Consider the following 56,579-nt stretch of genomic DNA (forward strand, 5'->3'; position numbering starts at 1 on the left):
GGATGCCGCGGTCACTGCGGTCGCCGGGGTGAGCCCCCCCCACCCCCCCCCACACACAAAGCACAGCCCGAGCCCGAAAGCGCGAAGCGCCACTCACGAGGACGATGCCGTGGGAGGGCCGAGCCAGACGCACACCCCCACGAGGACGAGGCCGTAAAAAAGTGAAACCCCGCCGGGCCAAGCCAGGCGGGGTTCACGAAAAGCTGTGCCGGATCAGCCGGCGACGACCTCGACGTCGAGCGAGGCGGAGACCTCCGGGTGCAGCTTGACGCTGATCCGGTGGGAGCCGACGCTCTTGATCGGGTTGACGATCTCGATCCGGCGACGGTCGAGGGCCGGGCCACCGGCCTGCTTGACCGCGTCGGCGATGTCGCTGGTGGTCACCGAGCCGAACAGGCGACCGGAGTCGCCGGCGCGGGTGGTCAGCTTGACCTTGAGGCCGCCGAGCTGGCCGGCGACTTCCTTGGCGGTGCCGAGGTCACGGATCTCACGGGCGTCACGGGCCTTCTTGATGGACCCGATCTGCTTCTCGCCGCCACGCGTCCAGAGGATCGCGTAGCCGCGGGGCAGGAGGTAGTTACGGCCGTAGCCGTCCTTGACCTCGACAACGTCACCGGGAGCGCCGAGACCGGAGACCTCAGTGGTGAGGATGAGCTTCATTTCGACAGACCTCCTTAGCGCGCGGTGCTCGTGTAAGGCAGCAGAGCCACCTCACGGGCGTTCTTGATCGCGGTGGCAACGTCGCGCTGGTGCTGGGTGCAGTTGCCCGTCACCCGGCGCGCACGGATCTTGCCGCGGTCGGAGATGAACTTCCGCAGCAGCGCCGTGTCCTTGTAGTCGACGTAGGAGATCTTCTCGTGGCAGAACAGGCAAACCTTCTTCTTGGGCTTGCGCAGTGCCGGCTTAGCCATCGTGGTGCTCCTTTCAGAGCCCCGCCGTCAGGCGGGAATGGACTCGGACTGGACTGGGTGAATTAGAAGGGAGGCTCATCGCTGAAGTCGTTGCCGCCGCCGAAGCCGCCGCCACCACCCTGCGATGCGCCGCCACCGCCGCCGAACCCGCCGCCACCGCCGCCGCCGTAACCGCCGCCACCCGAAGGTGCGGCGGGCGACGCGGACGCCCACGGGTCGTCGGAGGGGCCGCCGCCGAAGCCGCCGCCACCGCCGCCACCCTGACGGGAGCTGCGGTTGACCTTGGCGGTGGCGTTACGCAGGGAGGGGCCGACCTCGTCGACCTCAACCTCGTAGACGGTGCGCTTCTCGCCTTCCTTGGTCTCGTAAGACCGCTGCTTGAGCCGGCCCTGAACGATGACCCGCATGCCACGCTGCAGCGACTCGGCGCAGTTTTCAGCGGCCTGCCGCCACACGTTGCAGGTCAGGAAGAGGCTCTCGCCGTCCTTCCACTCGTTGGTCTGGCGATCCATGAACCGCGGAGTGGATGCGATGCGGAACCGGGCCACGGCTTGCCCCGTCGGGGTGAAGCGAAGCTCCGGGTCGTCGACGAGATTGCCGACGATGGTGATTACGGTGTCGCCTGCTGCCATGGCCTTGACCTTCCTGCACTCTCTGGGTTATGGCTCAGAGTACGGCTCTGCCCCGACAAATTCCGGGGACTAGTGCAGCTCGGGGCGGAGAACCTTCGTGCGCATGATGGCCTCGTTGAGGTTCATCTGCCGGTCGAGCTCCTTGACCGTGGCGGGCTCCGCGGTCAGGTCGATGACGGCGTAGATGCCCTCGGACTTCTTGTTGATGTCGTAGGACAGCCGACGACGGCCCCAGACGTCGACCTTCTCCACAGTGCCGCCGTCGGTGCGAACGACGGTGAGGAACTGGTCGAGGGACGGCGCCACAGTGCGCTCATCGAGCGAAGGGTCCAGAATGACCATTACTTCGTAACGACGCATGCGGGACTCCAACCTCCTCTGGACTCTTGCGGTCACGGCCCTGTGCCGTGACAGGAGGACGCTGACGTTCGCCAACGGAGACCCCTTTCGGTCTCCGGACATCACAACGCAGCTTTGCCAGGTTACCAGCCGTGCAAGCGTGGGAACGCCTGTAGGAAACGATGGCCTGTAGGAATACCCAGGGGGTGGTCCGCTGTGCCGCACGTCTTCCAGCCTTCCGAGCCTGAGCGGTTCAGGGTGGATCTCAGTGGTCGCGGGATCGAGAGCATTCTGGCGTTCGCGGCGCTGGGGCTCGGGTTGATCGCGTTCGTGGCGACCTTCTTCCCTGGCGGGTATGTGGTCGCGTCGTGGGCGGGGACGCTGGGGTTCGGGGTGGGGTTGTACTCGCAGTACATCTCCGAGTCCACGTTCCAGCGGTCGCTCAATGTGGTGGGGATGGTGGCGTCGTTCATCGGGGTGGCGCTGGGGATCGCTCGTGGGGGGTTTCTGCCCTAGCCGCCGGCGGCCGTCAGCCGGCTCCGTAGGTGGGTGCGCCGCCGTACAGGGGCATGGTCCGCCGATGGGGTGCTCGCCGCATAGGTGACCCCAGGCGAGGCCGGCCAGTGACCCGGGGCCGGCCGCCGTGCGGTGGGCACGGCGGCCGGGGGTGGGTCAGCCTAGGTGGAGGTCGCCGCCGAGCAGCGGGACGAACCACAGGAAGATCGCAAGCAGCGCCTCGGCGACGTCCTTGAGCAGGGCCGGGGTGATGTAGTCGTAGACCCAGGCAACGTAGATGCCGACGAGAATGTAGATCAGGAATATGAGGCTGATGCCTCGGCGGCGGTACGCCATCGTGTCGTCTCCTCGGAATGGGGGGTCGAGAAAACGACTGCCCTTCTGTCTGCCCGGCAAACAGATAGGCTCGGGCGCATGGTGCGCATCGGAGCTCATGTCCACGGCGACGACCCGCAGGCCCACGCGGAGGCGGTCGGCGCGGAGGTGGTGCAGTTCTTCCTGAGCGACCCGCAGAGCTACAAGGCGCCCGAACTGCCGGCCAAGGCGGTCGAGGGGGTGGAGGTGTTCATCCACGCCCCCTACCGGCTGAACGTCGCCACGACGAACAACCGCATCCGCATCCCCAGCCGCAAACTGCTCCAGCAGCATCTCGACGCGGCGGCCAGTATCGGCGCCACGGGGCTGATCGTGCACGGTGGGCACCTGGCCAAGGATGAGGATCCGCAGGTCGGCTACGACAACTGGCGCAAGGTGTTCGAGCGCCTGGAGCAGCCCATCCCGGTGCTGATCGAGAACACCGCGGGCGGCGACAACGCGATGGCCCGGCGGCTGGAGAGCATCGCCCGGCTGTGGGACACCCTCGACGGGTTCGACGTGGGCTTCTGCTTGGACACCTGCCACGCGCACGCCGGCGGCGAGGAACTGCTCGACCTGGTGGACCGGGTGCTGGCGATCACCGGGCGGATCGACCTGGTGCACTGCAACGACTCGCGGGACGCGTTCGACTCGGGCGCGGACCGGCACGCCAACCTGGGCAGCGGCACCATCGACCCGGAGTTGATCGTCGCGGTCTGCCGGGCGGCGAACGCCCCGATCGTGGTCGAGACGCCCGCCGAGGGCCAGGCCGAGGACATCGCCTTCCTCCGGAAGCACCTGAGCTAGCCCCGGTTTCCCCCGGAAGCGCCTGAGCTAGCCCCGGAGAATCCACAGCCTGTGGATAACATTTCTGGATAGCGGAAGGTTTACGTCAGCGGAAGGCGGGGAACCGGTCCTCCGCCCGATCGAAGACGCCGCCGCCCTGGTCGTCGATGCCCGCCTGCCGTACCAGATCCTTGTCCGGCCGGAAGATGTCCCGCACGACGAAGCCGACCATGATCAGGATCGTGATGATCCGGCCCCAGACCGCGGTGAAGTAGACGTCGTCGCCGATGCCCAGGTGCTTGCTGGCCTCGTCCTGGTAGAGCAGGTAGAGCCAGATCGCCAGGAAGTACCAGACCTCCGCGACCTGCCAGAGCGCCAGCGGCTTCCAGTTGGGCCGCGCCAGCACCGCGAAGGGCACCAGCCAGAGCACGAACTGCGGCGACCACACCTTGTTGGTCATCATGAACGCGGCCAGCGCCAGGAAGCAGAGCTGCGCCAGCCGGGGCCGCTGCGGGGCGAAGAGCGCGATGCCGGCGATCGCCACGCACAGCAGGAGCAGCGAGACCATGCCCAGCACACTGGGGTCGGTCGTCCCCAGTACCGGCCAGCCCTTGCGCTCGAAGTAGAGCCAGGGCGAGCCCCAGTCCACGCCGCGTTCCTGGGAGAAGACGTAGAAGCGGCGCCAGCCGTCCCACGCGAAGTACATGAAGGGCACGTTGACCACGAGCCACGCGCCCACGGCCGCGCCGACGGTGGTCAGGAAGGGCCGCCAGGCGAAGGTCCGCAGCGTCAGCAGGAAGAGCGCGCCGACGAACATCAGCGGGTAGAACTTGGTCGCGATGGCCAGGCCGAGCAGCACGCCGGCCAGCACCTGCTTCTTGCGCGCCCAGGCCAGCAGGAAGCCCATGGACAGGGCGCCGGCGATCAGGTCCCAGTTGATGTAGGCGCACAGGATGACCGCCGGGCCGAGCGCGTACCACAACGCGTCCCAGCGGCGGGTCGGCCCCGCGACCGCGGCCATCAGCAGCACCCCGATGACCAGGCAGATCGCCAGCAGGATCACGGTGGCGTCGTAGAAGCCCACCGCCTGCCGGTAGACGTCGCCGGGGGCCAGCCAGCGGGCGAGCCAGGCGAAGACCTGCATGACCTCGCCGAGCACCACCGGGTACTCGACGTGCTCGCCGAAGGGGACGTCGGCGAAGTAGGGGTCCTGGGTGGACAGCTGCCGCGCGAAGTACAGCGGGAAGATGTCGGTGTAGCAGAAGTTGGTGTAGGTCGACGTCCCCTGGTCCCAGCCGCCCAGCCGGCAGGGCAGTTTCTGCACGTAGGCGAGAACCGCCCCCAGGGCTGCGAACAGCCCCAGGGGCAGGTACGGCACGGCCCTCAGGTAGAGCGGGACGTGCGCCTCGGTAGTGGAGGCCATCAGTCGTCGCGGTTGGTGGCCAGCGGGTCGGGCACGTCGGCCGCGCCCGGCGGCGGTGGCGCCTGGCTGCCGCCCATGCCGTCGTCCGAGCCGTCTCCCCACGAGCCGGTGTCGTCGTTGGCGTTCCCGTTGTCGTTGCCGTTGCCGCCGTGCGCGTTGCCGTTGCCGTTGCTGCCGTCGTCGCAGATGTCGAAGAGGCAGCCGCCCTGGTCGCCGTCGCCGAGCGGTTCACCGAAGGGGTTGTCGTCCTCCTCGGTCTTCTCCGGCTTGGGCTCGGGCTTGGGCACGATGTCGTCCGGCACGCCGATGTTGGCGGGCGGCGGGAACTGCTCGACCTTCTTGCCCTCCATCGCGGCGAGCATGAAGGTGCGCCAGATGGTGGTGGGCGGGCCGGCGCCCTCGAAGCCGAGGGAGACTTCCTTGCCCTTCGACCACGGGTTGTGGTCACCGTACTTGGTGCCCTTGTAGTTCTTGGAGGGCTTGGTCGGGCAGTTGGCGCCCCAGGGCTCGACGACCTTGCCGGTCTTCACCACGATGCACTGCTCACGGTAGAGGCCGACGGCGGTGGAGATCTGCGGGGTGTAGCCGACGAACCAGGCTTCCTTCTCGTCGTTGTTGGTGCCGGTCTTGCCGGCCGCCGGGTACTGGCCCAGGCCCTTGCCGCCGGCGGTGCCGTACTTGAGCACCGACTGCAGCGCGTAGGTCGAGTCGGCGGCGGCGCCCTCGGAGATGATCTGCCGGGCGTGCTTGATCTCGCCCTTCACCAGCTTCTTGCCCTGGTAGACGCCCTGCACGACGTGCGCGGGCACGTGCTTGCCGCCGTTGGCGAACATCGTGTACCCGGAGGCCTGCTCGACCGGGGTGACCAGGGCGCTGCCGATGGTGAAGCCGTAGGAGTGGTCGTCGATCGACTGCCGCATGCGTTCCTTGTTGAAGCCGAGGTCGTCGACGATCTTCTCGATGTCCTCGAGCTGGCCGGGGAGCGCGTAGCCCATGGAGGCGTAGGCGGTGTTGATCGAGTGCGCGGTGGCGTTGACCACGTCGATCGCGGCCTTGCCGCCGTGGCCGTTGGTGATCGGGGTGGTGCCGGGGAGCTGCTTGGGCACGGTCACGTTGCCGGGCACCCAGCTCTTGAGGCTCTTGCCCGAGTCGAGCCAGGCGGCCAGGACGTAGGACTTGAAGGCGGAGGCGGCCTGCTTCTTCGAGTCCCAGGGCTCGTTCCAGTTGTCGGTGCAGTAGTCGGAGCCGCCGTAGCTGGCCAGCACGCGCCCGGTCTTGGTGTCCACCGCGGCGAGGCCGGCGTGGAAGGTCTTGGACCAGTTGGCCGTGGTCGCCAGAACCGCCTTCTTGGCCTCCTTCATCAGGCGCTCGTCGAAGGTGGAGACGATCCGGTAGCCGCCGCTTTCGATGTCCTCGTCGGTGAGGTTGTGCTTGTCCTTGAGCTCGCGCAGCACCTCGGAGACCATGTAGCCGTTCAGGCCGCACAGCTCCTGGCCGTCCTTGAGGGTCTCGCGGACCTTGGGGAACTTGGCGGTGGCGGGGAGCTGGCCGTACTTGTCCGGCCAGAGCTCGGCCATGTTGCGCAGGACCTGCTTCCAGCGCTCGACCAGCGCCGGTTCCTTCGGGCCCCAGTTGGGCTGCTGGATGCGGGCGGCGAGGTAGGCGGCCTGCTCCACGGTCAGGTTGTTCGCGTGGGTCTTCTTGGTGAAGTAGGCCTGCGCGGCGGCCTCTACCCCGTAAGCACGGCCGAAGTTGACCGTGTTGAGGTAGTTGGCCATGATCTGGTCCTTGGTGTACTCCTTGTTGATCTTGACCGCGACGAAGATCTCCTTGATCTTCCGCTCCAGCGACCGCTCGGTGCTCAGGCCCTCGTAGTAGTTACGCGCCATCTGCTGGGTGATCGTCGAGGCGCCCTGCACCTGCTCACCGGATACGGTGCTGAACAGCGAGCGGACCATGCCCTTGAGGTCGATGCCCGAGTCCTCGTAGAACGACTTGTTCTCGATCGCGACCGCGGCGTGCTGGACGGCCTCGGCCATGTCCTTGATGTCGACGATCTTGCGCGGCGTGCCGATGCTGGCGATCTTCTTGCCGCTGCTGTAGTAGACCGCGCTCTCCTGCGCGACCGCCTCGCCCTGGGTCTGCTTCGGCAGGGGGGTGTTGGCGTAGCCGACGGCGATCATGCCGAACAGGCCCGCGACGAGGATGACCATACCGGCCATGACGATCTTCCAGCTCGGCAGGAAGCGGCGCCAGCCGGCGCGCTTGGGCGACGGGCCGCCCTCGGGCCTGCCGCCGCCTCCGCCGGAGCCGCCGTTGCCACCCGGTCCGGTGGGGCCTGCCGGACCCGCCGGGCCGCCCGAACGGGACCGGCGCGTCGGGCGCGGGTTCACCTGCGTGGGCTGGTCGCCCCGGGAGCGCGGCTGCACGAACGTCGGGCGCGCGTCGAGGTCGCCTCCACGGGGATCGTCACCGGGGCGGCCGGGACGGCCGGGCCCTTCCGGACGGCCGTACGGAGACTGCGAGCCGAAACCGCCGGCCGGTGTGGGACCGTCGCCCGGATCGGCCGACAGCGCGCCCATGGCGCCCGTCTGCTCGTAGGCCGCTTCAGCCCGCCGGCCACCCGGAGCGTCGTCCGGCTGCGCCGCCGCCCCCCAGGTTTGGGCCTGCTGGCCCGGGGGGACTGATCGGGGTGAGCTCGAGCGGCGACGCCTCCCTTGGCGAGCCGGCCTTTCGGGGTGCTCGTCGGGGTAGTGGCTACTGTTACTCACTCGTCCTCGCATCGTCGTCGGGTTGCCCGGCAGGCTCTGCGCCGCCTCGGGTGGTTCCTGGGGTGTCGTCGGGCGGCCCGTTCCCGAGGACGAACGAGACCGTCAAGTGATTCCAAGAACAACTTTGGCAGACCTCGACGACGTACACCCGGAACTCGTCGTAATCATGAGCCATCTCGGCCAGCTCCGCCGCGACCTTTGCCCGACCGGCATGGCGGCCTAGCGAGTCCCCGTAGACATAGGTCACTTCGGTGACGTTCTCCCTCTCGCATACCGGGCAGGGGCGTTCGGTCGGTTCCCCGAAATGCCGCGCCGCGCGCAGGAGGTAGGGCTGTGCATCGCAGATCTCCCCGCGCGAAGCGCGCCCGGAGTGGAGCGAGCGGACCACCGCTCGCTTGGCCAGGGCGTAGTCCACCACCCTCCTCTGCGACCACATGGGCGCCACATTACGTCTTTTTACCGAATGTCCCCAACCTCTTGGCGAAGACCTTAAGTGGCGCGATATAGCAACTCGACGTATCCTGGGGATGTATCGACTCGATACATCGGCGCGAGAGGAGGCGGTTCCCATGGCCAGCGACCAGCGCAGAGTCCTGGAACTCGCCGTACTCGGGTCGCTGCACGAGACTCCCCTGCACGGCTACGAGCTGCGCAAGCGGCTCAACGCCCTTCTCGGTATGTTTCGGGCGTTCTCCTACGGCTCCCTCTATCCCTGCCTCAAGACCCTGCTCGAGCGGGGCCTGATCGTGGAGGAGCATCCCGCGACGGTCACCGGGCGATCGAAGATCGTCTACAAGCTGACCGCCGAGGGCAAGGAGCGCCTGCAGGAACTGCTGACCCAGGCCGGTCCCGCGGCCTGGGAGGACGAGAGCTTCGGCGTGCACTTCGCCTTCTTCCGGCACACCGAGCAAGAGGTACGGCTGCGCATCCTCGAAGGCAGGCGCAGCCGGCTGGAGGAACGGCTGGAAAACGTGCGGGCCGCGCTGGCACGCACCAGGGAACGCCTCGACAGCTACACGTTGGAGCTGCAGCGTCACGGTCTGGAATCGGTCGAACGCGAAGTGCGTTGGCTGAATGAGTTGATCGCAACAGAGAGACGGGCCTCCGCTGAAGAGGCATCAGAGCAATAAGGAGCGAGTGCGATGGGTTCGGTTCGCGTAGCCATTGTCGGTGTCGGCAACTGCGCGTCATCACTGGTCCAGGGCGTCCACTACTACAAGGACGCCGACCCGGCGACCCGCGTGCCGGGCCTGATGCACGTGAAGTTCGGCGAGTACCACGTCGGTGACGTCGAGTTCGTGGCCGCTTTCGACGTGGACGCCAAGAAGGTCGGTCGTGACCTGTCGGAGGCGATCGTCGCCAGCGAGAACAACACGATCAAGATCACGGATGTGCCGCCGTCGGGCGTCATCGTCCAGCGAGGCCACACCTTCGACGGTCTGGGCGAGTTCTACCGCGAGATCATCGACGAGTCGGACGAGGCCCCGGTCGACGTCGTCCAGATCCTCAAGGACACCCAGGCCGACGTCCTGGTCTCCTACCTCCCCGTGGGTTCGGAGGAGGCCGACCGCTTCTACGCGCAGTGCGCGATCGACGCCAAGGTCGCCTTCGTCAACGCCCTGCCGGTGTTCATCGCCTCCGACCCCGAGTGGGCCGAGAAGTTCACCGAGGCCGGGGTGCCGATCGTCGGTGACGACATCAAGTCCCAGGTCGGCGCGACCATCACGCACCGCGTCCTGGCCAAGCTCTTCGAGGACCGCGGGGTCGAGCTGCTGCGCACGTACCAGCTCAACTTCGGCGGCAACATGGACTTCATGAACATGCTGGAGCGCAAGCGGCTCCAGTCCAAGAAGATCTCCAAGACGCAGTCGGTCACCTCGCAGATCCCGCACGAGATGAGCAAGGCCGACGTGCACATCGGCCCGTCGGACCACGTGCCGTGGCTCGACGACCGCAAGTGGGCCTACATCCGCCTGGAGGGCCGTTCCTTCGGCGACACCCCGCTCAACCTGGAGTACAAGCTCGAGGTGTGGGACTCCCCCAACTCGGCCGGCATCATCATCGACGCCGTCCGCGCGGCCAAGATCGCCAAGGACCGCGGCATCGGCGGCCCGATCCTGAGCGCCTCCTCCTACTTCATGAAGTCGCCGCCGGAGCAGTACTCCGACGAAGAGGCCCGTGAGTACGTGGAGAAGTTCATCCGCGGCGAAGTCGAGCGCTGATCCCTCTGCCCGGCCCCCGTCCGTCCCACCCCGGGGCGCGCGGGGGCCGCGCCGTTTTATCAGCGGGCCGCGGGTTCTCAGCGGGCCGCGGGCGGCAGTTCGTCGGGCGAGGCCACGTGCCAGCCGAACGGGTCGGCGCCGAGCGCGTCGAGCTGCGGGACCTGCTCGTAACACCACGGCGAGATGGCCAGCAGCCCGCTGCGCACGCCCTCGGTGAACTCCTTCCACGGCATCCACCGCACCTCCCCCACCTCGTCCGGATTGGGCGTGATGGGGGCGTCGGTGACGACGCGGAACACCGGGCACAGCTCGTGCTCGACGACGCCGTTCGGCATCACCGCCCGGTAGGAGAAGGTGGGCAGGACCAGGTCGGCGTGGGCGGCGTAGAGGCCCAGCTCGTCGGAGAGCCGGCGCAGCACCGCCTGCTCGGGGCGCTCGCCGGGCAGGGGATGGCCGCAGCAGCTGTTGGTCCAGATGCCGGGCCAGGTGATCTTGTGTCCGGCGCGGCGGGTGAGCAGCACGCGGCCGGCCGAGTCGAAGACGTAGCTGGAGAAGGCGAGGTGCAGGGGGGTGTCGGGGCCGTGCACCGAGGATTTGGGCGCAGTGCCGACGGCATTGCCGTCGGCGTCGACGAGTACGACGTGTTCCTCTATCGTCACGCTACGAAAGCGTACGTGATCATGAGGGGTAAGGATGACCGTTCGCTGAGATCCTCTGGATAGGCTGACGGTGTGTCTTTTGTTGCCGATCTCCGCGTGGTCCTTCGCGGCCGGGGCTTCAGGCGGTTGTTCGGCACCCGGCTGGTCTCCCAGTTCTCCGACGGCATCTTCCAGTTCAGCGTGCTGGGGTTCGCCTTCTTCAATCCGGAGAAGCACACCAGCGCCATGGACGTGGCGCTCGGGTTCGCCGTGCTGCTCCTGCCGTACAGCGTGCTGGGGCCGTTCGTCGGCGTCTTCATCGACCGGTGGTCGCGCCGGCAGATCCTGGTCGTCGCGCCACTCGTGCGCGGCGGGCTGCTGCTGCTGACCGCGGTCCTGCTGCTGGCCGGGATCCCCGACGGGATCTTCTACGGCCTCGCGCTGTGCGTCCTCGGGGTCAACCGCTTCTTCCTGGCCGCCCTGAGCGCGGCGCTGCCGCACGTGGTGCCGCACGACCGGCTCATGGCCGCCAACGCGGTCACCCCGACCTCCGGCACGGTCGTCACCTTCTTCGGCGTGGGCGTCGGCTTCGTCATGCGCGAGGCCCACGCGCACATCGGGCTCATGATGGCGGTCTCCGGCCTGGTCTTCGGGCTGAGCGCGCTGGTGGCCGTGTCGATGCCGCGCGACCTGCTCGGCCCCGACCACGACCCCGAGCGGCCGCAGGCGCGAGAGGCCGTGCGCAACGTGGCCAAGGGACTCGCCGCGGGGGCCAAGCACCTGGTGCACCGGCCGCTGGCCGCGGCGACGATGGGCGCGATGGCGCTGCACCGCTTCATGTTCGGCATGGCCAGCGCGCTCGGCATCATCCTCTACCGCTACTACTTCACCGGCGGCGACGCCGACACCGCGCTGCGCGGGATGAGCCTGGTGCTGGTCACCTCCGGCATCGGCTTCGCGCTCGCGGTCGTGGTCACGCCGCTGGCCACCGCGCGGTTCACCCTGGAGCGCTGGGTGCCGTGGATGCTGGGCGGCATGGCGGTCGCGGTGGCCGTGCTGGTGACGCCGTTCCAGGAGTGGGGGCTGCCGGTCGCCGGGTTCTTTCTCGGGATCGCCGGCCAGAGCGTGAAGATCTGCGCCGACACCGCGGTGCAGCGCGACGTCGAGGACGCCTACCTGGGCCGCGCCTTCTCGATCTACGACATGCTCTTCAACGGCATGTACGTGCTGGCCGCGGCCCTGTCGGCGGTGATCCTGCCGGCGAACGGCAAGTCCTACCTGGCCGTGGCCATCATCGTGGTGGGGTACCTGCTCGGGGCGGTGGGCTACCGGGCCGTCGCGCGCCGGCAGCCCGCCCCGTCAGTCCGCTGAGCCGACGCCGTTCTCCTTGGCCCAGGTGCGCAGCGCCTCGGTGGCCGCCTCGGTGCCGATGACACCCTGGTCGAGCCGCAGGTCGAGCAGGAACTTGTAGGCCTGGCCCACCACCGGCCCGGGGCCGACGCCGAGCACGCGCTGGATCTCGTTGCCGTCGAGCTCCGGCCGCATCTTGGCCAGCTCCTCCTCCTCGGCCAGCCGCGCGATGCGCTCCTCGAGCTGGTCGTAAGTACGGCTCAGCGCCTGGGCCTTGCGCTTGTTGCGGGTGGTGCAGTCGGCCCTGGTCAGCTTGTGCAGGCGGGTGAGCAGGTGGTCGGCGTCGCGCACGTAGCGGCGCACGGCGCTGTCGGTCCACTCGCCCGTGCCGTACCCGTGGAAGCGCAGGTGCAGCTCGACCAGGCGGGCGACGTCGGCGACGACCTCCTTGGGGAAGCGCAGCTCCTGCATCCGGCGCCGGGTGAGCTGGGCGCCGACCACCTCGTGGTGGTGGAAGGAGACCCGGCCGCCCGGCTCGTTGCGCCGGGTCTTGGGCTTGCCCACGTCGTGCATGAGCGCCGCCCAGCGCAGGATCCGGTCGGGGCCGTCCTCCTCCTGGGCGATGGCCTGCTCCAGCACGATCAGGGTGTGCTCGTAGACGTCCTTGTGCCGGTGGTGCTCGTCGATCTCCAGGCGCAGCTTGGGCAGCTCGGGCAGCACGTGCGCGGCCAGGCCGGTCTCGACCAGCAGGAGCAGGCCCTCGCGCGGGTGCGCGCCGGTGATCAGCTTGTCGAGCTCGTCGCGGATGCGCTCGGCGGAGACGATCTCGATGCGCTCGGCCATCTCGGTCATCGCGGCCACGGCCTCGGGGGCGACGGTGAAGCCGAGCTGGGAGGCGAAGCGGGCGGCGCGCAGCATGCGCAGCGGGTCGTCGTCGAAGGACTGCTCGGGGGTGCCGGGCGTGCGCAGCACCTGGGCGGCCAGGTCGGAGATGCCGCCGTAGGGGTCGACGAACTCGTGGCCGGGCACGCGCACGGCCATCGCGTTGACCGCGAAGTCGCGCCGCCGCAGGTCGGCTTCGAGGGTGTCGCCGTACATCACCTCGGGCTTGCGGGACTTGGGATCGTAGGACTCGCTGCGGTAGGTGGTGATCTCCAGCAGCCAGCCGCCCTTGCGCACGCCGACGGTGCCGAAGTCGATGCCGATCGTCCAGACGGAGTCGGCCCAGTCACGCACGATCTCCAGCACGCGCTCGGGGCGGGCGTCGGTGGTGAAGTCGAGGTCGTTGCCGATCCGGCCGAGCAGGATGTCGCGGACGGAGCCGCCGACCAGCGCGAGCTCGTGCCCGCGGGCGGCGAACAGCTCGCCTAGCTCGTCGGCGACCGGCGCGATCTTGTGGAACCGGTCGTTGATCTGGGTCAGGTTCGAGTCGGACAAGCTGGGTAGGTCCTTCGATTCCGGAACATATCCCCCGAGCCACATCGGGTCCGGGTTACCGTCGGTGGGGAAAGGAGCGCATATGAAGGACGCCCTCGCGATCCACCGCTGGCTCCTCGCACACCTCGTCCCCCATGAGATCGTACGCCTTCCCCGGCCCATGACGTGCGTGGACGAACTGCCTGAGTCAGTGCTCGCACCGCCCTCCCGGTGCGTGTCGGTCACGGTCTTCGAACTGGCCACGCGCCAGGGCAGGGAGGCCGTGGCGGTGGTCTCGACGGTGGCCGATCCGCCCAGGCCAGGCGTGCTGGCCGGACTGCTGGGCGCCCGGCGGGTACGCGTCGCCCCGGCGTTCGTGGTCAACCGCCTCACCGACTACGCCGACGGCCTGGTCGCCCCGCTCCTGCTGCCGCCCGATCTGCCCGTTCTGCTCGACGACCGGCTGCCCACCTGCGACGACCCGGTCTACACCGCGACCGGCGAGCGCTGCACCGCGCTGGCGATCGGCGGGCTGGACCTGCGGTCCGCCCTGTCCGGCCGGTCGGTCGACCTGAGGCCGAGAGGATCACGTGAGGCGGTCGCACTTCGGCATTGAGCCCGTACCATTGCGGGCGTGCGCCGTACATCTGCCCGGGCAGCCGCGTGACCCGTAAGCTCACGCTGCTCGCCGTCCTGTCCGCCGCGTTGCTCGCCCCCTTCGTCGCGACGCCGGCTGGTACGGCTGCCGCCGAAACGGCCCAGCAGGCCCAGCAGGCACAGCAGGCCCGGCAGGAGACCCGGCTGGCGATCAGGTCGATCACCCCGGACGTGCCGCGGACGCCGACCACCGAGATCAAGATCAGCGGCTCGATCACCAACCGCGGCGAGGCCGCCCTGCAGCGGGTCCGCATCGGCCTGCGCACCTCCAGCCAGCGCTTCACCAGCCGCGCCGAGCTGGAGGTCTACCAGACCGGCCAGGCCATCGGCCGCGACGTGAGCTGGGGCGTCGGCTCGACCGAGCTGCAGGCCCCGCTGGAGCCCGGCGCCAGCGCCACCTTCGAACTGATCGTCACGCCCGCGCAGCTCCAGTTCGGCCAGTTCGGCGTCTACCCGCTCTCCGTCGAGGCGAGCGACCTCTACACCGGGCAGCCGGTCGACACCTGGCGCAGCTTCCTCACCTACGCGCCCACCGGCCCGGCGGCGCCCAAGCTCAACAAGACCAAGCTCGCCTTCGCGCTGCCGATCATCGACGAGCCGCACCGCACCGACACCACGACCTTCCTCGACAACGACCTGGCCGCCGGGCTGGAGGAGAAGGGCCAGCTCACCCGGCTGCTGCAGCTCGCGCAGAGCGCGCCCAAGAACGTCACCTGGTTCGTCGAGCCGTCGCTGCTCGACGACCTGGCCACGATGTCGGCGGCGCACCAGGTCCGGATCAAGGGCAAGGTCGAGGACCGCCCGGCCGACGCGCGCGCCGACGCCTGGCTCAAGGGCCTGCGCACCGCGCTCGCCGGGGTGCCTGTGGTGGCCGTGCCGTACGCCGACCCGGACGTCGTCGCCCTCGCGCACCAGGGGCTCGACCGGCAGACCGGCGGCGCGATCGAGAAGGCCGCCGCGGTCGTCAAGAGCCGGCTGGAGCGCGGCGACGTCTCCACCGCCGCCAACTGGCCGGCGGGCGGGCTGATCGACGCCGACGCCCTCGACGTGCTGGCCATCTCCAAGGTCGACACCGTGCTGCTGAGCCCGGAGAACCTCCCGGCCCGCCAGCAGCTCGCCGCCACGCCCGCCGCCGCCGCGCCGCTCGACACCGTGGCCGGCGTGGTAACCGCGCTCGTGCCCGACCAGATGCTCAGCCGTACGCTGGAGCAGTCGGGGGTGCAGAGCCGCCAGCGGTTCGTGGCCGAGACGGCGCTGATCGCCAGCGAGCCGGCCGCCACCTCCGTCGTGGTCGCGCCCCAGCGCCGCTGGGACCCCAACCCCCAGCACGTCACCGCGCTGCTCAAGACCGCCGCGACGCTGCCCTGGGTGAGCGTCTCGCCGCTCGGCTCGATCAAGCCCGCCAAGGGCACCCCGCCGCGGGCCGACCTCAACTACACCGACGACAACCGCGCCGCCGAGCTCGACCAGGAGTACCTCGCCAGGGTCAAGAAGGTCGCCGACGAGGCGCGGCTGACCGCCGAGATCTCCCCCGGCCTGCCGCAGTCCGGCTTCGAGGAGGCCATCCTGCGGCTGACCTCGGCCGGATGGCGCAAGCGCCTCAAGGCCGCCGAGTCGGCCCGCAAGAGCGTGCACAGCCGGGTCAAGACTCGCCACGATCTCGTCACCGTGCCGGGCACCGGCACCGATCAGTCCAAGACGCTCGCGGGCACCGACGGCCTGGTGCCGATCAGCGTGACCAACGGCCGCAAGGAGAACATCACCGTCCTGGTCTCGGTCACCTCGGGCAGCAAGGACCTCGTGATCGAGGACTACGAGCCCAAGCTGACCATCGACGCCAACCAGAGCGGCACCATCCCGGTGCCGATGCGGGTCAAGACCAGCGGTGACGCCACGGTGAGCGTCCAGCTCCTGACCAAGGACGGCGTGCCGTACGGCGAGCCGTCCAAGCTGGTCATCAGGACCACGGGCTACACGGGTGTGGCGCTGGTCATCGTCGGCGGCGCGCTGGCCGTGATGCTGGCGGCGGTCGTCATGCGGGTGCTGCGGCGCCGGTCGGAGAAGCGGGTGGCGCGCAGCGCGCAGGCCAGGGAGGCCGAGGTCGTATGAGCCGGATGTTGCGAGCCAGCGCGATCATGGCCGCGGGCACGATGGTGTCGCGGGCCACGGGCTTCGTGCGCACGATGGTGCTGGCCGCGGCGATCGGCACGGCCGCGCTGGGCGACGCCTACAACGCCGCCTACGCCATCCCGTACGCCATCCTCGACCTGCTGCTGCTCGGCGTGCTGAGCAGCGTGGTCGTCCCGATGATCGTCAAGGCGCACCGCGAGGACGCCGACGGCGGGCGGGCCTACGAGCAGCGCCTGCTCACGCTCACCACGCTCGCGCTGATCGTCGTCGCCGTGCTGGCGGTCTGGGCGGCGCCGCTGCTGATCGACCTCTACACCGACTGGCGGCCGGGCGAGCCGAAGTTCGAGTGGGCGGTGACGCTGGCCCGCTTCATCCTGCCGCAGCTCGCCTTCTTCGGCGTGGGCGCGGTGGCCGGGGCGATCCTCAACACCCGCGACCGCTTCGCCGCCCCGATGTGGGCGCCGGTGCTCAACAACGTCGTGGTCATCGGCGTCTTCGTGGCCTACTGGGTGCTCGGCTACGGCGACACCCGGCCCTCCGGCACCGCGCTCGCGCTGCTCGGCATCGGCACCACCGCGGGCATCGTCGCGCAGGCGGTCGTGCTGATCGTGGCGCTGAAGCGGGTCGGCTTCTCCTTCCGGCCGCGGCTCGGGCTGCGCGGCGCGCGGCTGGGCGAGATGGCCGGGGCGGGCGTCTGGACGATCGGGTACGTGATCGTCACGCAGCTCGGCTTCGTCCTGATCACCAACCTGTCCAGCGCCGCCGGTGACGTGGTGGCCGGGCACGGCATCACCCCCTACACCCTGGCCTTCCAGCTCTTCCAGCTCCCCTACGGGGTGATCGGCGTCTCGGTGATCACCGCGATGCTGCCGCGGATGAGCCGCTCGGTCGGCGAGGGCCGCCTCGACGAGGTGCGCGCGGAGTTCGGTTCCGGGGTGCGGCTGATCGCCTCGGTGATGGTGCCGGTGTCGCTGCTGCTGATGGTGCTGGGCCCGGCGATCACCGTGCCGCTCTACGCCCGCGGCGCCACCTCGGTGGCCGACGCCACCTACATCGGCCAGGTGCTCCAGGTGTACGGCATGGCTCTCGTGCCGTTCGCGATCTTCCAGATGCTGCTGCGCGTCTTCTACGCCTTCGGCGACACCCGCACGCCGGTCTACGTCGGCACCGGCACGACCGCGGTGATGGCGGCGCTGATGGTGCTGTTCAACAGCCTCGTCCCGCCCGCCTACCTGGTCATGGCCCTGGCCTTCGCCTACGCCGTCGCCTACGCGGTCGGCGCGGTGATCGCCTGGATGCTCGCCTCGCGGCGGGTGGGCGGCCTGGGCGGCTGGACGATCGGCTCGGCGCTGACCAAGATGTACGTGGCGGCGTTGCCGACCGCGTTGCTCGCCCTGGGCGCGGTCTGGGCGTCCCAGCGCTTCTTCGGCTCGCTGACCGTGCTGACCTCGCTGATCATCCTGGCGGTCGGCGGCGGGCTGGGCGGCGCGCTCTATCTGATGATCGCGCACAGAATGCGCATCCCGGAGGTCAACTCGATCGTTGGAATGGTGGCTGGCCGGGTAGGCCGGTAAAGAACGCGGCGCGGCACTACCATGGTGCCGGACACGCGGCGAACGGAAGCAGGAGGGGCGTGGGCGGATTCATCCGGCCAATCACACCTGCGGAGCAGGTGGTGGAGTCATGAGCATCTCGGTTCAGCCGGGCACGAGACTATCCGAACGATTCCGGCTGGAAGATCGCGTCACCGAGTCCGACGGCGCGACGCTGTGGAAAGCCATCGACGAGATCCTCGCACGCCCGGTCGCCGTCCTCACTTTCGCCCCCGACTTCGAACGGGCCCATGACGTCGTCATCGCCGCCCGCGCCGCCTCCCGCCTCACCGATCCCCGACTGACCCAGGTCTTCGACGCCGCCGAGGACGAGGACCACTCCTACGTGGTCAGCGAGTGGGTCTCCGGCGAGTCGCTCGCCGACCTGCTCGCCGCCGGTCCGCTCGACCCCGAGCGCGCGGCCGGGCTGGTCGCCGAGGCGGCCGAGGCCCTGGCCCACGCGCACGAGAAGGGCCTCCACCACCTTTGCCTGCGTCCCAGCCACCTGGTCTGGACGACCGGCAACACCGTCAAGGTGCTCGGCGTCGGCGTCGACGCCACGCTGGCCGGGCTGACCACCGACGATCCGGCCCTCGACGACGCCGAAGGGCTCGGCCGCCTGCTCTACGCCGGGCTGACCGGACACTGGCCGGGCGACGAGGACGAGGGCGGCCTGCCAGCCGCCCCGATGATCGACGGCCACTTCTGCTCGCCCCGCCAGGTGACCGCGGGCGTGCCCGGCTACCTCGACTCGGTCACCTGCCGGGCCGCGCTGCCCGAGTCTCGCCGCGGCCAGAGCGCGCTGAGCAGCCCGGCCGAGGTCGCCGAGGCGCTGTCCGACGTCGCGCGGCCACTGCCCGCGCCCATGGCCTTCGACACCCCGCCGCCCTCCGTCTCCCGTTCCGAGGGCCTCAAGGAGGAGCCCACCCTCGCCCCGGTACGGCACGCCGCGCCGCCCCCGCGCCCGAGCACGCTCAACCGCGTGCTGATGACGCTCGTCGTCCTCCTGGTGATCGCCGCGGTCGGCTTCGGCGCCTGGACGGTCGGCCGCAGCCTGGGCACCCCCACCAACCCGTCGGCCGAGTCGGCCCGGCCCGAGGAACGCAGCGTCAAGCCGGCGGTCCAGGCGCAGGTGATCAAGCCGGCCGGCGCCGACGGCTTCGACCCGCTCGGCGACGACCGGTCCGAGCACCCGGAGATGGCGGCCAACGCGATCGACGGCAAGCCCTCGACCTTCTGGCAGACCACCTACTACAACAGCGCCGAGCTGGGCCGGTTGAAGGAGGGCGTCGGGCTCCTGGTCGACCTGGGCAAGAAGACCGGCGTCGGCCAGGTCGAGGTGACCCTGGGCCAGACGCCGGGGGCCACGGTCGAGCTCCGGGTCGGCGATTCGGCCTCGCTGGAGTCGCTGAAGCCGGTGGCGACCCAGAAGAACGTCTCTGGCAAGATCACCCTGACGCCTGCGCAGTCCGCAAGCGGCCAGTACGTTTTGATCTGGTTTACCCGGCTCCCGGCGGAAGAGGGCAGGTTTCGTGGCACCATCTATGACGTAGTGGTGCATTCTCCCGGAACGGCATAAGCGACTTGTGAACTCCCCACCCGAGACACCCTCCAGCGCGGCGAGCGACGCCGCGCTGCTGACGGCGCACATCAACGGGGATCCACACGCCTTCAGCGAGATCGTCAGGAGGCACCGCGACCGCATGTGGGCGGTGGCCCTGCGCACGCTGGGCGACCCCGACGAGGCCGCCGACGCCGTCCAGGACGCGTTCGTGTCCGCCTACCGCAAGGCCGGCAGCTTCCGCGGCGAGGCCGCCGTCACCACCTGGCTGCACCGCATCGTGGTCAACGCCTGCCTCGACCGGATGCGCCGCAAGTCGGTGCGTCCCGTGGCCGACGACGAGCTCATCGAAGCCGCCGAACGCGACAGCCCGCTGCCCGACCAGACGGTCGAGCGGGAGGTCTCGATGGAGGTTTCGGCCGCACTCAAACTCCTGCCTCCGGACCAGCGGGCGGCGCTCGTTCTCGTCGACATGATGGGCTACTCCGTCGAAGACGCAGCTCAGGTGCTCGATGTGCCCAGCGGTACGGTGAAAAGCAGGTGTGCGCGGGGACGCGCGAAACTTGCCCCAATTCTTTCGCATCTGCGGAACCGATCCGACCTGAGTAGCGTCTCATCCGCGAAGGGAGCAGAACTTCGTGACGGGTGATACGCACTACGATCTGGAAATCCTGGCCGAGTTGGCCGAGGGTCTCCTGGACGCTGGTACGGCTACGCGGGTGCGTGAGCATCTCGCGGTCTGCGACCCCTGCGGGGAGCGCTTGGCCGATCTGGCGGCCGTTCGTGAGGTGCTCGCCGCGACCCCGGTGCCGGCCATGCCGGTGGGGGTCGCGAAACGCATCGAGCAGGCCCTGGCCGCCGAACGCTCCGGCGTCGGCGTGCTGGTGGAAGACGCTCCCCCGGTGGTGGAGGAGCCGGTTCGCCTCGGCGTCGTGGCCGACGACGGGACCATCGTCCCGGCCGCGCCCAGCAGGCGGCGTCGCCGTACGGCACGCAGGTGGGCCATGCCCGCCGCTGCGGTCGCGGCCGCCGCCGCGGTGATCGGGACGGTGACGGTGACCAATCTGGCCGCCACCGGCACCGGGAGCTCGCTGCTGGCCGGGCCGAGTTCGGAGGGTCCACAGGCCTCGCCGAGCATGAACGCGGCGCTGGCGTACTCGCTCACCCAGAGCGACTACAACTACAGCGCGGCCACGCTCCGGCAGCCGCTCAGCGACTTCCTCGCACCGGCGACGATCATCAACGACCCCGGCGACGTGAGCAAGTGCGCGACCGAGGTGCGCACGCGCACCAAGCGCGCGCCGTTCGCCGTCGACCGGGCCATGTACAACGGCAACGAGGCGCTGATCATGGTCTCCTGGCGGAACCAGGCGGCCAAGCAGGTCTACATCGACGTGGTCGACCCCTTCTTCTGCAAGCCGATCCGCAAGGCGACGACCGGCTCCTGGTAGCCGTCCGCCCACATCAGAGCCCGGGTTTCCCGGGCTCTTTTGTTTTGCGCTCGCTTTTGGGCAGGGGTGGGAATCTCCGACGCCTAGGATCTGTTGATGCCATCGGCTAGAGGGGATGAGACATGACCGACGTCCGTAACGTGATCATCATCGGGTCCGGACCCGCGGGTTACACCGCCGCGGTGTATTCGGCGCGCGCCGAGCTCAAGCCGCTGGTCTTCGAGGGATCGGTGACCGCGGGCGGCGCTCTGATGAACACCACCGACGTGGAGAACTTCCCCGGCTTCCCGGACGGCATCATGGGGCCCGACCTCATGGACAACCTGCGCAAGCAGGCCGAGCGGTTCGGCGCGGAGCTGGTGGCGGACGACGTGGTGGAGGTGGACCTCAACGCCTCGCCCAAGGTGGTGAAGACCCACACCGACACCTACTACGCCAAGTCGGTCATCCTGTCGATGGGCTCCGGCTACCGCGAGCTGGGTGTGCCGAACGAGAAGCGCCTGTCCGGTCACGGCGTCTCGTGGTGTGCCACCTGTGACGGCTTCTTCTTCCGTGGCAAGGACATCGTGGTCGTCGGCGGCGGCGACACCGCCATGGAGGAGGCCACCTTCCTCACCCGCTTCGCGCGCATGGTGACGGTCGTGCACCGCCGCGACTCCCTGCGGGCCTCCAAGATCATGCAGGAACGCGCCTTCGCCAACGAGAAGATCAGCTTCGTCTGGGACAGCGAGGTCGTCGACGTCCTGGGCGAGGACAAGCTCAACGCCGTGCGGCTGCGCAACGTCAAGACCGGCGAGGAGCAGGAGCTGGCCGCGGACGGCCTGTTCATCGCCATCGGTCACGACCCCCGCACCGAGCTGGTCAAGGGCCAGATCGAGCTCGACGACGAGGGTTACATCAAGGTCGACTCGCCCTCGACCCGGACGAACATCCCCGGGGTGTTCGCCGCCGGAGACGTGGTGGACCACACCTACCGCCAGGCCATCACCGCAGCGGGCACCGGCTGCTCGGCGTCACTCGACTCCGAGCGCTGGCTGGCCGAGAACGACTAGAAGGAGCACATCGTGAAGGCTGTGACCGACCAGAGCTTCGAGGCTGACGTCCTCAAGAACGACAAGCCCGTCCTCGTGGACTTCTGGGCCGAGTGGTGCGGCCCGTGCCGCCAGGTCGCGCCGATCCTGCAGGAGATCGCGAACGAGCACGGGGACAAGCTGGAGATCGTCAAGCTCAACATCGACGAGAACCCCGAGACCCCGCGTGCCTACGGTGTGCTCCAGATCCCGACCCTGAACGTCTACAAGAACGGCGAAGTCGTGAAGCAGATCATCGGCGCGAAGCCGAAGGCCATGCTGCTGCGCGAGCTCGAGGGCATCATCTAGATCGCCCGGCCGTCCCGGCCCCCTGTCCGCCGCCGCGGGCAGGGGGTTTTCCGTTTCTGGCGGTTACGGCAGGGCTTTTCTGCGGGTACGGCAGGCGAACCGATCTTGGGAGCGTTCCGGCGGCCCTGGAAGGGGTGTCAGACGGGCCGCAGCGCCCGGTCCGGGGACATCGACCCCATGGAGCCCAGCAGCCGCTCCAGCGCTACCTCAACGTCCTCCCGCCACGAGGCGGCGGTCTTGAGCTCCAGCCGCAGCCGCGGGAAGCGCATGTGCGGCCGGACCGTCTTGAACCCCACCGACAGCAGGTAGTCGGCCGGGACCAGGCAGGCGCCCGGCGCCTCCCACTTCAGGTCGCCGAACGCCTCGATCGCCTTGACCCCGCGGCGGGTCAGATCCTTGGCCACGCCCTGGATGAGCATCCGGCCCAGGCCGCCGCCGGAGAACTCCGGGATGATGTGCGCGGTCATCAGCAGGACCGCGTCGGCGCTCACCGGCGAGGTCGGGAACGCCACCGAGCGCGGGCTGTACAGCGGCGGCGCGTAGAGCACGAACCCCGCGGGCACCCCGTCGACGTAGGCGATCTTGCCGCAGCTCCCCCACTCCAGCAGGGTCGCCGACAGCCACGCCTCCTTCTCCAGGCCCGGGTCGCCGGCGTTGACCGCGCGGTCGCTGCTGACCGGGTCGAGCTCCCAGAAGACGCAGGCCCGGCACCGTCGCGGCAGGTCGCCGAGATTGTCCAGGGTGATGTTGGCCAGCCGACGCGACAACTAGCGCCCCTATCGTTGACGTGACGTCATCAGCTCGCATCGTAGCCCAGCAACAGTGGACTCAGCGGCTTCGCGTACCCTGGACTCTCGGCTCTTTCTACGCCTAGGAGGTGGACCGTGACAGAAGAGACGGATCACGGTCGGACGCCCGCGACCCACGGGTCGCGTATCGACGCCTACGTGGATCGTTACGCGGCACGAGCTACCGGGATGGTCGCCTCCGAGATCCGAGCTCTTTTCGCCGTCGCATCGAGGCCCGAGGTGGTCTCGCTGGCCGGCGGCATGCCGTACGTCACGGCCCTCCCCCTCGACATGGTCGGCGAGCTGGTGGCCGACCTGGTCACCAAGCGTGGCCCAGTGGCCCTGCAGTACGGTTCCGGCCAGGGCGATCCGCACCTTCGTGAGCAGATCTGCCAGTTCATGACGCTTGAGGGCATCGAGGCCGGGGCGGACGACGTCGTCGTCACGGTCGGCTCGCAGCAGGCGCTCGACCTGATCACCCGGATCTTCATCGATCCCGGTGACGTGGTGCTGGCCGAGGGGCCGTCCTACGTGGGCGCCCTCGGTACATTCGCCGCTTACCAGGCCAAGGTGGTGCATATCGCCATGGACGAGCAGGGCCTCGTGCCCGAGTCCCTGGCGCAGACCATCTACGCGCTCCAGACGGCCGGAGCTCGGATCAAGTTCCTGTACACCATCCCGACCTACCAGAACCCGGCGGGCGTGACGCTCAACATCGCGCGCCGGCAGCAGGTGCTCGACATCTGCCAGAAGGCCGGCGTGCTCATCGTCGAGGACAACCCCTACGGGCTGCTCGGCTTCGACGGCGAGCCCATGCGCGCCCTGCGAGCCGACAATCCCGACGGGGTGGTCTATCTCGGCTCCTTCTCCAAGACGCTCGCACCCGGCTTCCGCGTCGGCTGGGCCCTCGCGCCGCACGCCATCCGCGACAAGCTGGTGCTGGCGATGGAGTCGGCGGTGTTGTCGCACTCGTCCTTCACGCAGCTCGCGGTGGGGCAGTACCTCGCCACGCAGCCGTGGCAGGAGCAGATCAAGTCCTTCCGCGAGCTCTACCGGGAGCGCCGGGACGCACTGCTCGGCTCCCTGGAGGCGCTCATGCCCGCCGGAGTCACCTGGACGCGGCCCGGCGGCGGGTTCTTCGTCTGGGCCACGCTGCCGGACGGGCTCGACTCCAAGGCGCTCCTGCCCCGGGCGGTCGCCGAACGGGTGGCTTTCGTGCCCGGCACCGGGTTCTACGCCGACGGGGGCGGGTCGCGGCACATGCGGCTGTCGTACTGCTTCCCCGAGCCCGACCGTATCCGCGAAGGGGTGCGGCGGCTGGCCGGGGTGATCGAGCAGGAGCTGCAGTTGCGCGACACCTTCGGCACCAGCTCGCCCCTGGACCACGCCGGGGTGGACACCCCCGGGCCGGACCTGGCCTGAGTTTTCCGGTACGGCAGGCGTCCCGCGTTTCGGGGCGCCTGCCGTACCGCTTTCCGGGGAGCTCGTCAGACCGGCGGCCCGCGTTCCGAGGCTTTTGTCAGTTCTCGGCTCTACGGTCACGTCGATGCGACTCCCACCCCCGCCCGCCGGTACGGTTAGACGGCGTGCCGGACAGCGAGGGAGGACACTGAGATGAGCGACCTGGGCCATGTGCTCGTGCTGGCCGGCGGCCTGTCCTACGAGCGGGAGGTCTCCCTCCGTTCCGGCCGGCGGCTCAGCGAGGTGCTCCGCTCGGTCGGCATCGACGTCGAGACGCGCGACACCGACGCCGCCCTCGTGCCCTCGGTCCTGGCCGAGCGGCCGGACGCGGTGTTCGTCACCCTGCACGGCGGCGCCGGAGAGGACGGCGCGATCCGGTCGATCCTCGAACTGCTCAACGTCCCCTACGTCGGCGCCGGCCCGGACGCGTGCCGGGTGGCCTTCGACAAGCCCACCGCGAAGGCGGTCGTGCGCTCGGTGGGGCTGCGGACGCCGGACTCGGTGACGCTGCCCAAGGAGACCTTCCACGACCTCGGCGCCTCCGCCGTGCTCACCCGCATCATCGAGCACCTCGGGCTCCCGCTGTTCGTCAAGCCCGCCCGGGGCGGGTCCGCTCTCGGCGCGTCCGCGGTACGCACCGCCGAGGAGCTTCCCGCGGCGATGGTCGGCTGCTTCGCCTACGGTGACACCGCTCTCATCGAGCGGCTCGTCGAGGGCGTCGAGGTCTCCGTCTCCGTCATCGACCAGGGCGACGGCCCGGTCGCCCTGCCCCCGGTCGAGATCGTCCCCGACGCGGGGGTGTACGACTACGCGGCTCGCTACACCGCCGGGCACACCGAGTTCTTCGCCCCGGCCCGCCTCTCCCCCGAGGCGGCTGCCGCCTGTGCTGAGATGGCTGTCACCGCGCACACCGCTCTCGGCCTTCGCGACCTCTCCCGCACCGACCTCATCGTCGACTCCGCCGGGCTTCCGCACTTCCTCGAGGTGAACGTCGCTCCGGGGATGACCGAGACCTCCCTGTTCCCGATGGCCGTCGAGGCCGCCGGCCAGGACCTCGGCACGCTCTGCCGCACCCTCCTGGAGATCGCCGCCTCCCGGGCTTCCACTCCCCACCACCCCGCCTAGCTCGTTCCCGGACGCTCCCCGCTTGCCCGGCCCCCCTACCTGGCCCCCCCTACCTGGCCCCCCTTACCCGGTCCCCCTTACCCGGTCCTTCAAGGGGTGGGCACGTAGCCTGGCGGGGTGCTGATCGACACGCCCTTCCCGAAGAGTTTCGCCAGCGACAACCACGCCGGCGTCCACCCCGCCGTCCTAGCCGCCATAACCGCCGCCAACACCGGCGACGCCCCCGCCTACGGCGGCGACCGCTGGACCGCCGACTTCGACACCCGGGTCCGCGAAACCTTCGGCCCGGCCGCCGCCGGCTTCCCGGTGCTCAACGGAGCCGGCGCCAACATGGTCGGCCTGGCCCTGATGCTCGGCCGCTACGACGCGATCATCTGCGCCGCCACCGCGCACATCGCCACCCACGAAGCCGGCGCCGCCGAACGCCTGCTGGGCGTGAAGCTCCTCACCGTCCCCACCGAGGACGGCAAGCTGACCCCTGCCGACATCACCCGCCGCCTGGACGGCCTGGGCAACCCCCACGAGTCCCAGCCGAAGGTGGTCTCCATCTCCCAGGTGACCGAACTAGGCACCGTCTACTCCCCCGCCGAACTGACCGCCCTGGCCGACACCGCCCACGCCGCCGGCCTCCACCTCCACGTCGACGGAGCCCGCCTGGCGAACGCCGCAGCCTTCCTGGACGCCGACCTCCGCACGATCACCACCGACGTCGGGGTGGACGTGTTCAGCTTCGGCGGCACCAAGAACGGCGCGCTCGCCGCCGAGGCGGTCATCGTCCTCAACTCCGCCTTCCAGGAGGGGGTGCCGTTCCTCCGGCGGCAGTCACTTCAGCTCGCGTCGAAGATGCGGTTCATCTCCGCTCAGCTCACCGCGCTCCTCACCGAGGACCTCTGGCACGCGAACGCCGCCCACGCCAACTCGATGGCCCGGCGTCTGGCCGACGGCCTCACCGCCATCCCCGGCGTGAGTCTCGCCTTCCCGGTCCAGTCGAACGCGGTCTTCGCCCGCATCCCCGCTCCCGCCGTGGAGGAGCTGATGCGGCGCCACCAGTTCCACTATTGGGACCGCGAGAACGACCTCGTCCGTCTCATGACCGCCTTCGACACTGCCCCGGAGCACGTGGCCGAGTTCCTGGACGACGCCCGCCGAGCCATCAAGAGCTGACGCCGTTTCACGTGAAACACCGCCCCTGTTTCACGTGAAACGCCGCCCGGTCCGGAGGACGGGGCGGCGCTGGTGGACGATGTTTCACGTGAAACGAGCGGGCGGCTAGCTCTCCGACTCCCGCATGGCCCGGACCGCGTCGGGCGCCATCGTCCCGATGATCCGCTCCAGGTCGTCGATCGTGGCGAACTCCACCACGATCCGCCCCTTTCGCCGCCCGAGATCCACCTTCACCTTGGTCTCGAAGTGGTCGGACAGCCGGGTGGCCAGGTGGTTGAGCCCGGGGGCGGTCGGCTGGTTGGCGCGGCGCTCCCTAGTGGCCTTGGGCGCCGCCGCGGAGCTGCCCATCGCCACGATCTCCTCGACCGCCCGCACGGACAGCAGTTCCGCGACGATCCGCTTGGCCAGCGCGATCTGCTGCTCGGCACTGTCCAGCCCGAGCAGCGCCCGCGCGTGCCCGGCGCTGATGGTCCCGGCGGCGACGCGGAGCTGGACCTCGGGCGGCAGGTTCAGCAGGCGCAACGTGTTGGTGATGTGCGAGCGAGAGCGGCCGACTTTCTGGGCGAGCTGCTCGTGCGTCGCGCTGAAGTCGTCCAGGAGCTGCTGGTAGGCCGCCGCCTCTTCCAGCGGGTTGAGCTGCTCCCGCTGCAGGTTCTCGATCAGCGCATCCCGCAACAGGTCGTCGTCCTGCGTGTTCCGCACGATCGCCGGGATCTGCTCGAGCTCGGCGAGCTGGCTGGCCCGCCAGCGCCGCTCCCCCATGATCAGCTCGTACCTGCCCCCGCCCACGGAACGCACCACGACGGGCTGCAACAGGCCGACCTCGCGGATCGACGCGGCCAGCTCCTGGAGCCGCACCTCGTCGAAGACGTCACGCGGCTGCCGAGGGTTCGGCACGATCGCGTCCAGCGCGATCTCCTTGAAGTACGCCCCGGCGATCGGCTTCGGCCCGCCGTTCTCCTGGACCTCCGCCGTGGTGGGGATCGTGCCGGTGCCGTCGACGATCGGTCCGGTGGGGATGAGCGCCCCGAGTCCCTTGCCCAACCCACGCCGCTGCTGGCTCACTGCGTCTCCTCGTTCAGCCGGCCGATTCCGGTCACATCAGGAGAGGTTACCGCCGTGCGTGCGGCTGGGTGTTCGCTCGCCACACGCGGTCGCCTCCTGGAGCCCTCTTCCTGGGTCGCTCCGGTGACCTAGACGTGCGCCGCCCGGTAGGCGATCTCGCGGGCCGCGTCCAGATAGGCGGTCGCGCCGCTGGAACCGGGGTCGTAGGTCATGACCGACTGGCCGTAGCTGGGCGCCTCGGACACGCGGACGCTCCGCGGGATGACGGTGTCGAGCACTGTGTCACCGAAGTGCGAGCGGACCTCGTCGGCCACCTGAGAGGCCAGCCGGGTGCGGCCGTCGTACATGGTGAGCAGGATCGTGGAGACCTTGAGGGTCGCGTTGAGGTGCGCCTTGATGAGGTCGATGTTGTGCAGCAGCATGCTCAGCCCCTCCAGCGCGTAGTACTCGCACTGGATCGGGATCATGACCTCGTCGGCGGCCACGAGCGAGTTGACCGTGAGCAGTCCCAGCGACGGCGGGCAGTCGATGATGATGTAGTCGAGTTCGAGGGTGTCGAAGGACGCCAGCGCGCGACGCAGCCGGGCCTCCCGCGCCACCAGCGAGACGAGCTCGATCTCGGCACCGGCCAGGTTGATGGTCGCCGGAGCGCAGTAGAGGCCGGGCATGTCGGGAACCGGGTTGACGATCTCGGACATCGGCAGATCATCCACGAGGACCTGATAAATGTCCGGGATGTCGCCCCGGTGCTCGGTCGCCAAAGCCGTCGAGGCGTTCCCCTGGGGGTCAAGGTCGATCACCAGGACCCGCTGGCCGTGCATCGACAGCGCGGCGGCGATGTTGACCGACGTGGTGGTCTTCCCCACTCCACCCTTCTGGTTCGCCACGGCGATCACCCGGCACTTGGACGGGCGCGGCCAGGTCTCTCCCCCGGGCGCGTCGCTCTGCCCCGCCAGGGGCGCCGTCTGGGTCATGGATGTTTCACGTGAAACCACTGAGTTGAGCGCCTCTCGTACCAGCGGCGAATCACCGGGGTTAAGGGGGGTCTGGGTCACGACGGCCATCCTTTCAACAGGAGGCGGGGTCGTGCCGGGAAATCCTTGCCGCGACACGCCCAATTCCGGCCAACCTACACCGGATCGGCGTTCTACGACGGGTTCCCCGGGCCAGCCAAGACCACTCGACACGCCGGGCACAGCCGCTACCTCCTTCGCCGGCGCCGGCCGCTCTGTTGCTCGGGGGTGCGACCGGCTACCACCCGCACCAATGTTGCGGGCGGCTCGACCTTACCGTGCCCGACGGAGATGAGTTCGGCCGACGCCGCTCCTGTGGACCGCAACTCGGCCGCCGCCTCCGCCAGCTCGCCCGCGGCGCGCTCCCCCTTCATGGCAATGAGCTCGCCGCCCTCCCGCAAAAGCGGCATCGACCACGTCAAGAGCCGGCCAAGCGGCGCGACCGCCCGCGCGGTGGCGACGTCGAACTCGCGCTCCCCCACGAGCTCCTCCGCGCGCCCGCGCAGCACCTCGACGTTGTCGAGCTTGAGGGTCTCGACGCACTCCTCCAGGAAGACCGTACGGCGGAGCAACGGCTCCAGCAGCGTGACGGTGATGTCCGGGCGGACGATGGCGAGGACCAGGCCGGGCAGCCCGGCGCCGGAGCCGATGTCGACCACGCGCACGTCCTGCGGGACGGCCTCCCCCACCACCGCGCAGTTCAGCAGGTGCCGGTCCCAGATGCGCGGGATCTCCCGGGGGCCGAGCAGCCCGCGGACCACCCCGGGACCGGCGAGGAACTGAGCGTAGGTCTCCGCTCGCTCCCACGACTCTCCCGTGAAGACCTCTCGCGCGATCGGCGGGGGTGCAGGCAGTTCGTCGGTCACTGGTGGCTGGCCCTTCTCATCTGCATTGTCGTCCCAAGACTAGGGGGTATCGGAGGATGCCGATTCCGGCCTCGGACCCCCTGCTTCCCGAGGCAGGCGGAAGATCACCCACGGGCCTGGCGCGCCGGCAGTGGTGCGGGCGCCTGCCGTACCACACGAAAGCGACGCGGCCGGAAAACACAACCGCCGGCGGCCCGGGGAGGGCGCCGGCGGTGGGTGGGGTGGTGGATCAGGCGGGCAGGACGACGACGTAGCGGTTGGGCTCCTCGCCCTCCGACTCGCTGCGCAGTCCGGCGGCCGCGACCGCGTCGTGCACGATCTTGCGCTCGAACGGCGTCATCGGCTCCAGCGAGCGGGGCTCGTCGTGCTTCCTGACCTCGCCGGCGACCTCGGTGCCGAGCTTGGTGAGCTCGGCCCGGCGACGCTCGCGGTACCCTGCGATGTCGAGCATGAGCCGCGACCGCTCCCCCGTCTGCCGGTGGACGGCGAGGCGGGTGAGCTCCTGGAGCGCTTCGAGGATCTCGCCGGAGCGGCCGACGAGGTCGGTGCCCTTGACGCCGACGACGGAGACGAGCGCGCGGTCGCCCTCGACGTCCATGTCGATGTCGCCGTCGATGTCGGCGATGTCCAGCAGTCCCTCGACGTAGTCCGCCGCGATCTCGCCTTCCGCCTCGAGGGCGTTGACGTCGGGGGCCGTCTTGGTGATGGTCCCCTGCTCGGCCTCGGTCACTTCAGGCCTCCCCTTCCATGATCTAGCGAGTCTAGGACTTCTTGCTGCCCGAGCGCTTGCTGCGGGTCTGCCGGCTGGGCTGGTTCCTGACCACCTTGGGCTCGGGCTCCGGCTCGGGGGCGGGCGGCGGCGCCGGCTCGCTCTTCCTGAACTTGGCCAGCAGGCCGGGCTTGGGCTGGACGGGGATGAGCCGGCCCTTGTCGTCGAACTGGGGCATCGGGTGCCGGGTGTAGTACCAGTGCTGCTGGCCGAGCGTCCACAGGTTGGTGGTGACCCAGTAGAGGATGAGGCCCAGCGGGAAGTTCAGGCTGAAGAAGGCGAACAGCGGCGAGATGTACATCAGGATCTTCTGCTGCTGCGCCATGGGGTTGTCAGGCATCTGGGCCATCGAGCGGGTGACGCTCTGCCTGACGGTGAGGAACGTGGTCAGCGAGGAGACCGCGACGAACACGCCAATGATGATCTTGCTGGTGATGTTGTCCGTCGAGAAGAAGGTCTCGGAGATGCCCGCCGAGAAGATGTGCGCCTCACGGGCGCTGGCGACGACGTTCGCCGGCATGCCGAACACGTCGGCGCGCTTCACGTCCGCGATCGCGTTCAGCACGGTGAACATCGAGATGAAGATCGGGAACTGCGCGAGGATCGGGAGGCAGCCGCCGAGCGGGTTGGCGCCCTGGCCCTGGTAGAGGGCCATGACCTCCTGGTTCATGCGCTGCTTGTCGTTCTTGTACCGCTTGCGCAGTTCCTGGACCTTGGGGGCCAGTTCCTGCATCTTCTTCGACGAGCGCATCTGCTTGAGGAAGAGCGGGAAGATCAGCAACCGCATGATCACGGTGAGCGTGACGATCGTCAGCACCCAGTTGAGACCGCTGTCCGGGTTGATGAAGGTGCTGTATGCCTGGTGAATCCAGGTGATGACTTGGGCAATGGCCGTATAGAGCCAATTCAGCCAGCTGAACTCCACCGAGCTAGCTCCCTTGCGTTTCGTGTGATCGTGGGGGCACCGGGTCGAGGCCTCCGGGATGGAACGGGTGGCATCGCCCGATGCGCCGGACGGTCAGCCACGAACCTCGAAGTGCACCGTGTACGGCTATCGCCTCAAGTCCATACGCGCTGCACGAGGGGTAGAAGCGGCAGCGCGGACCCAGCAGGGGGCTGATGAAGGCGCGGTAGAACCTGATCGGGGCGATGAGGATCCGGGCGGCAGGCCCGGGCTCCGCGATCTGGTCCATCATCTCTGTCCATCCATCGAGCGCCGTCTGAGCACTCGGTCCAGCGCGAGGTCGAGGTCGGCGGCCAGGTCCTCGTACCGCGCGGATGCGGCCGGCGGGTTGGCGCGTACCACCAGCAGGCTACCTCGTGGAAGCCGGTCGAGTCGGTCCCGCATCAGGTGTCGAAGACGCCGTTTGACCGTGTTCCGGACCACAGCGACGCCGACGGCCTTGCTCACGACGAAACCGACCCTCGGCGCTTCTTCCCCTGATTCGGTCAGATGCACCACGAGGGCCGGGCGGCCGGCACGGCTGCCGCGCTTGACGGCGGCCGTGAACTCCGCTCCCCGCCGCATGCGGGATTCTCGGGACAGCACGATAGACACCTATCGCCCGCCGGCAGGTACTGCCGGCGGGCGATCAAGTCGGGCGTCGACGATGAGGCGTCAGGCCGACAGCTTCTCGCGACCCTTGCGGCGGCGAGCGGCGAGGACAGCTCGGCCGGCCCGGGTCCGCATACGCAGCCGGAAGCCGTGGGTCTTCGCGCGGCGACGGTTGTTCGGCTGGAAAGTACGCTTGCTCACGGGTGGGCTCCAGGGCTTAAAAGTGCGCCCTCGCCAGGTGCAAGGACGCTTGACACACATGGTTGGCCGGCCGTGGTAGCGAGGGCATGCGAAAGAGCCGTCGCGCGCAAGCCGACCGTCGTACGTTACGGGGCGATCCTGCTCCAGGTCAAACCGAGACGGGTTGTCCACGGATACCGGAGAAGGTTATCCACGAATCCACAGGCGACTTTTCCACCGGTGGCCTCACTCCAGAGTATGTGCACCCAGAGACCACTACGCTGTGGACAACGTCTTGAACACAGGTGTGCACAAGGTTACTGTCGGCCACTCCCAAGGCTTGAGGGGCTGTGCACAGCCTGTGGATCTCCTGTGGAGACCCGGTGGACGCCCACCTGTGGACAGCGGGGGCCCGCCCCCGGCGGTACCGCAGGCGGGTGTGGATAAACAATCGCGGGGGCCCGCGAGAGGGAAGGAGGGGACCACCCGGTGAGTAATGGGGATCTGGTACCCATCTGGTCGCGAGCGCTCAACAACTTCCTCAGCGAGAACCTGCCGATCCAGCAGCGCACCTGGCTGTCGATGGTCAGGCCGATCGCGCTGGCCGACGACACCATCGTGCTGGGCGTGCCCAGCGACTTCATCAAGGACCTGATCGAGCGCAAGCTCCGGGACATGGTGACGCACGCGTTGTCGCAGGAGCTCGGCCGTCCGGTCCGCCTCGCCGTACTGATCGACACCACGATTCCCGACGAGCCGGTCGCCCCTCCCCAGCCGGGGCCGTCGAGTTATCCCCAGGGTGTGGAACCGCCGCGCGAGTATGCTCCGCCGCCGCCCGCCCAGCATTTCCAGGCCCCTGAGCCGCCGCAGTACTACTCTCCACAGCCTGAGCCGCGGCCTTCGTCCACCGAATATCCACAGGCTCAGCCACAGAACAGGTGGGAGGCGAAGAGCAACAAGCCGAGCGAGCCGGCCCGCCTCAACCAGAAGTACACCTTCGAGACCTTCGTCATCGGCGCCAGCAACCGTTTCGCGCACGCGGCCGCCGTCGCGGTCGCCGAGGCGCCGGCCAAGGCGTACAACCCGCTGTTCATCTACGGTGACTCGGGCCTGGGGAAAACCCACCTGCTCCACGCCATCGGCCATTACGCACAGTCTCTCTATGACGGTGCGCGCGTGCGGTACGTGAGCTCCGAGGAGTTCACCAACGACTTCATCAACAGCATCCGCGACCACAAGGCCGACGGTTTCCGCAGCCGCTATCGCGCAATCGACATCCTGCTCGTGGACGACATCCAGTTCCTGGAGGGCAAGGAGCAGACGCAGGAGGAGTTCTTCCACACCTTCAACACGCTCCACAACGCCAACAAGCAGATCGTCATCTCCTCCGACCGGGCGCCGAAGCAGCTCATCACCCTGGAGGACCGGCTGCGCAACCGGTTCGAGTGGGGCCTGATCACCGACGTCCAGCCCCCCGAGCTGGAGACGCGCATCGCCATCCTCAGGAAGAAGGCGATCCAGGAGGGCCTGGCCGCGCCGCCCGAGGTGCTGGAGTACATCGCCTCGCGGATCTCCACGAACATCCGCGAGCTGGAGGGCGCGCTCATCCGGGTCACGGCCTTCGCCAGCCTCAACCGGCAGTCGGTGGACCTGCAGCTCGCCGAGGTGGTGCTGAAGGACCTGATCACCTCCGAGTCGGGGCCGGAGATCACCATCAGCACCATCATGGGGAAGACCGCCGAGTACTTCGGCATCGGCATCGACGACCTCTGTGGATCGAGCCGCAGCCGGGCCCTGGTGAACGCCCGGCAGATCGCGATGTACCTCGCGCGGGAGCTGACCGACCTGTCGCTGCCGAAGATCGGCCAGCAGTTCGGCGGGCGCGACCACACCACCGTCATGCACGCCGAACGGAAGATCCGCTCGCTCATCGCCGAGCGTCGCTCGATGTACAACCAGGTCAACGAGCTGACGATGCGGATCAAGCAGCAGTCCCGTGGATGATTCACACCCTGTGGATAACCTTGTGGATCAGTGAAAAGCCTGGTGTGGGCGCGATCTTGGCGCGGGGACCGTGGACGATCGCCGAAAATTCGTACACAGCGGCTGGGGATAACCCTGGGGACACCTTGAGGACAACCTGTGGGCTACTCGTGGACAACCTGTGGGCAGCCTGTGCGAACAGAATTCGGGGCGTCCAAACGATCTCCGTACCCCGTGGAAAACCTGTTGAAACCCGGTGGATGACCGGTGGATGAAGCACCCAAGATCTGGGGAAGGCCTGTGGGGAAACTTCGGCCGTCCCCAGGCGCACAGGTTTCCCCCAGGCGTCACACACAGGGCACGTGGATGACGGTAGCCATGCTGAGCTGGGAAAACGTTGGCTGTCCACAGTTTCCCCAGCCCCTAGTGTGAAGACCAGATATCTCTCTTACAAAGAAACTGAAGACCCATAGAGGGGTTCCGCACGTTCCAAGGTGCGGGAGAGTGAACACTTGAATCAGCGACGAACCCAGGAGGTTGATCACCGTGATGTTCCGAATCGAGCGAGACGTCCTCGCTGAGGCGGTGGCATGGACGGCACGCAGCCTCCCTGCCCGCCCATCCGTGCCCGTCCTGGCGGGCATGCGCCTCGAAGTGACCGAGGAGCAGCAGCTCAAACTCTCCGGCTTCGACTACGAGGTCTCGGCCGAGGTCACGCTGGAGGTCCACACCGGTGAGCCGGGCGTGGTCCTCGTCTCCGGCAAGCTGCTCGCCGAGATCACCCGCGCCCTTCCCGCACAGCCTGTGGATTTCGTCGTCGAGGGTCCCAAGGCCGTCGTGACCTGTGGAAGCGCCCGGTTCACCCTGCTGACCATGCCTGTGGAGGACTACCCGTCGCTCCCCGCGATGCCGCCGGCCGCGGGCCGGGTGGGCAGCGACGTCTTCGCCGCCGCCGTCGCGCAGGTGGCCGTCGCCGCGGGCCGTGACGACACCCTCCCGATGCTCACCGGCGTGCGCATGGAGATCGAGGGCGACACCGTCACGCTGGCCGCCACCGACCGCTACCGCCTCGCCGTACGTGAGCTGAAGTGGAGCCCGGGGCAGCCCGACTTCGCGGCGATCGCGATGATCCCCGGCAAGACGCTCGCCGACACCGCCAAGTCGCTGGGGTCCACCGGCGCCGAGGTGGAGATCGCGCTGAGCTCCTCCGGAGGCACCGGCGAGGGCATGATCGGCTTCTCCAGCGCCGGCCGCCGCACCACGACGCGCCTGCTCGACCCCGAGTTCCCCAAGTACCGCTCGCTGCTGCCGACCGAGTTCGCCGCCAAGGCGGAGTTGTCCACAGGCCCGTTCGTCGAGGCGGTCAAGCGCGTGGCCCTGGTCGCCGAGCGCAACACGCCGGTACGGCTGGCCTTCCGCGGCGGCGAGGTCGTGCTGGAGGCGGGCAGCGGCGACGAGGCCCAGGCGGTCGAGGTGCTGCCTGTGGACTACGAGGGCGAGGAGATGAACATCGCCTTCAACCACCAGTTCCTGCTGGAGGGCCTGGGCGCGGTCGACTCCGACGTCGCGCGCCTGCAGATGACCACCTCGACCAAGCCGGCCATCCTCACCGGCGGCAAGCACGGCGACGGCGCGCCCGACTACCGCTACCTGATCATGCCGATCCGCCTGTCCAGCTGACCTGTCCACCGCCTGTGGATAACCGATGTGGGGTACGGCAGGCGGGTGTGGCAGGATCTTCGGCGGCCGACCCGGGTGCCTGGGCGTCACTCGTGGCGCCTTCTCACGGCTGTGGCGCGCTCTGAGGGGCTCTTCCCGGCCCCGACGGAGCGCGGCGGCTACGGTGGGCTGTCGGCGGCTCCTGGGCCCTCTGGGGCCCGTGGGGCCGGCGGTGTGGCGTCGAGGCGGCACGGGCTCTTCGGAGATCCACCGGTGGATGCCCCCCGATCCGGCGGGTATGGGCGTGCGGGATGATGGAACCCCAAGGGGGAGGTACACATGCAGATCGGCATGATCGGGCTCGGCAAGATGGGCGGCAACATGGCCGAGCGGCTGCGCCGCGGCGGTCATGAGGTGGTCGGTTACGACCGCAATCCCGAGGTCAGCGACGTCGGAAGCCTGCAGGAGCTGGTCGACCGGCTGCAGGCGCCCCGCGCGGTCTGGGTGATGGTGCCCGCCGGCGACCCGACCCAGGCGACCGTCAACGAGCTCGGCGAGCTGCTCTCCGAGGGCGACATCGTCATCGACGGCGGCAACTCCCACTATGTGGATGACCAGAAGCACGCCGCCGAGCTGGGCAAGCGCGGCATCGGCTTCCTAGACTGCGGCGTGAGCGGCGGCGTCTGGGGTCTCCAGAACGGCTACGCGCTCATGGTGGGCGGCGAGAGCCGTACCGTCGAGCAGTTGATGCCGATCTTCGAGACGCTCAAGCCCGAGGGCCCCGACGGCTTCGTGCACGCCGGTGACGTGGGGGCCGGGCACTTCGCCAAGATGGTCCACAACGGCATCGAGTACGGCATGATGCAGGCCTTCGCCGAGGGCTGGGAGCTGCTCGAGGCCTCCGACATCGTCAAGGACGTGACCGGCTCGTTCAAGAGCTGGCGCACGGGCACGGTGATCCGCTCCTGGCTGCTCGACCTGCTGGTCAGGGCGCTGGAGGAGGACCCCGACCTCAAGGACATCCGCGGTTATGCACAGGACTCCGGCGAGGGCCGGTGGACGGTGCAGGCGGCTGTGGACCACGCGGTGCCGCTGCCGGTGATCACCGCCGCGCTCTACGCGCGGTTCGCCTCGCGGCAGGACGACTCGCCGGCGATGAAGGTCGTCGCGGCGCTGCGCAACCAGTTCGGCGGGCACGCGGTCACCTCCGCGGCCGGGTCTGTGGAAAAGGGCGCCGACTCCCCCGGCGCGGACGTCACCCCGCCCGCCCTCTGACGCGTCTCACCAGTGCGCGCCCGCTTGTCCACAGGCGGGCGCGCGCCCCGTCCGGGGTGTGGATCATCCACAGGTAGAGGCCGGGTCATAGCGGTTTTCCACAGGTTGCCTGTCGGTGACTCCAGTGGTCGGTGTGGCCGACTAACCTTCGTGGGGTGCATGTCGCCCACCTCTCGCTGACCGACTTCCGGTCCTACGCGTCCGTGGAGCTCGGCCTGGAGCCGGGTGTCACGGCCTTCGTCGGGCCCAACGGCCAGGGCAAGACCAACCTGGTCGAAGCGCTGGGCTATGTGGCGACGCACTCGAGCCACCGGGTCGCCACCGACGCCCCGCTCGTCCGGCAGGGCGCCGCGCGGGCGATCGTCCGGTGCGCTGTCCACAGGGACGACCGCAGGGCGCTGGTCGAGCTGGAGATCAACCCGGGCAAGGCCAACCGCGCCCGGCTCAACCGCTCCCCCGTGTCCCGCCCGCGTGACGTGATCGGCCTGCTCCGCACGGTGCTCTTCGCGCCCGAGGACCTCGCGCTGGTCAAGGGCGATCCCTCCGAACGGCGGCGCTTCCTCGACGACCTGCTGGTCGCGCGCACGCCGCGGTACGCGGGGGTGCGAGCCGACTACGACCGGGTCCTCAAGCAGCGCAGCGCCCTGCTGCGCACGGCCGCCCAGGCGCGTCGCGGAGGTGGGCGGAGCCCGCGCCGGGCCGAGCGTGACACCGGCTTCGAGGCGGCGGGCGCCGGTGACGTGCTCAGCACGCTGGAGGTGTGGGACCAGCACCTCGCGCGGCACGGCGCCGAACTGCTCCAGGCGCGGCTGGCGCTCGTGGACACGCTCCGGCCGATGGTGGCCTCGGCGTACGCCTCGCTGGCGCCGACGAGCGCGCCTGCGGATCTCACCTATCGGAGCACGTTGTCCACAGGTGGGGACAACGAGGAGGACGGCGTGCCCGTGCCGGTCGGAGCTCCCGATACACAGACGTTATCCACAGACTTGGGGAAAACCCTTGAGGAGCGGTTGAGGGAACGGCTGGCGGAGGTGCGTACGGCGGAGCTCGAGCGGGGGGTCACCCTCGTCGGGCCGCACCGTGACGACCTCACCCTCGGCCTTGGTGATCTTCCCGCGCGTGGATATGCCAGCCATGGGGAGTCGTGGTCGTTCGCGCTGGCTTTGCGGCTGGCGGCGTATGACCTGCTCAGGGCGGATGGCGGGGATCCTGTGCTGATCCTCGACGACGTCTTCGCCGAGCTCGACTCCCAGCGGCGTCGGCGGTTGGCCGAGATCGTCGCGCCGGCCGAGCAGGTGTTGATCACGGCTGCTGTTCCGGACGATGTGCCTTCGGAGTTGGCCGGGGGCCGGTTCGACGTGGTGGAGGGGGGCGTGACTCGTGTCCGCTGAGTTTTCCACAGGCGCCGGTGGACAACCTGGGATGTCCGGCGGGGGGTCCGGCGGGCCCTTCAGTGGGATGGCCGGGGGGCCGTCCTTCGGCACCACCCGGGCGGTCGGCCGTACCTTGGGGGGCTTTTCGGGGGGTGTGACCGGCGGCGGCCCTGTGGACGGGGCCGGCCGTACGGCGGGCGGGTCGCCCGGCCGCTCCCCCGCCCGGCTCCCCGAGGCCGGCGGGTTGTCCACAGGCAGTGGACCGAGCCCACGGGCCGACGGCCCGAGCCCACGGGCCGACGGCCCGAGCTTCGTACCTGGCCCGAGCCCTGTGTCCGGTCTGAGCTCTGTGCCCGGCTTGGGGGCCGTCCCCGGCTCTGGTGCGCTCCCTGGTGATCCCAGCGGGTACGGCCGGCGGCCTGCGGGCGGGTTCGGCGGGTCGGGGTCGGCTGTGGATGGGCCGCGGGTCGCCGGTGGCCGCGGCGATGTGGACGCCCGGCTTAGGTCCGCGGCGGACGGCCCCCGGAACTCCCCCTTCCCGGGCAACAGTGGTGCAGCGGGTGGCGCGGCAGGAGGTCGCGGCGTGCCCGGCAACAGCGGGGGCGGGACAACTCGCCCGGCGTCCGGTGACGGCGGGGGCCATGCCGGGCGGGGCAACGGCGGCGGTGCTGCGCCGGCCGCCACCTCATCCAGCACCACCTCATCCAGCACCACCTCATCCAGCACCACCTCATCCAGCACCACCTCATCCACCACCACCTCATCCAGCACCACCTCATCCAGCGCAACCGCCTCCAGCGGCACCTCCTCCAGAGAAACCACGGCTGGGGGAACCTCGTCCCCCGGAACCACGTCCGGCGGGGCCGGTGCTCCTGGAGGGTCCTCCCCCGGCGGCGGCGCGTCAGGGCCGACGGCGACGGCGCGTGGGGTGGCGATGGCGCGCGAGAAGCTGGCCCAAGCCAAGGCCGACGCCGCCAGAAGAGGCCAGCTCCCCCGCCGCGAACCCCGGCGAAAGGTGTCCGGCGCGACCAGGCTCGGCGGCGATCCCCAGCTTTTCGGACGGGCCATCATGGACCTGCTGTCCGACCGCGGCTGGGAGCAGAGCGCGAAGGTGGGCGGGGTGTTCGGCCGGTGGGCGGACATCGCCGGCCCGGCCATGGCGGCCCACACCAAGCCGGAGTCGTTCGAGGACGGCGAGGTGCTGATCGTGGCCGACTCGACCGCGTGGGCGACCCAGGTCCGCATGCTGGCCAGAGACCTGATCCGCCGCCTGAACGAGGAGCTCGGCGACGGGACGGTAACAAAGGTAAAGGTCAGAGGCCCGCAAAACGCCCCACGCCCGATGGGCGGCCTGCGCGTCACCGGGAGCAAAGGACCGGGCGACACCTACGGCTAATCGAGCCTCTGACGCGATGACCCCCGAGTCGGTGGGGGGATGCCCAACCGAGGGGCAAACAAGCGACAGGCGCGTTCAGGCGCGTTCATGCACACCTAGGGCCCTGGGACCCGGTAGAATGAAAGCGGATTCCGGACACGTCCGCTTGCGTGTCACCCCCGGCATGCGAGCCGATTCCCCTGGGTGGCGAACGCATCGGGGCACTCACGACGGTGACGGGCACGGCAGGGCGGTCGGCTGCGACAGTCGTCTCACCCACGCCGCGTGTCCGCGGCAGGAGGATTTCGCACTTGTCCTACGACGCTAGCTCAATCACCGTACTCGAAGGGCTTGAGGCGGTTCGCAAGCGACCGGGTATGTACATCGGGTCGACCGGCGAACGCGGGCTCCACCACCTGGTCCAGGAGATCGTCGACAACTCCGTCGACGAGGCCCTGGCCGGCTACGCCGACCGCATCGAGGTGACTCTGCTCGCCGACAACGGCGTGCGGGTCATCGACAACGGCCGAGGCATCCCCACGGGCATCCACCCTGTGGAGAAGCGGTCCGCGGTCGAGGTCGTCCTCACCACGCTCCACGCCGGCGGCAAGTTCGACGGCCAGTCCTACGCCGTCTCGGGCGGTCTGCACGGCGTGGGCTCCGCGGTGGTCAACGCGCTGTCCACAGCCATGAACGTGGTGGTGAAGCAGAACGGCCGCGTGCACCGGCTCAACCTGGTCAACGCCAAGCCCGTCGCGCCTCTGTCCACGGACGAGGAGACCGACGAGACCGGCACCGAGATCACCTTCTGGGCCGACCCGGACATCTTCGAGACCACGACGTGGAGCTTCGAGACGCTCTCCCGTCGTTTCCAGGAGATGGCCTTCCTCAACAAGGGCCTGACCATCGCGCTGGCCGACGAGCGGCCCGACCACATCAACGGCGAGCCCCGCAAGGTCGAGTACCACTACGAGGGCGGCCTGTCCGACTTCGTCGCCTACCTCAACGGCAAGAAGGAGCCGGCGCACGCGTCGATCATCTCCTTCGAGGAGGAGGGCGAGGGCATCTCGGTCGAGGTCGCGATGCAGTGGAACAACTCCTACGCCGAGTCGGTCTACTCCTTCGCCAACGTGATCAACACCGCCGAGGGCGGCACCCACGAGGAGGGCTTCCGCGCCGCGCTGACGTCGATCGTCAACCGCTACGCGCGCGAGCAGAAGTTCCTCAAGGAGGGCAAGGACGACAACTTCTCCGGTGAGGACGTCCGCGAGGGCCTGACCGCGATCGTCTCGGTGAAGCTGGCCGACCCGCAGTTCGAGGGCCAGACCAAGACGAAGCTGGGCAACACCGAAGCCAAGTCGTTCGTCCAGAAGGCCTGCAACGACCACCTGCGCGACTGGTTCGAGCGCAACCCGGGCGAGGCCAAGGACATCATCAACAAGGCGCTCCAGGCGGCCAGGGCGCGGGTGGCGGCTCGCCAGGCGCGCGACCTGACCCGGCGCAAGTCGCTGCTGGAGTCGGGCTCCGGCCTGCCCGGCAAACTGGCCGACTGCACCTGGAACGAGCCGGAGAAGTGCGAGCTGTTCATCGTGGAGGGCAACTCCGCGGGCGGCTCGGCCAAGGGCGGCCGCGACTCGCGCTTCCAGGCGATCCTGCCCATCCGCGGCAAGATCCTCAACGTGGAGAAGGCGCGGATCGACAAGGTCCTCCAGAACACCGAGGTCCAGTCGCTGATCACCGCGATGGGCACCGGCGTGCACGACGAGTTCGACATCGCCAAGCTCCGCTACCACAAGCTCATCCTGATGGCCGACGCCGACGTCGACGGCCAGCACATCACCACGCTGCTGCTGACGCTGCTGTTCCGGTTCATGCGCCCGCTGATCGAGAACGGCCACGTCTTCATGGCCCAGCCGCCGCTGTACAAGATCAAGTGGGACCGGCGCGGCGACGACGCCTCGTACGCCTACTCCGACCGTGAGCGTGACGCGATCATCGCCGAGGGCATCGCCAACGGCCGCCGCGACCCGCGCGCGCATGACGGTGTGCAGCGGTTCAAGGGTCTGGGCGAGATGAACGCCCAGCAGCTGTGGGAGACCACGATGGACCCGGCCACCCGGCTGCTGCGACAGGCCACCCTCGACGACGCCGCGCAGGCGGATGAGATGTTCAGCGTGCTCATGGGCGAGGATGTCGAGGCCCGTCGGTCCTTCATCATCCGCAACGCCCGTGATGTCCGCTTCCTGGACGTGTAAAGGACTATCGTGACGGAAGTGAACACCCCGCCGCCTCCCGGGGATCGTATCGAGGCTGTCGACATCCAGACCGAGATGCAGCGCTCCTACATGGAGTACGCGATGTCGGTCATCGTGTCGCGAGCCCTGCCCGACGTGCGTGACGGCCTCAAGCCGGTGCACCGCCGGGTGCTGTACGCGATGTACGACGGCGGCTACCGGCCCGACCGCGGGTACTTCAAGTGCTCGCGCGTCGTGGGTGACGTCATGGGGTCCTACCACCCCCACGGCGACACCTCCATCTACGACACCCTCGTCCGGATGGCGCAGCACTGGTCGCTGCGCCACCCGCTGGTCGACGGGCAGGGGAACTTCGGCTCCCCCGGCAACGACATGCCCGCGGCGATGCGGTACACCGAGTGCAAGCTCGCGCCCATCGCCATGGAGATGTTGCGCGACATCGACAAGGACACCGTCGACTTCCAGCCGAACTACGACGGCCGCTCCCAGGAGCCCGTCGTCCTGCCGGCGCGCTTCCCCAACCTGCTGGTCAACGGCGCGGGCGGCATCGCGGTCGGCATGGCGACCAACATCCCCTCGCACAACCTGCGCGAGGTCGCCTCGGCGGTGAAGTGGTCGCTGGAGAACCCGGACGCCAGCGACGAGGAACTGCTCGAGGCGTCGATCGCCCGGGTCAAGGGCCCCGACTTCCCGACGCGCGCGCTCATCGTCGGGCGCCGCGGCATCGAGGACGCCTACCGCACCGGCCGTGGCTCGATCACGATGCGCGCGGTCGTCGAGGTGGAGGAGGACAACAAGGGGCGGCACGCCCTCGTCGTCACCGAACTCCCCTACCAGGTCAACCCGGACAACCTCGCGCTGAAGATCGCCGACCTGGTGAAGCAGGGCAAGGTCACCGGCATCGCCGACGTCCGCGACGAGTCCTCCTCGCGGGTGGGCCAGCGCCTGGTCATCGTCCTGAAGCGCGACGCCGTCGCCAAGGTCGTGCTGAACAACCTGTACAAGCACACCCAGCTCCAGGACACCTTCGGCGCGAACATGCTGGCCCTGGTGGACGGCGTGCCGCGCACGCTGCGCCTCGACCAGTTCATCACGTACTACGTGGCGCACCAGATCGAGGTCATCGTCCGCCGGACGAGGTACCTGCTGCGCAAGGCCGAGGAGCGCGCCCACATCCTGCGTGCGCTGCTCAAGGCGCTCGACCGGATGGACGAGGTCATCGCCCTCATCCGGCGCTCGCCGTCGGCGGCCGAGGCCCAGCGCGGCCTCATGACGCTCCTGGAGATCGACGAGATCCAGGCGCAGGCCATCCTCGACATGCAGCTGCGCAAGCTCGCCGCCCTCGAACGGCAGGCGATCCAGGACGAGTACGACGGCCTCATGACGATGATCGCCGAGTACCAGTCGATCCTGGCCTCCGAGACGCGCCAGCGGCAGATCATCGCCGACGAGCTCGACGAGGTCGTCAACAAGTTCGGCGAGGACCGGCGCACCGAGATCATCGCCTACGACGGCGACATGTCGATCGAGGACCTCATCGCCGAGGAAGACATCGTCGTCACCATCACGCGCGGCGGCTACGCCAAGCGCACCCGCACCGACCTGTACCGCGCGCAGAAGCGGGGCGGCAAGGGCGTGCGCGGGGCGCAGTTGCGCCAGGACGACATCGTCGATCACTTCTTCGTCACCACGACCCACCACTGGTTGCTGTTCTTCACCAACAAGGGGCGGGTCTACCGGGTCAAGGCGTACGAGCTGCCCGACTCCGGGCGTGACGCGCGCGGCATGCACCTGGCGAACCTGCTGGCCATGCAGCCAGACGAGGTCGTCATGGAGGTCCTCGACCTGCGTGACTACGAGGCTGCGCCGTACCTGGTGCTGGCCACCCGGACCGGACTGGTCAAGAAGACCAGGCTGTCGGAGTACGACTCCCCCAGATCCGGCGGTCTGATCGCGATCAACCTGCGCGACGACGACGAGGTCATCGCCGCCAGGCTGGTCTCCGAGGCCGACGACCTGCTGCTGATCTCCACCCACGCGCAGGCCATCCGCTTCACCGCCTCCGACGAGGCGCTTCGCCCCATGGGACGGGCCACCTCGGGCGTCATCGGCATGCGATTCCTTGAGGGTGATGAACTTCTCGCGATGAATCGGCTCGGAGACGGCGAGGATGTGCTTATCGCGACAGAAGGTGGGTACGCGAAGCGGACACCCGTAGAGCAATACCCACTTCAAGGTCGTGGCGGCAAGGGCGTGCTGACGGCGAAAATCGTGAGCGCACGTGGCAAGCTGGTCGGAGCTGTCATGGTCAACCCGGAGGACGAGGTGTTCGCGATCACATCCAACGGCGGCGTGATCCGCACGCCCGCCGGGAACATCAAGCAGTCCGGCCGGCAGACCATGGGAGTGCGCTTGATGAATCTCGCCGAACGCGACAGCGTGGTAGCCCTCGCTCGTAACACCGAGTCGATGGAGAACGCGGTGGAGGCCGAGGAAGACGGGGGAGGAGAGTAATCCATGAGCGTGCAGGGCAGCTCAGCCAAGACTCGCGAAAATGGGCAGAAGCCGGACGATCCCAAGGTCTCCGTCGAGGAGAAGGAGACCGATGAGGCCGGCACGAAGGCCGCGGTCGAGGAGAAGGAGGACGTGAACGACACCGTTCGCGTGCGCCCCTCCCTCACCTCCGAGGCGCCGCCTCCGTCCCCCTCGGCGCCCGCCGAATCGTCCAAGAAGGGAAAGGCCGCCTCACAGGCCCGGCTGCCGCGCAAGGCGCACCTCGTCCTGCGCCGCGTCGAGCCGTGGTCGGCGATGAAGTTCAGCTTCGTGCTGTCCCTCGTCTGCTTCGTGGTGCTGTTCGTGGCTGTGGCCGTCCTGTACGGCGTGCTGTCCGCTCTCGGGGTTTTCGACTCGATCGTGCAGATGTACAACCAGTTGAACAACTCCGACGGCCAGAACACGCTGGGGCTCGACATCGCCGGCTGGTTCGAGCCCGTGCGCATCCTCGGCTACACCGCGCTGATCGGCGCGGTGAACGTGGTGCTCATCACCGCCCTGTCCACCCTCGGGGCGGTGATCTACAACGTCGCGGCGGATCTCGTCGGCGGTGTTGAGGTCACCTTCAGTGAGGCTGAGTAGTTTTGAGATCTCGTCCTGGGGGCGGCGCGAGCAGCCCCCAGGACTTGGTAAGCTTTTCTCCGTCACCGCAACCGGTCGGAATGCGATACGGTTCGGTGTGTGCGGGGCTATAGCTCAGACGGTTAGAGCGCTTCCCTGATAAGGAAGAGGTCAGAGGTTCAAGTCCTCTTAGCCCCACCGAGATTTACCAGCTCAGAGGCCAGTTCCCGTGATTGCGGAACTGGCCTTTTGATTTTCGTGGGTAATCCCAGTTGATCAATGGGTCTTACCATCGTCCGGGTCGAACGATTCGGGAACCTGTCGCTCGTCGTACCGGCCGCGGGCTTCCTCGATGTCGCCGTGATGCGCCTGGACCCAATCGATCAGCCCCCAGACCTGCTCCAGCAAGGTGCGGCCAAGCGGTGTCAGCTGGTAGTCGACCCGGGGTGGCACCACGGGATACACGCGCCTAGAGACGAGCCCATCGCGCTCCAACACGCGCAACGTGACGGTCAGCATGCGTTGGCTGATCCCTGGGACGGCGTGCTTGAGCGCGGTGAAGCGCCGCGCACCCTGCCCGAGCTCGTTGACGACCGACAGGGTCCACTTGTCGCCGACGCGGTTGAGGATGTCGCGGACCTGGCAGGTCATCTCGTCGCGTGCCTTCAATACGGCCGATGGCAGGGCTTTGGCGTGCACGGTTATCTCCGCATCACCGAGGCACTAAAAAGTGCCTACTTCCTGTAGGTATTTATGGTTATACAGACTGATCCCGTTGCCAATGACGGGAAGGGAGCAACATGCCGCCCGATGAAAAGTTCGCCACCGCCGCACCGGCTGCCCAGGTGGAGCGGGCCGCAGCCGCGCTGCGCGCCAACGGCTACCTGGTGCACGTCGTGGACACCGTGGCCGAGGCCCGCGCTCTGGTCACCGGTCTGGTTCCCCGCGACGAAAGCGTCTTCACCACCTCCAGCGAGACGCTCCGGCTGTCCGGCATCGCCGCCGATCTCGATGAGTCGGGAGAGTTCTTCTCCGTGCGGGCCAAAGCCGGTGAGCTCGGAGACGACCTGCTGGCCCGTGTCCGGCTGGGCGCCGCGCCGGACGTCGTCGTCGGCAGCGTGCACGCCGTGACCGAGGAAGGCCACCTGGTCGTCGCCTCGGCGAGCGGCAGCCAGTTCGCTCCGTACGCTTCGGGGGCTGGAAAGGCCATCTGGGTGGTGGGCGCCCAGAAGGTGGTGTCGGACCTGGCGACGGCCCTGCAGCGGCTCCGCTCCTACAGCCTGCCGAGGGAGCACCAGCGGCTGCGGGAGTTCGGCTCCTCCTCCTTCATCGGCAAGATTCTCATCATGGAGCGCGAGGCCCTCCCGGACCGCGGCACCGTCGTCCTGGTTCATGAGCCGATCGGCTTCTGAGAGACAGCCGGGAGTCCTGAGCGACAGAGCGTGCCGCCGGGGTTGCTCGGTTTGGTTCTGCCCCGTCTGGGACAGCCGTGGTCAGACCGGTTCCAGGCGGGGGACAGCGGCGACCAGGGCTTGCGTGTAAGGGTGGGCGGGCCGAGTGAACACCTCCTCGACCCCGCCCTCCTCCACGACCCGACCGTCTTTCATGACCAGCACCCGATCGGCGACATGGTGAACGACGCCCAGGTCGTGGGAGATGAACAGGATCGCCGTGCCGTACTCGGCCTGGAGGTCGGCGAGCAGGTCGAGCACCTGCGCCTGGATGGAGACGTCGAGTGCGGACACGGGCTCGTCGCAGACCAGCACGTCCGGGCGGGGGCCGAGGGCCCGGGCGATGGCGACCCGCTGGCGCTGGCCGCCGGACAGCTCGCGCGGGTGCCGATCGGCGATCTCGGCCGGCAGGCCGACACGTGCCAGCAGGTCGAGCACCCGGGCGCGCCGCTCAGGCCCGGGCAGCCGGAGAGGTTCGGCGACCAGGCGGCCGACGGTATGGCGGGGGTCGAAGGAGTCCAGCGGATTCTGGGAGATGAGCTGGACGCTTGTTCGCAGGGGACGGCGCTCGCGTTCGCGAAGCCGGCTCCACGGACCCTGTCCCAGGGTGACCTCGCCTCCGTCGGGTTCGAGCAGGGCGAGGGCGAGCCGGGCCAGCGTGGTCTTGCCGGAGCCCGACTCGCCGACGACGCCGAGGGTCTCGCCGTGGCGCAGGGTGAAGGAGACGTCGTCGACGACGCGGCGCTTGCCGTACGAGCGGGTGAGTCCCTTTCCGGCCAGGGCGACGGACGGATCGGGTGAGGGGCGGGCGCGTGGGGCGCCGGTGGTGAGGTAGCTGTTTCTGGACGCGGCCGAGGGGACGGCGCCCAGCAACGCGCGGGTGTAGTCGTGCGCGGGCGCGGCCAGCACCCGCGCGGTGGGTCCCTCCTCCACGAACCGGCCGTCCTTCATGACCAGGATGCGGTCGGCGATGGAGGCGACCACGGCCAGGTCGTGGCTGATCAGCAACAGCGCGGTCCCGGCGGTCTTGCGCTCGGCGAGCAGGCGCAGGATCTGCGCCTGGATGGTGACGTCGAGCGCGGTGGTCGGCTCGTCGGCGACGAGGAGAGCGGGGTCGGCCGCGATCGCCGAGGCGATCAGCGCGCGCTGGCGCAGGCCGCCGGAGAGCTCGTGGGGCCGTTGCCGGGCGCGCCGGGCCGGTTCCGGCACGCCCACGGCTTCGAGCAGCTCCAGCACTCGGTCCGTACGGCGGGCGCGCGGGACCACGTCGTGGAGCGCCTCGGCGATCTCGGCGCCCACGGTCCGCAGCGGATCGAGCGATCCCAGCGCGTCCTGCAGCACGAGTCCGGCGAAGCGGCCGCGAACCCGTCGCCAGTCGCCGGGGGAGAAGCCGAGCGCGTCCCGTCCGGCGACCTGGAACGCCGAGGCCCGCACGCTCGCACCGGGTCCGGCCAGGCCGAGCAGGGTGCGCGCGGTGACGCTCTTGCCCGAGCCGGACTCGCCGACGATCGCCACACACTCGCCCGGCTCGATCGACAACGAGACCCCGTGCACGACCTCGGTCCGGCCGAAGCTCACGCGCAGATCCTCCACAGCGACGATCACGGGGTTCTCCCTTCGAAACGGGCCTGCAGGCGGCGCCCGACCATGGTCAGGCTGACGACGGTGAGGGTGATCGCCAGGCCCGGGAAGAGCGCCTCCCACCAGGCGACCCGCAGGTAGTTGCGAGCCTCCGACAACATCGCGCCCCACTCGGCGGCCGGCGGTTGCGGCCCCATGCCGAGGAAGCTGAGACCGGACCCGGCGATCACGGCCTGGCCGAGCCCGATGGTGGCCAGCACCGGGATCGGGCCGAGCACGTTGGGCAGGACATGACCGGCGGTGATCGCCAGGCGGGAGTGGCCGAAGGTGGCAGCGTGCTCGACATAGCCGGAGCGGCGTACGACGAAGGTCTGGGCGCGGATGACGCGGGCGTAGTTCGGGATCTGGGCGATGGCGATGGCGAGGATCACGTTGCCGGTGCCGGGTCCGGTGATCGCCACCACCAAGAGGGCGAGCAGCAGCTCGGGCAGGGTGGACAGGACGTCGAACGAGCGGGCCAGCGCCTCGTCCAGCCACTTCGGTGCCAGCCCGGCGGCCAGGCCGAGCAGGACGCCGGCGGTGACGGCCAGTGCGGTGGCGGCGACGCCGATGCTGACGGAGTGACGCGCGCCGTACAGCACCCTGGCCAGCACGTCACGGCCGAGATGATCGCTGCCGAGCCAGTGGTCGGCGCCGGGCGGGGTGAGCGCGGCCAGCGGGTCGGCGGCCAGGGGGTCGGTGCCGGTGAGGAGCCAGGGAGCGGCCACAGCGAGGGCGAGCAGAGCGAGGTAGGCCACCGGAAGGAGCCGGATGCGGCCGGGAGCGCCGCGGGTGAGCACGCTCATCAGCGGATCCGGGGGTCGATGACCCGATAGGCCAGGTCGAGCAGCGTGCTGAGGACGACGTACACCACGGCCGACAGCAGCACGACCGCCATGACGACGGGCATGTCCCGCCCGGTCACCGCCTGCATCGCGACCTGGCCGAGCCCGGGGCGGCCGAACAGCACCTCGGTGATCACCGCGCCGCCCAGGAGCGTCCCGGTGAACCAGCCGGCCAGCGTCACGGCGGGGATGAGCGCGTGCCGTACGGCGTGGCGGACGACCAGCGCGCGCTCGGTGAGCCCGCGAGCCCGGGCCGTCACCGCGAACGGCTGCTCCAGCGCCCGCTCGATCCCGCCGCGCAGCACCTGGCCGAGCACTCCGGCGATGGGCAGGCCCAGCGCGAGCGCGGGCAGGACCAGCGCGGACGATCCCTGAGCCCCGGAGACGGGGAACCAGCCGAACGTGAAGGAGAACACCGACAGCAACACGATCCCGATCAGGAACGGCGGGACCGACACCGAGACCAGCTCGGCGGCGGAGGCGGCGCCGCGCAGCCACCGCCCCCGGCCCGCCGTGGTGACCGCGATGATCGCCGCCACCGCCACCCCGGTCACCGCCGCGGCCAGGGTGAGCTCGGCGGTCGGCCAGAGCTGGGTGGACAGGATCTCGCCGACGCCGCGCTGCTGCTGGTAGGAGCGGCCGAGGTCGCCGTGGAGCAGCCGCCACAGGTAGGACAGGTACTGGACGATCTCCGGCCGGTCCAGCCCCCACTCGGCGATGATCCGCGCCCGGATCTCCGGAGTGTCGGGCCCCTCGCCGACGAGGATGTCGACGGTGTCGCCGGGAGCGAGCAGGAGCGCGACGTAGGAGGCGGTGGCGGCGGCCCAGAGCACGGCCAGCCCGGTGCCCAGGCGCTTGATCATGTGCCGAGGCGCACGTCGTAGGCGCCGGCAGGGGTGCCGGAGGCCGGGTCGAAGCCGAGGCCCTGGACGCTCTTGGACGCGGCGATCTGGTCGGCGGGGACGTAGAGCGGGAAGACGATGGCGTGTTCCCGCACCACCGCCTGCTGCACCTTGCCGTACAGCTCCTTGCGGTCGCCGGTGGAAGCGGCCGCGGCCAGCCATTCGTCCAGGTGCGGGTCGGCGAAGTGGGTGCGGTTGATCGCGGCCTTGCCCGGCAGGAGGAGGTTGAGAGCAGCCCCGGCGTCGGAGTCGCCGCGCGAGTTGCCGAACAGCTCGTACTCGCCCTCCTCCAGGGCCTTCTGCGCGGTGCCCTGGTCGACGATCTTGACCTGGAAGTCGATGCCGGCGTTCTGCTTGACCTGGGCTTGGATGGCCTGGGCGAGGATGTCGCGGCGGTCGCGGACGAACGGCGCGGAGGCGACCTCCCGCACGGTGAGCCGCTTGCCGTCCTTGACGCGGAAGCCCTCGGCGTCGCGCTCCTTCCAGCCGGCCGCGTCGAGCAGGGCGTTGGCCTTGGCCACGTCGCCACCGAAGGACTTCTCCAGCGTCGCGTCGTAGAAGAGGCTGCGCTTGCCGACGATGCTCCACGCCCTGGTCGCGGTGCCCTGGTAGACGGAGGCCAGCACCGCGTCGACGTCCACGGCCTCGCGGAAGGCCTCGCGGACCCGCTTGTCGTCGAAGGGGGCGTGAGAGGTGTTGAAGTAGTAGGAGTAGGCGGTGCCCGAATTCAAGGACGTCTGCAACGTCAGGTTCGGATCCTTCTTGATCAGGGCGACCTCGGTCGCGGGCACCCCCTCGATGACCTGCACCTGGCCGGAGGTGAGCGCGCCGACCCGGACCGCCGCCTCGGGCAGGAACCGGTAGGTGATCTCCGCCAGGTGGGCGGGACCCTGGTGCGCCGCCCGTGCGGGCGGCCAGTTGTAGGCGGGGTTGCGGCGGTAGCGGACCTCCTGCCCCTGGACGTACCGGTCGAGGGTGAACGGCCCGGTGCCGACCAGGTCGGGGCCGCCGAACTTGAGGTCCTTGGCGCTCTTGAGCGACTTCGGTGAGACCTGCCCGGCGTACGGCGAGGCGAGGAAGTCCGGGAAGAGCGCGTCGGGCGTCTTCAGCGTCACCTTCAGTCGGTACGGCGAGGCCACCTCGGCCTTGGCGAAGGACTTCAGTTGGATCGAGGCCACCGCCGGGTTGTAACCGGGCACCAGGAACTGCTCGAAGTTGGCCTTGACCGCGGCGGCGTCGAACTTGGTGCCGTCGTGGAAGGTGACGTCCTCACGCAGGTCCAGGGTGTAGGTCAGCCCGTCGTCCGACACCTTCCACGCCTTGGCGAGCCACGGCTGGAAGGAACCGTCCTCGCCGCGCGAGAGGAGCGCGTCGAACTGGTTGAACACCAGCAGCCTGGCCTTGTTCTGCGCCCACAGCTGCGGGTTGAACGTGAGGGGTTGTGTCTCGACGGCCCAGGTCAGCGACGTGGAGGCGGTGCTTTGCGCGGGCTGCGTGCCGCAGGCGGCCAGGGTGAGCAGGAGGGAGGGGAGGAGAGCGGGGATGCGCTTCACTGGTGGTTCCAAGCTTCGGCGAGCAGCTCGTAGGAGCGCACGCGGTCGTCGTGTTCGTAGGTGATGGTGGTGACGAGCAGCTCGTCGGCGCCGGTGACCCGGCGCAGCACGCGCAGCCCGTCGGCGACCTGCCGCGGCGAGCCGACGAACCGGGTGTCGACCCGGTCCTGCACCAGCTCGCGCTCGGCGTCGCTCCAGACGTGGGCGTCGGCCTCGGCAGGAGAGGGGTACGGCATCGCGCCCGCGCCGGTCCTGATGCTGCGGACCCACAGGTCATAGCCCTTGGCCAGCTCGCGGGCGCGCACCTCGTCCTCGGCGACGACGGCGTCCGCCGAGACGATCACGTACGGCTCGGCCAGCTCGGTGGAGGGCTTGAACGCCTCCCGGTAGGCCTCGACCGCCTCCAGCACGCTGGACGGGCTGACGTGGTAGTTCGCCACGAAGGGCAGCCCGCGTTCCCCGGCGACCTGGGCGCTCTGCCCCCGGCTGCTGCCCAGGATCCACACCTGCACCGCGGCGCCCTCGCCGGGGACGGCGTGCGCGTCGTGCGTGCCGTGCAGGAAGGCGAGCACGTCGTCGATCTGGTCGGCGAAGTCCGGTGTCTGCGCGCCGGGCTGTTGGAGCAGGGTGGCGTAGTGGGCCAGGTGTGGGTGCTTGGCCAGCCGCGACCAGTCGAAGGGCGGCGGGATGAGCAGACCGTCGACGATCTCGGCGGGCTTGCTCTCGAAGCCGGCGGAGACGGCCAGCTCGGCGCGGCGCTGTCCCGAGCGGCCGATGCCCAGGTCGATGCGGCCCGGGTGGAGCGCGTCGATCAGCCCGAACTGCTCGACCACCGACAGGGGTGTCTGGTGCCCGAGCTGCACCGCCCCCGACCCGACGCGGATCGTCGAGGTGGCCGCCGCCACCAGGGCGATCAGCACGGCCGGGGCCGAGCTGGCCACGCCGGGCGCGAAATGGTGTTCGGCCAGCCAGTAGCGGCGGTAGCCGTACCCCTCGGCCTTTCGCGCCAGGTCAAGGGTGTTGCGGAGCGCCTCGGCGGCGGTGCCGCCGGAGACGATGGGGGCCAGGTCCAGGATGGACAGCGTCATGGGATCTCCTTGCGCAGCACGGGGGCGATGTCGGACTGGAACAGCTCCAGCGCGGCGCGATGCTGCCCGGGGGTCAGGCCGTCGGCGTCGACGGGCAGGTGCATGACCCGGTGGCCGAAGCGCTTGTGGTAGCGCAGGACCTTGTCGATGATCTGCTGCGGGCTGCCGATCAGGATCGAGCTGCGCTCGATGGCGTCCTCCAGGGACGGGAAGACGATCGGGATGCCGAGCCTGCGCTGGAAGGCCAGGCGGGCCTCGTAGATCGGCCGGTAGGTCTCGATGGCCTCCTGCGAGGTGCGGGCCGCGTAGAACCCGGCGCTGCCCGCTCCGACCAGCGCGTCCGCGGGATCGTGCCCGTAGTGCTCCCAGCGCTCCCGGTAGTAGTCGATCAGCTCGGCGTACGGGTCGATGGGGTTGGTGACGTTCGCGGAGAAGAGCGGATCGCCGTAGTGGGCGGCCAGGTCCACCGACGCCTTGCTGGTGGCGCTGCCGTGCCAGACCCTGATCGGCTGCTGGAGGGGCCGAGGCCAGGTCTCCGCCTCGACGAGCGGCGGGCGGAAACGCCCGCTCCAGGTGACCTTCTCCTCCCGCCACAGCCGGCGGAACAGCTCGTAGCTCTCGTGGTTGCGCTCCCACTGGTCCTCGGTCGTGACGTGGAAGAGCTCGGCCTGCGCGGCGCCGTTGCCCTTGCCGATGATCAGCTCCAGCCGCCCGTCCGACAGGTGGTCGAGGGTGGCGTAGTCCTCGTAGGCCCGCACCGGGTCCAGCAGGCTCAGCGTGGTGACCGCGGTGAACAGCCGGATCCTGGAGGTCTTCGCCGCGATGTGGCTGAGCACGACCGGGGGAGAGGAGGAGATGAAGGGCCGCTCGTGCCGTTCACCCACGCCGAACCCGTCGAAGCCGAGTTCCTCGGCCAGGACGGCGTTCTGGACGACCTCGCGGAATCGCTCGGTGGTCGACTTCTCCCCGTTGTGGACTATCAACGTGATGGCCAGAAATTTCATGACGCCTCCGCGTAGCGGCTGGCGGGGCGTGCCAAGCCGAGCAGCCCGCGCAGGGTGGTGGCCTCGTAGCCGCTCCTGAACGCCCCGCGCCGGCGCAACTCTGCGGTCAGCCCGCGCGTGATCTGTTCCAGGTCGTACGGCACGGCGCCCGGGCGCAGCCGGAACCCCTGGATCCCGGCCCGCCGCCACTCCAGCAGCACGTCGGCCAGCTCCACGGCGGTCCCGGTGAAGGTCGCCGCATCGGAGGAGAGCTCGTCGAGCTCGTCCAGGCGCCCCTTGCGACGGGCCGCGTCGTCGCCGAGGAAGACCAGGAGATCGGCGAAGATCTTCACCTCGCCGGACAGCCCCCTGACCTCCTCCACGATGGCGCGGGCCTCCTCGGCCGAGTGCGGGGTGACGTAGACGACGTCGGCGCTTGCCGCCGCGAACTCGTACGGCAGGCGCGCATGCGCCAGAGCCGTCACCACAGGCTGTCCCTGAGGAGGTCGCGGCGTGATCGACGGCCCCTTGACGGAGAAGAACCGCCCCGCGAAGTCGGCGTAGTGGAGCTTGTCCCGGTCGATGAACCGGCCGGTGGCCATGTCGCGGATCTCGGCGTCGTCCTCCCAGCTGTCCCAGAGCCGCCGCGCCACCTCCACCGAGTCGGCGGCCTCGGCGAACAGGTCGAGCACGTGCGGATCATCGCTCTTGACCGAATCGAGCGGCGGGAACTCCCGGCGGCCGACCAGCCGCGCCTCCGAGGCGCGGGCCGAGATCTGCACCCGCCACCCGGCCCGGCCGCCGCTGACGTGGTCGAGCGTGGCGATGCCGAGAGCCACGTGGAACGGCTCGGTGTGGGTCGTGGTGGCGGTCGGCACCAGGCCGATCCGGGTGGTCAGCGGGGCCAGCCGGGCGGCGAGAAGCACCGCGTCGAACCGGCCGCGCACCTGGTCGGTCCGCTCGTCCGGTCCGTCGGGCAGGGTGGACTGCAGCCCCAAGGAGTCCTCGATGGTGACGAAGTCGAGCAGTCCCCGCTCCGCCTCGGCGACCAGCCCGGCCCAGTAGCGGGCGGAGAAGAGATCCGCCGCGGACTCCCGCCAGGCGGCCGGATGCCAGCCCGCCCCATCCAGGGCCACGGCCAGGTGCAACGTCATGCGAGCTCCAGATGGTCACGAAGGGTGGAGCCGGTGTACTCGGTGCGGAAGACGCCGCGCTCCTGCAGCTCCGGCACCACCCGGTCGACGAACTCGTCTAGCCCGCCCGGTGTCAGGTGCGGCACGAGGATGAAGCCGTCGGCGGCGTTCGCCTGCACCTGCTCGTCGATCTGCCGGGCCACGCTCTGCGGGGTGCCGATGAAGGTCTGCCGCCCGGTCACCTCGATGACCAGCTCACGGATCGTCAGATCCTTCTCCTCGGCCAGTGCCCGCCACTTGGCGGCCACGGCGGCGCGGTCCTTGACCGGCACCCGACCCTGGGAGACGCCTTCTGCCAGGTCCGGCTCCACGTCCGGTAGCGGGCCGTCCGGGTCGTAGGCCGACATGTCACGACCCCAGATCTGCTCCAGGAAGGCGATCGCGGTCTGCGGGCCGACCTGCTGGCGGCGGATGGCCGCGGCGTTCTCGACCGCTTCGGCCTCGGTGTCGCCGAGCGCGAAGGTCACTCCGGGCATGATCTTGAGCTGGTGCGGCTTCCGGCCGTAGGCGGCCAGGCGGCCTTTGACGTCGGCGTAGAAGGCCGGATCGACGTGCGGGGTGAAGATCACGTCGGCGTTGGCGGCGGCGAACTCGCGCCCCTCGTCGGAGTCGCCCGCCTGGATGATCACGGGATGTGCCTGGGGGCTGCGGGGCAGGGTGAAGCGGCCCTCCACGGAGAAGTGCGTGCCCCGGTGCTCGACCGTCCCGATGCCGTCGTCGCGCAGGAACCGTCCCGCTGAGGGATCGGCCACGATGGCGTCGGGACGCCAGGAGTCCCACAGCTCTCGCGCGAGCCGTACGAACTCCTCGGCCCGCTCGTAGCGGTGCGCCTTGTCGAGGTAGCCGCCGCGGCGGAAGTTCTCGCCGGTGAAGGCGTCGGAGGTGGTCACCACGTTCCAGGCGGCCCGGCCCCCACTCAGATGGTCGAGCGTGGACAGCCGCCTGGCCAGCTCGTAGGGCTCGTTGAAGGTGGCGTTGACGGTCCCGGCCAGGCCCAGCCATTCCGTCACCGCGGCCAGCGCGCTGAGCACGGTGAGCGACTCCGGCCGTCCCACCACGTCCAGATCGTGGATGCGGCCCTTGAGCTCGCGCAACCGCAAGCCCTCGGCGAGGAAGAAGAAGTCGAACTTGCCGCGCTCGGCCGTCCTGGCCAGATGGACGAAGGAGGCGAAGTCGATCTGGCTGCCCGAGCGCGGGTCGGTCCAGACCGTGGTGTTGTTGACGCCGGGGAAATGAGCCGCCAGGTGGACCTGCCTGCGGGTCATCGATCCCGCCAGGCTTCGGTGGTGTCCCTGAAGGCGGGCAGCTCGTGGAGCGTGTGGGCGTAGGTCCACAGGTGCCGGTGGCTGGCCAGGTCGTGCTCGGGACCGAGTCTGACCAGCGTCACCCACAGGCGCACGTCCGGCTCGGTGATCGTCTCGCCGAGCAGGAACCGCTGCCCGGACAGCCGCTCGTCCAGCCGCTCCAGCGCGCCGGGGGAGACACCCCTGTTGACGTTCTGGTAGATCCAGGCGTTGAGCTCGTCGATCTCCGGGCGCAGGGCGACCGGGTAGAGGTCGACGGAGGTGTCGGCCCACTGCTCGAACGCGGTGGCCAGGTCGAGGGTGATGTCCGGAAAGTCGTTGCTGACGATCACGCCGTTCTTGCCGTCCCAGAGCACGGGGACCGAGATGTGCCCGCCGTACCCCTTCTCGGTGGCCTCGTAGGCCTGTTCCAGCAGGGTGAAGCCGTTGATCGGGTCGTGTCCACGACGTTCCCTGAACGCCCAGCCCCGGCCGTCGCGCTCGTCGTCGACG

At 69.3% G+C, this 56,579-nt stretch carries 54 protein-coding genes and 1 tRNA gene (1 of these 55 running past the window's edge); 26 read left to right on the forward strand and 29 right to left on the reverse strand.

Annotated elements, in window-relative coordinates; genetic code table 11:
- Positions 1–213 precede the first annotated feature (213 nt).
- The 4 genes from rplI to rpsF form a co-directional block, all read right to left on the reverse strand.
- A complete protein-coding gene (gene rplI / locus AB0I67_RS06110) occupies positions 214–660 on the reverse strand; it encodes a 50S ribosomal protein L9 (RefSeq protein ID WP_357918422.1) in 447 nt (148 codons plus the stop codon).
- A 14-nt stretch (positions 661–674) separates the two neighbouring features.
- Positions 675–911: a 30S ribosomal protein S18 gene (rpsR, locus tag AB0I67_RS06115; protein ID WP_084955402.1), complete on the reverse strand. Its 237-nt coding sequence runs from the start codon at positions 909–911 to the stop codon at positions 675–677.
- 62 nt (positions 912–973) lie between these two features.
- Positions 974–1,543 (reverse strand): single-stranded DNA-binding protein, encoded by a 570-nt coding sequence (locus AB0I67_RS06120; RefSeq protein WP_357918425.1) that lies wholly within the window; start codon positions 1,541–1,543, stop codon positions 974–976.
- A gap of 69 nt (positions 1,544–1,612) precedes the next feature.
- A complete protein-coding gene (gene rpsF / locus AB0I67_RS06125) occupies positions 1,613–1,903 on the reverse strand; it encodes a 30S ribosomal protein S6 (protein WP_357918428.1) in 291 nt (96 codons plus the stop codon).
- Between the two features lie 195 nt (positions 1,904–2,098).
- Between rpsF and AB0I67_RS06130 the strand changes: the two genes are divergently transcribed.
- Positions 2,099–2,398: a hypothetical protein gene (locus AB0I67_RS06130; RefSeq protein WP_357918431.1), complete on the forward strand. Its 300-nt coding sequence runs from the start codon at positions 2,099–2,101 to the stop codon at positions 2,396–2,398.
- Between the two features lie 156 nt (positions 2,399–2,554).
- On the opposite strand, the gene AB0I67_RS06135 is transcribed toward AB0I67_RS06130, so the two are convergent.
- Positions 2,555–2,734, reverse strand: a complete 180-nt coding sequence (locus tag AB0I67_RS06135) for a hypothetical protein (protein ID WP_357918434.1) — start codon at positions 2,732–2,734, stop codon at positions 2,555–2,557.
- 78 nt (positions 2,735–2,812) lie between these two features.
- Here AB0I67_RS06135 and AB0I67_RS06140 point away from each other — a divergent pair, with 78 nt between their 5' ends.
- A complete protein-coding gene (locus AB0I67_RS06140; RefSeq protein ID WP_357918437.1) occupies positions 2,813–3,559 on the forward strand; it encodes a deoxyribonuclease IV in 747 nt (248 codons plus the stop codon).
- Positions 3,560–3,644: 85 nt separating this feature from the next.
- Here AB0I67_RS06140 and AB0I67_RS06145 read toward each other — a convergent pair whose 3' ends face one another.
- The 3 genes from AB0I67_RS06145 to AB0I67_RS06155 form a co-directional block, all read right to left on the reverse strand.
- Positions 3,645–4,961 (reverse strand): glycosyltransferase 87 family protein, encoded by a 1,317-nt coding sequence (locus AB0I67_RS06145; protein ID WP_357918440.1) that lies wholly within the window; start codon positions 4,959–4,961, stop codon positions 3,645–3,647.
- Positions 4,961–7,543 (reverse strand): transglycosylase domain-containing protein, encoded by a 2,583-nt coding sequence (locus AB0I67_RS06150; RefSeq protein WP_357918443.1) that lies wholly within the window; start codon positions 7,541–7,543, stop codon positions 4,961–4,963. The genes AB0I67_RS06145 and AB0I67_RS06150 overlap by 1 nt, the downstream gene beginning before the upstream one ends.
- A 181-nt stretch (positions 7,544–7,724) precedes the next feature.
- The gene (locus AB0I67_RS06155; RefSeq protein ID WP_357918446.1) at positions 7,725–8,168 is read right to left on the reverse strand and encodes a DUF5318 family protein; all 444 of its coding nucleotides are present in this window, start codon (positions 8,166–8,168) and stop codon (positions 7,725–7,727) included.
- 133 nt (positions 8,169–8,301) lie between these two features.
- Here AB0I67_RS06155 and AB0I67_RS06160 point away from each other — a divergent pair, with 133 nt between their 5' ends.
- Both AB0I67_RS06160 and AB0I67_RS06165 read left to right on the forward strand, forming a co-directional pair.
- Positions 8,302–8,862 carry a PadR family transcriptional regulator gene (locus AB0I67_RS06160; RefSeq protein ID WP_357918449.1) on the forward strand — a complete coding sequence of 187 codons (561 nt, stop codon included), beginning with the start codon at positions 8,302–8,304 and terminating at the stop codon, positions 8,860–8,862.
- Positions 8,863–8,874: 12 nt separating this feature from the next.
- Positions 8,875–9,954 (forward strand): inositol-3-phosphate synthase, encoded by a 1,080-nt coding sequence (locus AB0I67_RS06165; RefSeq protein ID WP_357918452.1) that lies wholly within the window; start codon positions 8,875–8,877, stop codon positions 9,952–9,954.
- Positions 9,955–10,031: 77 nt separating this feature from the next.
- Here AB0I67_RS06165 and idi read toward each other — a convergent pair whose 3' ends face one another.
- Positions 10,032–10,613 (reverse strand): isopentenyl-diphosphate Delta-isomerase, encoded by a 582-nt coding sequence (gene idi, locus AB0I67_RS06170; RefSeq protein WP_357918455.1) that lies wholly within the window; start codon positions 10,611–10,613, stop codon positions 10,032–10,034.
- A gap of 72 nt (positions 10,614–10,685) precedes the next feature.
- On the opposite strand from idi, the gene AB0I67_RS06175 reads away from it, so the two are divergent.
- Complete coding sequence (locus AB0I67_RS06175) at positions 10,686–11,963, forward strand: MFS transporter (protein ID WP_357918457.1); 1,278 nt, start codon at positions 10,686–10,688, stop codon at positions 11,961–11,963.
- Here the strand turns inward: AB0I67_RS06175 and AB0I67_RS06180 are convergent.
- Positions 11,952–13,424 carry a CCA tRNA nucleotidyltransferase gene (locus tag AB0I67_RS06180; protein ID WP_357918460.1) on the reverse strand — a complete coding sequence of 491 codons (1,473 nt, stop codon included), beginning with the start codon at positions 13,422–13,424 and terminating at the stop codon, positions 11,952–11,954. The genes AB0I67_RS06175 and AB0I67_RS06180 overlap by 12 nt on opposite strands.
- A 37-nt stretch (positions 13,425–13,461) precedes the next feature.
- Between AB0I67_RS06180 and AB0I67_RS06185 the strand changes: the two genes are divergently transcribed.
- The 8 genes from AB0I67_RS06185 to trxA all read left to right on the forward strand — a co-directional run bounded on the left by AB0I67_RS06185 (position 13,462) and on the right by trxA (position 22,128).
- Complete coding sequence (locus tag AB0I67_RS06185; protein WP_357918463.1) at positions 13,462–13,974, forward strand: YbaK/EbsC family protein; 513 nt, start codon at positions 13,462–13,464, stop codon at positions 13,972–13,974.
- A 47-nt stretch (positions 13,975–14,021) separates the two neighbouring features.
- The gene (locus AB0I67_RS06190; protein WP_357918465.1) at positions 14,022–16,124 is read left to right on the forward strand and encodes a DUF6049 family protein; all 2,103 of its coding nucleotides are present in this window, start codon (positions 14,022–14,024) and stop codon (positions 16,122–16,124) included.
- Positions 16,121–17,719: a murein biosynthesis integral membrane protein MurJ gene (murJ, locus tag AB0I67_RS06195; protein ID WP_357918468.1), complete on the forward strand. Its 1,599-nt coding sequence runs from the start codon at positions 16,121–16,123 to the stop codon at positions 17,717–17,719. The genes AB0I67_RS06190 and murJ overlap by 4 nt, the downstream gene beginning before the upstream one ends.
- A gap of 109 nt (positions 17,720–17,828) precedes the next feature.
- Complete coding sequence (locus AB0I67_RS06200) at positions 17,829–19,316, forward strand: protein kinase family protein (protein ID WP_357918471.1); 1,488 nt, start codon at positions 17,829–17,831, stop codon at positions 19,314–19,316.
- Positions 19,317–19,323: 7 nt separating this feature from the next.
- Complete coding sequence (gene sigM, locus AB0I67_RS06205; RefSeq protein ID WP_357918474.1) at positions 19,324–19,947, forward strand: RNA polymerase sigma factor SigM; 624 nt, start codon at positions 19,324–19,326, stop codon at positions 19,945–19,947.
- A complete protein-coding gene (locus tag AB0I67_RS06210) occupies positions 19,937–20,749 on the forward strand; it encodes a zf-HC2 domain-containing protein (RefSeq protein ID WP_357918477.1) in 813 nt (270 codons plus the stop codon). The genes sigM and AB0I67_RS06210 overlap by 11 nt, the downstream gene beginning before the upstream one ends.
- A 122-nt stretch (positions 20,750–20,871) precedes the next feature.
- Positions 20,872–21,801: a thioredoxin-disulfide reductase gene (gene trxB / locus AB0I67_RS06215; RefSeq protein ID WP_357918480.1), complete on the forward strand. Its 930-nt coding sequence runs from the start codon at positions 20,872–20,874 to the stop codon at positions 21,799–21,801.
- 12 nt (positions 21,802–21,813) lie between these two features.
- Entirely contained in the window at positions 21,814–22,128 is a 315-nt protein-coding gene (gene trxA / locus AB0I67_RS06220) for a thioredoxin (RefSeq protein ID WP_357918483.1), read from the forward strand.
- 137 nt (positions 22,129–22,265) lie between these two features.
- Here trxA and AB0I67_RS06225 read toward each other — a convergent pair whose 3' ends face one another.
- Positions 22,266–22,895 (reverse strand): GNAT family N-acetyltransferase, encoded by a 630-nt coding sequence (locus AB0I67_RS06225; RefSeq protein ID WP_357918486.1) that lies wholly within the window; start codon positions 22,893–22,895, stop codon positions 22,266–22,268.
- Positions 22,896–23,105: 210 nt separating this feature from the next.
- Here AB0I67_RS06225 and AB0I67_RS06230 point away from each other — a divergent pair, with 210 nt between their 5' ends.
- The 3 genes from AB0I67_RS06230 (at position 23,106) to AB0I67_RS06240 (ending at position 26,666) form a co-directional block, all read left to right on the forward strand.
- Entirely contained in the window at positions 23,106–24,338 is a 1,233-nt protein-coding gene (locus AB0I67_RS06230; RefSeq protein WP_357920357.1) for a PLP-dependent aminotransferase family protein, read from the forward strand.
- Positions 24,339–24,530: 192 nt separating this feature from the next.
- Entirely contained in the window at positions 24,531–25,502 is a 972-nt protein-coding gene (locus AB0I67_RS06235; RefSeq protein ID WP_357918489.1) for a D-alanine--D-alanine ligase, read from the forward strand.
- Positions 25,503–25,619: 117 nt separating this feature from the next.
- Positions 25,620–26,666, forward strand: a complete 1,047-nt coding sequence (locus AB0I67_RS06240) for an aminotransferase class I/II-fold pyridoxal phosphate-dependent enzyme (RefSeq protein ID WP_357918491.1) — start codon at positions 25,620–25,622, stop codon at positions 26,664–26,666.
- A 105-nt stretch (positions 26,667–26,771) separates the two neighbouring features.
- On the opposite strand, the gene AB0I67_RS06245 is transcribed toward AB0I67_RS06240, so the two are convergent.
- From AB0I67_RS06245 to rpmH, 8 genes are all read right to left on the reverse strand, one after another.
- Positions 26,772–27,731, reverse strand: coding sequence for a ParB/RepB/Spo0J family partition protein (locus AB0I67_RS06245; RefSeq protein WP_357918493.1), 960 nt, complete (start codon positions 27,729–27,731; stop codon positions 26,772–26,774).
- A 128-nt stretch (positions 27,732–27,859) separates the two neighbouring features.
- Positions 27,860–28,705 (reverse strand): ParA family protein, encoded by an 846-nt coding sequence (locus AB0I67_RS06250; RefSeq protein ID WP_357918496.1) that lies wholly within the window; start codon positions 28,703–28,705, stop codon positions 27,860–27,862.
- Between the two features lie 227 nt (positions 28,706–28,932).
- Positions 28,933–29,610, reverse strand: a complete 678-nt coding sequence (gene rsmG, locus AB0I67_RS06255; protein ID WP_357918499.1) for a 16S rRNA (guanine(527)-N(7))-methyltransferase RsmG — start codon at positions 29,608–29,610, stop codon at positions 28,933–28,935.
- A gap of 229 nt (positions 29,611–29,839) precedes the next feature.
- Entirely contained in the window at positions 29,840–30,340 is a 501-nt protein-coding gene (locus tag AB0I67_RS06260; RefSeq protein WP_357918502.1) for a R3H domain-containing nucleic acid-binding protein, read from the reverse strand.
- Positions 30,341–30,371: 31 nt separating this feature from the next.
- On the reverse strand, positions 30,372–31,304 hold the full coding sequence (gene yidC, locus AB0I67_RS06265) for a membrane protein insertase YidC (RefSeq protein ID WP_357918505.1): 933 nt from the start codon (positions 31,302–31,304) through the stop codon (positions 30,372–30,374).
- Between the two features lie 4 nt (positions 31,305–31,308).
- Complete coding sequence (yidD, locus tag AB0I67_RS06270; protein WP_357920360.1) at positions 31,309–31,572, reverse strand: membrane protein insertion efficiency factor YidD; 264 nt, start codon at positions 31,570–31,572, stop codon at positions 31,309–31,311.
- Positions 31,572–31,928: a ribonuclease P protein component gene (rnpA, locus tag AB0I67_RS06275; RefSeq protein WP_357918508.1), complete on the reverse strand. Its 357-nt coding sequence runs from the start codon at positions 31,926–31,928 to the stop codon at positions 31,572–31,574. The genes yidD and rnpA overlap by 1 nt, the downstream gene beginning before the upstream one ends.
- A gap of 69 nt (positions 31,929–31,997) precedes the next feature.
- On the reverse strand, positions 31,998–32,135 hold the full coding sequence (gene rpmH / locus AB0I67_RS06280; protein WP_090937838.1) for a 50S ribosomal protein L34: 138 nt from the start codon (positions 32,133–32,135) through the stop codon (positions 31,998–32,000).
- Positions 32,136–32,603: 468 nt separating this feature from the next.
- On the opposite strand from rpmH, the gene dnaA reads away from it, so the two are divergent.
- The 9 genes from dnaA to AB0I67_RS06325 all read left to right on the forward strand — a co-directional run bounded on the left by dnaA (position 32,604) and on the right by AB0I67_RS06325 (position 45,346).
- Positions 32,604–34,118 (forward strand): chromosomal replication initiator protein DnaA, encoded by a 1,515-nt coding sequence (dnaA, locus tag AB0I67_RS06285; RefSeq protein ID WP_357918511.1) that lies wholly within the window; start codon positions 32,604–32,606, stop codon positions 34,116–34,118.
- Positions 34,119–34,643: 525 nt separating this feature from the next.
- Entirely contained in the window at positions 34,644–35,777 is a 1,134-nt protein-coding gene (dnaN, locus tag AB0I67_RS06290; protein WP_357918514.1) for a DNA polymerase III subunit beta, read from the forward strand.
- Between the two features lie 318 nt (positions 35,778–36,095).
- Positions 36,096–37,031 carry a phosphogluconate dehydrogenase (NAD(+)-dependent, decarboxylating) gene (gene gnd / locus AB0I67_RS06295; protein ID WP_357918517.1) on the forward strand — a complete coding sequence of 312 codons (936 nt, stop codon included), beginning with the start codon at positions 36,096–36,098 and terminating at the stop codon, positions 37,029–37,031.
- A 155-nt stretch (positions 37,032–37,186) separates the two neighbouring features.
- The gene (gene recF, locus AB0I67_RS06300) at positions 37,187–38,422 is read left to right on the forward strand and encodes a DNA replication/repair protein RecF (RefSeq protein WP_357918521.1); all 1,236 of its coding nucleotides are present in this window, start codon (positions 37,187–37,189) and stop codon (positions 38,420–38,422) included.
- Positions 38,423–39,338: 916 nt separating this feature from the next.
- A complete protein-coding gene (locus AB0I67_RS06305; RefSeq protein ID WP_357918524.1) occupies positions 39,339–39,800 on the forward strand; it encodes a DciA family protein in 462 nt (153 codons plus the stop codon).
- Between the two features lie 290 nt (positions 39,801–40,090).
- Complete coding sequence (gene gyrB / locus AB0I67_RS06310) at positions 40,091–42,034, forward strand: DNA topoisomerase (ATP-hydrolyzing) subunit B (protein ID WP_357918527.1); 1,944 nt, start codon at positions 40,091–40,093, stop codon at positions 42,032–42,034.
- Positions 42,035–42,043: 9 nt separating this feature from the next.
- On the forward strand, positions 42,044–44,548 hold the full coding sequence (gene gyrA / locus AB0I67_RS06315) for a DNA gyrase subunit A (protein WP_357918530.1): 2,505 nt from the start codon (positions 42,044–42,046) through the stop codon (positions 44,546–44,548).
- Positions 44,549–44,551: 3 nt separating this feature from the next.
- Complete coding sequence (locus AB0I67_RS06320) at positions 44,552–45,169, forward strand: DUF3566 domain-containing protein (RefSeq protein ID WP_357918532.1); 618 nt, start codon at positions 44,552–44,554, stop codon at positions 45,167–45,169.
- Positions 45,170–45,272: 103 nt separating this feature from the next.
- A tRNA-Ile gene (locus AB0I67_RS06325) sits at positions 45,273–45,346 on the forward strand.
- 78 nt (positions 45,347–45,424) lie between these two features.
- On the opposite strand, the gene AB0I67_RS06330 is transcribed toward AB0I67_RS06325, so the two are convergent.
- On the reverse strand, positions 45,425–45,847 hold the full coding sequence (locus tag AB0I67_RS06330; protein WP_357918535.1) for a helix-turn-helix domain-containing protein: 423 nt from the start codon (positions 45,845–45,847) through the stop codon (positions 45,425–45,427).
- Between the two features lie 101 nt (positions 45,848–45,948).
- On the opposite strand from AB0I67_RS06330, the gene AB0I67_RS06335 reads away from it, so the two are divergent.
- Complete coding sequence (locus AB0I67_RS06335; protein WP_357918538.1) at positions 45,949–46,560, forward strand: LUD domain-containing protein; 612 nt, start codon at positions 45,949–45,951, stop codon at positions 46,558–46,560.
- A gap of 81 nt (positions 46,561–46,641) precedes the next feature.
- On the opposite strand, the gene AB0I67_RS06340 is transcribed toward AB0I67_RS06335, so the two are convergent.
- The 9 genes in view from AB0I67_RS06340 to AB0I67_RS06380 are tightly spaced (each overlapping or abutting the next) and all read right to left on the reverse strand, a layout consistent with a single transcriptional unit that may run on beyond the window.
- Positions 46,642–48,204, reverse strand: coding sequence for an ABC transporter ATP-binding protein (locus AB0I67_RS06340; protein ID WP_357918541.1), 1,563 nt, complete (start codon positions 48,202–48,204; stop codon positions 46,642–46,644).
- Entirely contained in the window at positions 48,201–49,025 is an 825-nt protein-coding gene (locus AB0I67_RS06345; RefSeq protein ID WP_357918544.1) for an ABC transporter permease, read from the reverse strand. The genes AB0I67_RS06340 and AB0I67_RS06345 overlap by 4 nt, the downstream gene beginning before the upstream one ends.
- Entirely contained in the window at positions 49,025–49,927 is a 903-nt protein-coding gene (locus AB0I67_RS06350) for an ABC transporter permease (protein ID WP_357918547.1), read from the reverse strand. Before AB0I67_RS06350 ends, AB0I67_RS06345 begins: the two co-directional genes overlap by 1 nt.
- Positions 49,924–51,519 (reverse strand): ABC transporter substrate-binding protein, encoded by a 1,596-nt coding sequence (locus tag AB0I67_RS06355; RefSeq protein ID WP_357918549.1) that lies wholly within the window; start codon positions 51,517–51,519, stop codon positions 49,924–49,926. The genes AB0I67_RS06350 and AB0I67_RS06355 overlap by 4 nt, the downstream gene beginning before the upstream one ends.
- A complete protein-coding gene (locus AB0I67_RS06360; protein ID WP_357918552.1) occupies positions 51,516–52,607 on the reverse strand; it encodes an LLM class flavin-dependent oxidoreductase in 1,092 nt (363 codons plus the stop codon). Before AB0I67_RS06360 ends, AB0I67_RS06355 begins: the two co-directional genes overlap by 4 nt.
- Complete coding sequence (locus AB0I67_RS06365) at positions 52,604–53,611, reverse strand: LLM class flavin-dependent oxidoreductase (RefSeq protein ID WP_357918554.1); 1,008 nt, start codon at positions 53,609–53,611, stop codon at positions 52,604–52,606. Before AB0I67_RS06365 ends, AB0I67_RS06360 begins: the two co-directional genes overlap by 4 nt.
- The gene (locus AB0I67_RS06370; RefSeq protein WP_357918557.1) at positions 53,608–54,744 is read right to left on the reverse strand and encodes an LLM class flavin-dependent oxidoreductase; all 1,137 of its coding nucleotides are present in this window, start codon (positions 54,742–54,744) and stop codon (positions 53,608–53,610) included. Before AB0I67_RS06370 ends, AB0I67_RS06365 begins: the two co-directional genes overlap by 4 nt.
- Positions 54,741–56,048 carry an NtaA/DmoA family FMN-dependent monooxygenase gene (locus AB0I67_RS06375; RefSeq protein ID WP_357918560.1) on the reverse strand — a complete coding sequence of 436 codons (1,308 nt, stop codon included), beginning with the start codon at positions 56,046–56,048 and terminating at the stop codon, positions 54,741–54,743. The genes AB0I67_RS06370 and AB0I67_RS06375 overlap by 4 nt, the downstream gene beginning before the upstream one ends.
- Positions 56,045–56,579: the 3' portion of a glutathione S-transferase C-terminal domain-containing protein gene (locus tag AB0I67_RS06380; RefSeq protein ID WP_357918563.1), read on the reverse strand. The gene runs 227 nt beyond the window's last position; the window shows 535 of its 762 coding nt (coding positions 228–762); its start codon lies beyond the right edge, outside the window; the stop codon is at positions 56,045–56,047. The genes AB0I67_RS06375 and AB0I67_RS06380 overlap by 4 nt, the downstream gene beginning before the upstream one ends.

Origin of the sequence: Nonomuraea sp. NPDC050310 (assembly GCF_040655795.1) — a bacterium.
In the GTDB taxonomy this organism is placed as follows: Bacteria; Actinomycetota; Actinomycetes; order Streptosporangiales; family Streptosporangiaceae; genus Nonomuraea.

Excerpts from the sequence above, each read along its gene's own strand:
- rplI (WP_357918422.1), bottom strand. The coding sequence starts at position 660 with ATGAAGCTCATCCTCACCACTGAGGTCTCCGGTCTCGGCGCTCCCGGT.
- rpsR (WP_084955402.1), bottom strand. The coding sequence starts at position 911 with ATGGCTAAGCCGGCACTGCGCAAGCCCAAGAAGAAGGTTTGCCTGTTC.
- AB0I67_RS06120 (WP_357918425.1), bottom strand. The coding sequence starts at position 1,543 with ATGGCAGCAGGCGACACCGTAATCACCATCGTCGGCAATCTCGTCGAC.
- rpsF (WP_357918428.1), bottom strand. The coding sequence starts at position 1,903 with ATGCGTCGTTACGAAGTAATGGTCATTCTGGACCCTTCGCTCGATGAG.
- AB0I67_RS06135 (WP_357918434.1), bottom strand. The coding sequence starts at position 2,734 with ATGGCGTACCGCCGCCGAGGCATCAGCCTCATATTCCTGATCTACATT.
- AB0I67_RS06140 (WP_357918437.1), top strand. The coding sequence starts at position 2,813 with ATGGTGCGCATCGGAGCTCATGTCCACGGCGACGACCCGCAGGCCCAC.
- AB0I67_RS06145 (WP_357918440.1), bottom strand. The coding sequence starts at position 4,961 with ATGGCCTCCACTACCGAGGCGCACGTCCCGCTCTACCTGAGGGCCGTG.
- AB0I67_RS06150 (WP_357918443.1), bottom strand. The coding sequence starts at position 7,543 with ATGGGCGCGCTGTCGGCCGATCCGGGCGACGGTCCCACACCGGCCGGC.
- AB0I67_RS06155 (WP_357918446.1), bottom strand. The coding sequence starts at position 8,168 with ATGTGGTCGCAGAGGAGGGTGGTGGACTACGCCCTGGCCAAGCGAGCG.
- AB0I67_RS06160 (WP_357918449.1), top strand. The coding sequence starts at position 8,302 with ATGGCCAGCGACCAGCGCAGAGTCCTGGAACTCGCCGTACTCGGGTCG.
- AB0I67_RS06165 (WP_357918452.1), top strand. The coding sequence starts at position 8,875 with ATGGGTTCGGTTCGCGTAGCCATTGTCGGTGTCGGCAACTGCGCGTCA.
- AB0I67_RS06180 (WP_357918460.1), bottom strand. The coding sequence starts at position 13,424 with ATGTGGCTCGGGGGATATGTTCCGGAATCGAAGGACCTACCCAGCTTG.
- AB0I67_RS06185 (WP_357918463.1), top strand. The coding sequence starts at position 13,462 with ATGAAGGACGCCCTCGCGATCCACCGCTGGCTCCTCGCACACCTCGTC.
- murJ (WP_357918468.1), top strand. The coding sequence starts at position 16,121 with ATGAGCCGGATGTTGCGAGCCAGCGCGATCATGGCCGCGGGCACGATG.
- AB0I67_RS06200 (WP_357918471.1), top strand. The coding sequence starts at position 17,829 with ATGAGCATCTCGGTTCAGCCGGGCACGAGACTATCCGAACGATTCCGG.
- trxB (WP_357918480.1), top strand. The coding sequence starts at position 20,872 with ATGACCGACGTCCGTAACGTGATCATCATCGGGTCCGGACCCGCGGGT.
- AB0I67_RS06230 (WP_357920357.1), top strand. The coding sequence starts at position 23,106 with ATGGTCGCCTCCGAGATCCGAGCTCTTTTCGCCGTCGCATCGAGGCCC.
- AB0I67_RS06235 (WP_357918489.1), top strand. The coding sequence starts at position 24,531 with ATGAGCGACCTGGGCCATGTGCTCGTGCTGGCCGGCGGCCTGTCCTAC.
- AB0I67_RS06250 (WP_357918496.1), bottom strand. The coding sequence starts at position 28,705 with ATGACCCAGACGGCGCCCCTGGCGGGGCAGAGCGACGCGCCCGGGGGA.
- yidD (WP_357920360.1), bottom strand. The coding sequence starts at position 31,572 with ATGGACCAGATCGCGGAGCCCGGGCCTGCCGCCCGGATCCTCATCGCC.
- gnd (WP_357918517.1), top strand. The coding sequence starts at position 36,096 with ATGCAGATCGGCATGATCGGGCTCGGCAAGATGGGCGGCAACATGGCC.
- AB0I67_RS06305 (WP_357918524.1), top strand. The coding sequence starts at position 39,339 with ATGGCGCGCGAGAAGCTGGCCCAAGCCAAGGCCGACGCCGCCAGAAGA.
- AB0I67_RS06320 (WP_357918532.1), top strand. The coding sequence starts at position 44,552 with ATGAGCGTGCAGGGCAGCTCAGCCAAGACTCGCGAAAATGGGCAGAAG.
- AB0I67_RS06335 (WP_357918538.1), top strand. The coding sequence starts at position 45,949 with ATGCCGCCCGATGAAAAGTTCGCCACCGCCGCACCGGCTGCCCAGGTG.
- AB0I67_RS06345 (WP_357918544.1), bottom strand. The coding sequence starts at position 49,025 with ATGAGCGTGCTCACCCGCGGCGCTCCCGGCCGCATCCGGCTCCTTCCG.
- AB0I67_RS06350 (WP_357918547.1), bottom strand. The coding sequence starts at position 49,927 with ATGATCAAGCGCCTGGGCACCGGGCTGGCCGTGCTCTGGGCCGCCGCC.
- AB0I67_RS06360 (WP_357918552.1), bottom strand. The coding sequence starts at position 52,607 with ATGACGCTGTCCATCCTGGACCTGGCCCCCATCGTCTCCGGCGGCACC.
- AB0I67_RS06365 (WP_357918554.1), bottom strand. The coding sequence starts at position 53,611 with ATGAAATTTCTGGCCATCACGTTGATAGTCCACAACGGGGAGAAGTCG.
- AB0I67_RS06370 (WP_357918557.1), bottom strand. The coding sequence starts at position 54,744 with ATGACGTTGCACCTGGCCGTGGCCCTGGATGGGGCGGGCTGGCATCCG.
- AB0I67_RS06375 (WP_357918560.1), bottom strand. The coding sequence starts at position 56,048 with ATGACCCGCAGGCAGGTCCACCTGGCGGCTCATTTCCCCGGCGTCAAC.